We start from the raw sequence: 52,345 nt of genomic DNA, 5'->3' as shown, positions 1-52,345 counted from the left end.
GCGATCAGCCCGTGCTGGAAGGTATTGCAGGGCCAGTATTGGGCGCCGAATTTGCGACGCATTTTGTGATTCCTGTTAAGCAGCAAGATGGGTTGCTGCGTTTGGTGCTTGTGGATGCCGATGCTGCGGGAGTCGATAAGCGATCGGCTCGTTTGATCGATGCCCGCGCTACTGTTTTATTAGGCATGAAGATGGTGCAAGGTCAGTGGCTGGATGTTGGGCAAGAGGCCAGTCTTGCACAAATGGCGCTGGACTTGGCCGCAGCGGCGATGGTCGCTGATTCTGCCGGTGTCATTGAGGCAGCTTTTACGTTGACGCTGGACTATCTCAAGCAACGTGTGCAGTTCGGCAAGCCGCTGTCAGCCCAACAAGCTGTGCAACACAAAATGGCCGAGGTTTTTTGCGATTTGCAGCAGTTGCTTGCTTTGGCCGAGCGCCTCGGGCTGGAAATTGATAGTGCACCGAATGGGCCTTGGCCTACGTTAGCCGTGGCCAAGAGCTTTGTTGGCCGACGGGGTCTACGGGCAGTAGGTCAACTGGTGCAGCTGTCGGGCGGCATAGGCGTCACAGAAGAATACAAGCTCACCCACTTTTACCGCCGTTTGCATGTGGCCGCAGAGATGTTTGGTGCGGCAGAGGCTCAACTAGCGCGCATCAACACTCGGGACATTTTATTGGCTGCCTGAAAGGAAGCCTTTTTAATTTATTAATAGGAAAAAAACATGCCCAATTCCGCTTTGAAACTTGACATCGTAGATCGCGTAGCTCGCATCACTATTAACCGGCCAGATGCAATGAATGCCGTTAACGGCGAGCTCCATACCGCGTTATCGCGTATTTTTATTGACTTGGGTGCGCGCCGCGATATTAACGTGATCGTCCTTACTGGAGAGGGGCGGGCATTTTGTGCCGGTGGCGATATCGAATGGATGCGCGAAGCCGTAGTTGAACCTGAGAAGTTCGAAATCGTTACGTGGGAAGCTAAGCGCATCGTCTATTCCATGCTTGATTGTGAAATTCCCATTATTGGGCGAATCAATGGAGATGCCGTTGGCCTGGGAGCAACGCTGGCGCTATTGTGCGACATTACGGTCATGGACGAGAACGCACGCATCGGTGACCCCCATGTACGGGTCGGATTGAATGCCGCAGATGGGGGCGGCTTCCTTTGGCCTCAGGTAATTGGTTATGGCAAGGCGCGTGAGCTGTTATTGACGGGCGATTTGTTAAGCGCAAATGAGGCGAAACAGCTGGGCGCTATCGGCAATGTAGTGCCTGCTTCTGAGCTTGATGCGAAGGTTGAGGCCCTGGTGGGTAAGCTTCGCAACGGCGCTACCAAAGCAATCCGCTGGACTAAGGCGGGTTATACAATTCCGCTACGCCAATTGGCTCATGGGCATATGGACGCCGGTATTGCCTACGAATGCTTAACGAATCTCTCGAAAGACCATCATGAGGCGATTGACGCCTTTGCCAACAAACGAAAGCCTGTTTTTACGGGTCAATAACGTAATGGGACTATTGGGTATGAGCGGTATCGAAGGTTCGAACGCTTCGAGCAAGGTTGAGGCGAACGAGCTAAAGTCAGCGAGTACGCAGGTGCAAGGTGCGCAAAGTGTACGTCGCGCCTTATCCTTGTTAAGGCTGGTAGGCAAATATCGTGACGAGGGCGTGAAGCTTGCGCAATTAGTGCGCGAATCCGAGCTTGATCGCGGCACGGCATATCGTTTGCTGACTTGTCTGGTTGAAGAACAGTTTGTTGACCGGGGTAGCGATAACCTTTATTACTTGGGTCCCGAGGCTGTTCTATTGGGTTCCTTATTGTCCAAGCCTACCCCTTTGCTCACCCGCTTTTTACCTGTGTTGCGCCGCATCGGCCGTATTGCAGGCGATACAGTTTTTTTGATGATGCGCCAAGGCGACTATATCTACTGTGTCCATCGGGAGGAGGGTAGTTCTATGGTGAAAGTGCTGACCACGCAGATCGGCCAGCGCCGTATGATAGGTACCGGAACAGGCGGAACTGCTATCTTGGAGTTTATGCAGCCTGCGGAAATCAAAAGAATCTACGAGAGCCACATCGATGAATATCAAGAGCAGGGTGTTGAGCTTGATCAACTGCTGACCGCAGCTCAAGAAGTTCGCCAATGCGGCTATGCACTTACTTATGACGCGTTCGACGAAGTAGGGATAGCCGGACTGGGCATCGCATTTCGTATCGGGAGTCATGGCATAGGAGCTATAAGTCTGGCGACACTTACGGCACGATTAGGGCCGGAGCGCCTTCGGGAACTGCAGGCAATGCTGGCTGCCGAGCTGAAAGGCTTGTCATTACGTTAATGGTACTAAGCACATACAGAAAAGCCCCGACATGTCGGGGCTTTTCTGTATGTGCTTTTTTTTATCAAAGCTGACTTTGTATGTTTGGTTGCGGGGACAGGATTTGAACCTGTGACCTTCGGGTTATGAGCCCGACGAGCTGCCAGACTGCTCCACCCCGCGTCTGAAGAATGAGAGTTTACCCTATATATCAGATCGCTGCTTGCGATGGCTTTTCGGCAGGGTGCCAGGGGTATCGGGATGGGTCGACGCATCCAGTGCGGCCACCCCGAAACTTATCTAGTTAATCTTAAATCCCGTCTTTTTCACCACGGCCTCCCAGCGTTTTTGTTCGCTGGCAAGCAGATCGATCATTTCCTGGCGGCTCGAGCCCACGATGACAAAGCCGTTGCCTTCCAGCGTGGTGCGTACTTTGTCGGAAGCCAGGGCCGTGACGATATTTTTTTGCAGGGTGTCGAGGGCGGCATCGGGTGTTCCGGCAGGGGCAAAGAACGCGAACCAGGCGCCAAAGTCAGTGCCCGGCATGCCTGATTCAGCAAAAGTCGGGATCTCTGGCAGCGTCTTGCCGCGCTCGGCCCCCGTGATCGCCAGGCCACGCATTTTGCCGGAGTCGATTTGTGGCTTGGCCATGGCGGTGGTGACAAAAGCACCATGAACCTGACCGGCGATAATGGCCGATACCGCATCGCCGGTGGACCGATAGTGCACGGGCTCGATCTTGAAGCCGCCTTCCTCGGCCAGCATCTCCGCGCCAAAATGGCCCGGGGTGCCAGCGCCAAATGTAGCGATATTAATGCTATGGGCGTTTTCCTTGGCGCCTGTCACGAACTCCTTGAGCGATTTGTACGGAGAGTTAGTCGGGACAACGAGTACGAAGTTGGCGCGCACGGCTTCGCTGATGGGCGCGAACGATGTCAGCGGCTTATACGAAAGCTGTGAGGTAGTCTCGGGAGCGATGCTGATGGAGCCGACTTCGCCGAGCAGGATGTTGTAGCCATCCGGCGTGGCATTAGCGGTTGACGATGCGGCGATCTGGCCGCCCGCGCCCGCCTTGTTTTCGACGACCACCGGTTGGCCTAGTGTCTGCGACAACTGTTCGCTTATTGTGCGGGCGACAATGTCGGGGCCGGTGCCTGGCGGAAAGCCGACAGCCAGGCGTACGGCGTGGTCAGGGAATGCGGCGCTGGCGGTCGCGGCGATCGAAAGACAAAGGGTGCCGAGCAGGGTGCTGAGAATGCGTAGCTTCATGGGGATGTCTCCTGTAGATTTCTGTTTTTGGTCTTTATCGCAGTAGATAAAAATTAAGCTCGACACGATCGGGGAATCGAGCGCCCGTTCCTACGAATAGATGCTTGTTGAGCCAGTCCAGCCTGGGCGCTGCCGTTTCGAATCGGGGATAACTACGAAAATAAATACGTTCGGGCGGCACAGGATGCCCAGCCGCCAAGGCTGCAATATCGTCAGCCGTTCCCGTGCGTATCCCGGTATTCTCAACATATACGGTTTCGTTATCGTTTGTCTGAATGACATAGCGCGCGTGAATGTCTGTAAAGGTTTCTGACCTTATGCTCTGGAAGTCTGCGCCGCCCGGCAGTACATGGCCCTCCAGTTTCGTTCCGCGAACAGAACCGCCAAGAATCGGAATCACGCGGCGTCTGCCTGTAGGCGTAGCGCCGACCTCCTGCGGAGCACCAACATCGACGATGATGGTGCATAAATGTTCTAGCTCTGGCGCTGGAGGGGGTGTATTCATCACATGGTTCTCAATAGAAATCGTCGAGCGGGAATGTTTAGGGCTTGAGCGCTTGCGGATCGAAACCAGCAAGACGCTTATAGCGTATGGCTATCTCGGCGAGCTCGGCCTCCGGAATGACGTCGTGGATGTGCGCGAAACCCTCGGGCGCGCGTTCATGTGCAATTTGCATCACCTGTTCCGGCCCGTTCAAGCGGTTGCGCAATACGATGCCCGACGTAAGAGGCAGGCGTTCCGCCTCATATTCTTTGAGCGCCAGCTCGACGCTGCTTCGATGGTCTTTACCAATTGCCTGCAGCCGTGCTGCCAGGCAGGCTGCATCCAGAATTGCCTGGGCAGAGCCATTCGACCCGATCGGATACATGGGGTGGGCTGCGTCGCCAAGCAGGCAAGCCCGGCCTTGCGTCCAGCACGGTAGCGGATCTTTATCCACTAAAGGAAATTCGTAGATAGCCTCGGCGCCTTTAATCAGTGCGGGGATGTCGATCCAGTCCCATTGCCATGAGGCGAACCGGTCAGCGAAAACAGAGGCGTCTACTTCCCGGTTCCAGTCGGTGCTGGGAAGCTCATCTTGCCCGACTCGAAGTTCGGCGATCCAGTTAATACGGGAGCGTCCTTGCTGACGTAAAGGTTCTGAAATGGGATAGCAGACAAACTTTTGGTCTTGATGGCCAGCCATGAACATGGTTCGACCATCCAGATAAGGTGCCGCGTCGGTCACTGCGCGCCACAGCATGCGGCCCGAGAAGCGCAGGTGATCGAAAGGGGCGAAGAAAAAGCGTCGAACTGTGGAATGAATGCCGTCAGCACCGACCAACACATCGCCGCGCACGTCGTCCACCGTGTTCGTAGCGCGGTTGCGAAAGCGGACAGTAACGCCTTGCGCGTCTTGTTGCAGTGACTCAAATGCCATGCCGGTATGCAGGCGGCTGGCGCCCAGGCGTTTGACAACTTCTTGCGCAAGCAGCATCTGTAGCTCGCCGCGGTGCAGCGATAGCTGGGGTACGGGATAGCCCGCCGCCACGCCGCGCGGCTCTTGCCAAATGGCGTGGCCGTGTTGGTTGAAATAGTGCAGGGCGGATGTCTCGATCGCCGTTTCTGCCAAGGTGTCCAACAGACCCAGGGACTGCAACTGCAGGGTTGCGTGGGGAAGCAAATTGATGCCAACGCCTAGCGGTTTCAATTCGCGCACGCTTTCAAAGACGTCGCAATCGATTCCGCGCTGATTCAACATAAGCGCCAAAGTCAGGCCGCCAATACCGGCGCCCACAATAATGACTTTCAATTCTATCTCCCTTGATATTTGTTATGTATCATAACAATCAAGTGTGCTAGTCAGTGTATCGGGAATTACCCTTGCAGGTGATGGCCAGCACCGTTTTCGGGGTAATGTATGGCGGTTTTTCAGTTTGCAGGCAGGATCATCTCTTGAGCACGAAACCTAGTTCGCGGCCCAATCATCGTCGTCCCGCCCAGCGTGGCCAGGCGTTTAATGCGCATATGCCAGGGATTGATTACGGTGCGCTAAATGGCTTGATAGGCTACGCCTTGCGCCGGGCGCAAATACGGATCTATCAGGATTTCCTGGATGCGCTCGCGCCATGGTCCATGACGCCGCCCCGTTTTTCGGCAATGACAATTATCCATGCCAATCCCGGCCTGAAGCTGACGACGCTTGCGCAGGCGATGGGCATTGCACGGTCAGGTGTGGTGCAAGTGGTCAATGCGCTGGAAAAGCTCGGCTATGCGCAGCGCATGGATTTCTCCAGCGACAAGCGCGCCTTCGCCTTGATGCTTACTGCAGAAGGCAGCAAAGCGCTTGAAACCATTACCCGGGAAATATGCGCTCACGACGCACGCGTGAGCGCGACACTAACTACAGTAGAACAGGCAGAGCTGCGGCGGCTTTTGGAAATGCTGGGCGCCCCGCCCGAACGTAGTTAAAAACTGCCGAACATCGTGCCCAGCGCGATTACCGTGACCAGGGCAACCATTGGTGCTGCCATGGTCACGGCGGCGATGTTCAGGTAAGACTGGCGATGCGTGAGCTTGCAAATTGCCAGCAGCGTAATGATTGCACCGCAATGGGGTAGGGTATCGAAGCCCCCCGCAGCCATCACGGCCACACGGTGCATCAGTTCAGGGCTAATGCCTGCTTCTTGCGCCATGCGCAGGTAGTCTGGGCCTAAGGTCTGCAGTGCAATGCTCAGGCCGCCAGAAGACGAACCGGTAATCCCGGCCAGTACGTTCATGGCAATGGCCTCGGAAATCAGCGGATTGCCGGGGGTCACGTTCAGCACCGCGTCGCGGATGATAGTGAAACCGGCGAGGCCGGCGATGACTGCTCCATAACCGACTTCAGATGCCGTGTTGAACAATGGCAGCATGAAGCCGAAGACGCCTTTGTTGACAGTGCCGCGCAGATCCTGCCAATGTCCTAGTCGCGAAACGACGAGGGTGGTGCAGGCCGCTGCAAGCGCAATGATGAGCGCCCATAGTCCAATTACTTTTGCCGGCGTCAGGTGGGGGAAGCGTTCAGTAACGAAGCTCATGTCCATGCGCGGGAACACCACATAGGTAAATAGAGCGTTCACCGAAATAACCAGGATAAGAGGCAGTATGGCCAGAACCAGCGGCATGTGCGAGAGTCCGCCGTTGTTCGCTTCCTCTGTGCCCGTGCTATCGGTATCATCCTCGTGTTGGCCATAGCCTTCGCCAGCAAGGCGGGCGCTTGCTGCACGGCCCCGCAGCCACCACATGCCGCCCAGCAACATAATGGCCGCGGCTATTATGCCCAGGCCGGGTGCGGCGAATACGTTGGTGCCGTAATAAGGAATCGGTATGGCATTCTGGATAGCAGGCGTGCCGGGTAGCGCCGTCATGGTAAAGGTGAAGGAACCCAGCGCAATCGTTGCTGGTATCAGGCGTTTCGGAATGTCGGCGGTGCGAAAAAGATCAGTGGCAATTGGGTAGATCGCGAATGCTACGACGAAGAGCGATACGCCGCCGTAGGTCAAGATGGCGCAGGCCAGCACCACGGTGATAATCGCATGCTTATCGCCGAGTTTGGCAACGATCCAGCGGGCGATGGTGTGGGCGGCGCCCGAGTCCGCCATGAGTTGACCGAACAGGGCGCCCAGCAGGAAGATCGGCAGGAACTGGATCACATAGTTGCCCAGCGCCTTCATGAAAGTGTCGGTGTAGATGGGCAGGTAAATGCTTATCTCGCCAGACAGCAGCACGGCCAAGGCCGCCATGAGCGGCGCCAGAAGCAGTACGGTAACGCCACGATAGGCCAAGTACATCAGGAGTAATAGGGAAACGACAATTGCTAAGGTGCTGGCCATGCTTTAAAAAACTTTTAGTAAAAATGGAATAGGGGAAAACGCTGCCTTGCAGGGATACAGGAGTGTATCAGTTGAGCGTTTGGTGGACTGTTCCATGTCAGGTACGGCACTTGCTTCACCTTACCTTCCACATGCCGTGGCTCTCGCGGTCCCATCATCACTTAAAGGAATAACCATGAGTAAGAAAGCAACAGCAATATGGAAAGGCAGTGTCAAGGAAGGTGGCGGTACAATTTCCACCGAAACTGGCGTATTGCGCGACGCTCCCTATGGCTTCAAGTCGCGCTTTGAAGATGGCAAGGGAACAAACCCGGAAGAATTGATCGCGGCGGCGCATGCGGGCTGCTTTTCCATGGCCTTGTCGATGATGCTGGGCGAAGCGGGTTCGCCGCCCGAGCGCATACAGACCGAGGCCGCGGTAACCATAGAAAAGAAGGGTGACGCGCTGGTAATTACTGCCAGCCACTTGACGGTCTCGGCGCGGGTGCCGGGAATGGAAAAGGAAAAATTTCTCGAAATTGCCAAGAAAGCCAAAGAAGGCTGTCCCGTATCCAAAGTGCTTAATGCTGAAATTACCATGGACGCGACCCTCGAAAGTTAAAGGGCCTAGCTCCTGAAGAGACCGCGCAAGGTTCGGGAAAATATTGCAAGAGTGGTACATTGCCTTCGGGCGGCGCAAGCGCTGCCGCCCGTCATCAATCAATATTTTTTCAAGAAGCGGGCAATGGGTAGTTTGACGGGCGGTATTATTATTGCGGTCACGTTTGCCGTGACTTTTGGGATCGCCCGCGCTGTCATGCTTTATCGGGCCAGGCGGGAGGCCGAGCGTAAGCGGGCCTATGCCGAGTTTCAGCAGTTGCAAAAGTCCTTGCAACCGCCTTCAAAAAACAAGAGTAAGCGCCGTCGCGAGCAGCAGAAGAAATAGGATTTCCCGGCGCGCCTTATTGTGGGGTTTTAGCCCTTGCCGGATTCATCCATACATCGCTTCACGTATTTCCGCCGACGCCCCCAAACCTGTGGAAAGATCCACAGCAGCCTGAATTATTGCCCGTTCGAAGTACGGCACGTCTACATTTCGCAGTCGCTCTGACGGCCCGGCGATCGTGACGGCGCCGACAAATCGGTCGTCGTCGCCAATGATAGGTACGGACCAGGACGAGGTGTAGGGGTCGCGTATGCCACAAGAAAAAAAGGGCAAACGTTCACCAGGGATGCCTGGAAGCCGGGCCCAGGTCTTGAAGACCCTTCCTGTGGAAGAGTCGTCCGGCGGCATAACGCTTCCCGCCAGCACTTGGCTGTGCAGGCCTTCGTGCGGCTGGTGGCGAAAAAGGCATAGCCGGGCGCCTTGCTGATCGCTCTCGACATAGTAGGCAGCGCTTTCTCCTGTCAGGCTGGACAGTTTTTCCAGTACCGGCATGACAACGTCGGAAAGCCGGAATCCACTTTCGTAGACACGCCCCAAATACAGAACACGAGGCCCGAGCGAATAGCGGCCATCGGCATCGCGCACGGCATACCCGCAACGAATCAGCGAGTTCAGTAGCCGGAATATCGTGGTTTTGTGCAGTGTCAATCTTTTGCTTAATTCAGCCAGGGTCAGTTTTTCTGATCCTGGCTTGAAACAATCCAACACCGTAAGCGCTCGTTCTACAGCGGCAACGCCATCGTTACTCATCTTTCGTCCTGGTTATACATTCAATTGTTGTACATAGTACAACGACGTTTTATTAAAATACAATGGCCACATTCATAAGAAGGAGAAATATATGGCTGCATCCATAGTCGTCGTCACGGCGCATGTGGGGGATTTCGTTTGGCGTTGCGGTGGCGCGATCGCGCTTCATGCCGCCAAGGGCATCCCGGTGCATCTGGTTTGCCTTAGTTACGGTGAGAATGGCGAGTCCAATCTTGCCTGGAAAAGCGCGTCGGCTGACCAGGAAAGTGTGAAAGGTATCCGTCATGCAGAAGCCCGGGCAGCGGCCGAGTTGCTTGGTGCTCAAACGGTGGATTTCTATGACGTGGGCGATTACCCCATGGCAATAACGGCAGAGACCGTGGATCGCCTTTCCAAGGCATTCCGCGAACATGCGCCTAGCCTTGTCATTACTCATCCTGAAAAAGATCCTTCAAATCTGGATCATTGCCGTACATTCGAGGCCGTTCTCTCTGCGCGCATGAAAGCCATCGCTCCCGGTCACGGCGGGAATTTCATCAGTCCGCCCCAAGTGCTTTGTTTTGAGCCGCATCAGCCCGAACTATGTGGGTTTAAGCCGAATATGCTGCTGGACATTACCAGCGTCTGGGAACAGAAGAAGCAGGCAATGCAGACGATGCCGACGCAAAGCAATCTTTGGGACTATTACGAGCGTGTCGCCCTTCAAAGGGGCGCCCAGGCAGGGCGGCGGGCAAAGGCCGCGACCCTTTATGGCGAAGCGTACCAAAGCATTTTCCCGTCGGTTCATTCTTCTTTGGTTGAATAAGTATGGAACATGAAAATCTGAATTGGCTTACTTCTACCCTTCTAGCGGATCGGGGCGCGCGGGTGCTTGCATGCCGCATCAAGCCACTGCAGGCCGGTTGGCGCATATTTGCCCGTGCGCTGACAGTATCAGTGCCTCCCGGCGACAACTTGGCTATCCATGCTGCCCTTTCCGTTGCTAAAGAAGGGGATGTGCTCGTCGTCAGCGGCGAGGGCTATCTTGAACGGGCCTTGATGGGCGGGATCATGTGTGGACAGGCAGCTGCACTGAAGATGGCTGGCGTCGTTATAGACGGCGCAGTACGTGACGTGGCCGAGTTGCGGGCGGAAAGCTTCCCGGTCTTTGCCGCCGGGGTGTCGCCGGCAGGTCCGACAAAACACGGCGACGGCAGTGTCTTTCGGCCCGTCGTATGCGGCGGTGTGGCGATCAATCCCGGTGACTGGATATTTGCCGATGACGATGGCGTGGTGTCGTTCTCGGAAGAAGAGCGCGTGACGCTGGTGCAGGCCGCAGCACAGAAACTTGAGGCCGAGCAGGCTCGCATCGAAGCCATTAAGCGGGGTGACCTGACTCCAGCCTGGCTGGAGTCAGAGTTACAGCGGGCTGATGTCGACATTGCTGGCCGCCCTTGAGCCTTACTGACGAGAAAGCCTTGAGTCAGTACTGGTCGTTATTTGATTACCTCCTTGGAGACAGAAAAAAATGAAACTACGTAAAGCTTTTGCAGCACTTACCTTTATTGCTGCGTTGATGCCTTTAGCCAGCGCTGGTGCAGCCGGCTATCCAGAACGTCCCATTCGCATGGTCATTCCATTTGCGGCAGGCGGACCCGCCGATATCGTCGGACGGGAATTTGCTCAACTGCTTGGCAAAGAACTAGGGCAGACCGTGGTGGTTGTGAATGCGGGGGGCGGCCATGGCGTGCCTGCGCTAAACCAAGTACTGAACGCGCCAGCCGATGGCTACACCATATTATTGCCAGCATCCGGCAATATGACGATCCCGTCCAAAGCCATGGAAGGCAAAGACGTGCTGAAACTGCTGAGCCCCATCAGTCAGGTCACGCAGAGCCCGCATGTGCTGGTGGTTACTAAAACCTTGCCGGTCAATTCAGTTCAAGAGCTGATCGACTATGCCAAGGAACATCCCGGTGAAGTGAATTTTGGTTCTGCCGGCATAGGCGGGGTTGCCCACTTGGCGATGGAAATGTTCAAGAGCCAGGCCAATGTCGACGTTGTGCACGTGCCATATCGCGGCACCTCTCAAGTCGTGGTGGATCTTGCAGCGGGGCAGGTTCATGCGCTCTTTAGCAGCATGCCGTCACTCAAGCCCATGATCGATAAAGGTTCAGTCACTGCCATTGGCATGAGCGCTCCGAGCAACGGTTCCGATACTGCCCAGTTGCCCGTTATCTCGAAGGCAGGTTTGCCCGAGCTTGAATTTACAACCTGGTATGCATTGTTTGCCAAGGCAGGCACGCCGCCAGATGTGATAACGACATTGAATACGGCAGTCGCAAAGGTCGTTCAAGACCCGCAATTGAATCAGAAATTCGAATCCCAAGGTGTCGAGTTTGTTGCGGGCACGCCAGAAGCGCTGACCGAGCTGGTCAAGCGGGACACCGCGAAATGGAAACGGATTATCGATGAGGCTAATATCGAGTTAATGTAAGGCGTGGCCTGACATCTTCCCCCTGTATGCGTGCCGTCGCTAAAGCATGTGGGGGGTATCTCGGGTATATTCCCCCCGTAACGACTACGTGGAAACCCAAATGCGCCTGGATAAGTACCTCTGTGAAAGCTCCGACCTGACACGTTCGCAAGCCCGTACTGTGCTTGGCAGCGGCGAAATTACCGTCAACGATGAAGTGGTCACGCGCGGTACCTATGTAGTGCGTGACGGTGACGTGGTCAAGTGGGAGGACGATGTTCTCGAACTCATCGGGCTGCGCTATCTCATGCTGAACAAGCCCGCCGGTTACGAATGCAGCATTCGCAACAGTCAGCATCCTCCAGTGCTAAGCCTGCTCGACGTGGATAAGCGTGATCGGCTGCACACGGTAGGCAGGCTGGACGTAGACACCACAGGGCTCATCCTGATTACGGATGATGGTCAATGGACGCATCGCATTATTTCACCGCGGCATCAATGCGATAAAGTTTATCTGGCTACGCTGGCCGAGCCGCTAATCGAAAATGCCGAAGACCGATTCACCGCTGGCATATTGCTGGATGGTGAAGACAAGCCGACGCTACCTGCTGTACTGGAACGCGTCGACGAACGCCGCGCCCGCCTGACGATTCAGGAAGGCAAATACCATCAAGTCCGGCGCATGTTTGCAGCATTGGGCAACCATGTGCTTGCATTGCATCGTGAACGCATTGGGCCGGTAAGCCTGGACCCAGATTTGCAACCGGGCGAGTCCCGTTACCTGACACCTGCCGAAGTGGCTGACTTGGCCAAATCAAGCAGCTAGGCCAGAAAGGTTTCATTCCAGAAGCCTTGTGCGCACATCAGTAATTTCACTGAGCACAGCAATTAATTTCGATTTTTATCACTGCTAATTGACAGCTTTGTAGGCAGTCTGTAATATAAAAATGAATTCAAATTGAATTCATTTTTATATAAGAATATGACGAACCTCTCCCAGCCCGACGGACCCGCGCGTATTTACGACTACGTTCGCGACAACATTCTGAATCAGGTTTATAAGCCCGGCCAGCCTTTGCGTGCGCAGGAAATAGCAGAAGCAATGGGTGTCAGCCGCACACCCGTTCGCGAAGCGCTGGGTCAACTCGAACAGTATGGGCTTGTCGAGAAAACAGGCTGGGGTTTCGTCGTGCGGGCGATGACCCTGCAGGATATCGAGAATCTGTTCGATGTCCGTGAAGTTCTGGAAGTAGAGGCGGCACGCAAAGCCATGCTGCACGCCGAGCAGCCGTGGCTCGACGAGTTGGTCACGATATTGGCCGAATCAAAACGTCATCTCGACGATGGTAGGCTCATCGACTCCATACGCACTGCCCGCCGACTGTATATCGCGATTGCGATGCAAGCGAAAAATCCGGTGTTGCTGCGCATGATCAGAAGCATCAACGAGCAAGTGCAGTTGGTCGGCGGCACCTTAATACTGCGTTTTCCTGGACGCGCAACCGAAATTTATGCCGAGAACCTCAAGATAGTCGACGCGTTTCGGGCCGGAGACATGAGGCGTTTGGATAGTGCCATCCGGTCTCATATAAGGCGCAGCCGCAAACTTCATTTGTTAAACAAAGACCAGATCCGCGCAGGATAAAGCCGGAGTAGCAGAGCGCAATACCCAGATATTCGCCTTACATAAAATGGAAGAGACATATATGAAAAAAACTGCTTTTTTGTTCATGACTGCCGCTCTGATTTCCGGTGCGGCAATGGCCCAGGCTTATCCTGTTAAGCCGATTCGACTGGTGGTTCCACTGGCTCCAGGAGGCACTACCGATTTAATTGCCCGCATGGTGGCAGAAAGGATGTCACCGATATTGGGTCAACCTGTCGTCATCGAAAATCGAGGCGGCGCAGGCGGCACGATCGCATCCAATCACGTCGCCAAATCCGAGCCCGATGGATATACCTTGTTGATGGGCACGATAGGCACAGCTGCCATCGCGCCGGCGATGTATGCATCGCTGCCTTATGATCCCGAAAAAGATTTCGAGGCCGTGTCGCTTCTTACCACGGGGCAGTTTGTCCTGGCAGTAAACCCGTCTGTGCCCGCCAAGACTTTGGGTGAGTTTTTGAGTTTGGCCCGTGAGAAACCTGGCACTTTAAGCTACGGATCAGCGGGCAATGGCAGCACGTTGCATCTGGGCATGGAACTGCTCAAGCAAAATGCTGGCATCAATATTGTGCATGTTCCTTATCGCGGTAGCGGGCCCATGGTGGTGGCCTTGGTTGGTGGAGAAATACAAGCTGGACTACCCGATATACCTTCGGCGCTGCCATTCATCGAATCCGGAAAGCTACGGCCACTTGCCGTTACGAGTGCAGACCGGTCGACCATACTGCCAGACATTCCTACGCTAGCCGAAAGTGGTTTTAAAGACTACAGCGTAACGGTATGGCTTGGCATCTATGCTCCCGCCGGGACGCCACGAGCCATCGTAGACAAACTGAACGAATCGATTGCCCTCGCAGTTCAAGATGAAAATTTGAAAATGCGTTTGGCCAAAATAGATTCAAGTATTGCCACATCTACGCCGGACGAGTTCGCGGAATTCTCGAGAAACGAGCGGGCAAAGTGGAAAGCCATTGTCGACACGTCAGGTTCGCGAATCGAGTGAAAACTGAATTTCTCATAAGGAACAGCTATGAATAAGCAAATCAGCATGCCATCGCCCTTTACCTCTGCCAGCGTCCGGGCTAGTTCATTGCGGTCACGTCGGCTTGAGCCAGTCACCGATGAAAGTGCCTGGACCGCTTCGACTTTCAAAAATTCAGATGCCTGGATTCGGCATTTGGGCGCCGAGCATCTTCAAGAGATCGATCGGGAAATGGCCAGTCTGGTGCGCCAGGGGCGAACCTTGAATACGGTCGGGAAAGATGATATTCGTGCGCCAAAACTGGCCGAGTTCGTGCAGGATCTTCTATGGCAAGATGTGGCCCGTCGAGGTTTCGGGTTGATCCGCGGTTTCCCGGTAGATAAATATTCACAAGACGAAATTGAAATGTTCTTCTGGGGGCTCGGCGCGCTGATGGGCAAATGTGTGTCGCAAAACGCTGCTGGCCATCGGCTGGGCAGAGTACGGGACCAGGGGTTGAACTATGACGCGCTGAATGTTCGCGGGTACCAAACACGGGCGAATCTTCCTTTTCATTGTGATCCCTCCGATGTGGTTGGCTTATTCTGCGTGAATAAGGCTGTTTCGGGCGGACTTAGCTCCGTAGTAAGTGGGATATCCATGTACAACGAGATTCTGCGGGAACGTCCACAATATCTCGACTTGCTTTACAGAGGCTTTGTCTACGACCGGCGTGGCGAGGAAACGCAGTATCAGTCGCCGATCAGCGACTATGTTCCGGTATTCGGTTATTTAAACGACGACCTCAGCATTCGTTATGTACGAAAATCCATGGAAACCGCGCAAAAAAAGCTGGGCATTGACTTTACACCTGAAGAATTTGAGGTCCTGGACTACATGGAAGCGCTGTCGCAACGAGAGGACATGATTTACTCCATGATGCTTGAGCCTGGTGATATGCAGTTTTGCAATAATTATTTAGTGCTTCACTCTCGTACAGATTATGAGGATCATGAAGAGCACTCGAAAAAGCGTCACATGCTGAGATTGTGGGTGCAAGTTCCTGAAATCAGGCAATTGGCCCCAGAATTTATCGAACTGGATACGCGTTCCGGATGGAGTCGGCGTGAAGGGATACCGGCGAAAGACGAGTCGGGTGAATCCAGCGTTTCAAGTGCGGCCACTGCGACAGCATAGAAATTATCAAAAAGCATCAGAAAGGAAAGTAATGAAATTTGTTAGATTCGGTTCAGCGGGCGCGGAGCGTCCAGGTCTTATCGATGGGGCGGGGGCGCTACGCGATTTGTCGGCCATCGTAAGCGATATTGACCTTCATCTGTTTAACGCCTCGCAATTAGCCAAATTGCACGAGATTGATCCTTCGGAATTGCCTTTGGTGGAAGGCTCGCCCCGGCTTGGTCCATGTGTTGCGGGCGTAAGAAAGATTGTGTGTGTTGGGCTTAACTATACCGATCATGCGGCAGAGTCGAAAATGCCTGTTCCTACCGAGCCGATCTTGTTTCTCAAGCCAAGTTCATCGATTTGCGGCCCGTTTGACGACGTGGAAATTCCCCGAGGTTCGCAAAAAACTGACTGGGAGGTGGAACTTGGCGTGGTAATTGGCCGTCGCGCAAAATATGTCTCTGAGGCCGAAGCAATGAACTATGTTGCTGGCTATTGCGTGGTTAATGATGTATCTGAACGTGCTTTTCAGCTAGAGCGTCTTGGCCAGTGGGATAAAGGCAAGGCGCACGATACGTTTGCACCAATTGGACCTTGGTTCGTGACTAAGGACGAAATACCCGATCCGCAGAACTTGGCGCTATGGCTTGACGTGAATGGGCATCGGTATCAGGCAGGCAATACGGCCAATATGGTCTTTGGTGTCGAAGCCCTTATTGCCTATATTTCGAATTTCATGACACTGGAACCGGGGGATATCATATCGACCGGTACGCCTGCTGGCGTCGGCATGGGCCAGACCCCTCCTAAATATCTTAAACCAGGCGATGAAATACGCCTTGGTATCAATGGGTTGGGTGAACAGGCACAGACCTGCGTTGGTTTGTAATACATGGCGCGGAAGTGGCTCGATAAGCTTATCGTCAGCTTCCGCGACGCTTGAGTCGTACTAACGGAAGGTAGTTCAGGATAGAAATGGCAAACCGCATCAACATGTAAAAATTGTTCAGCTTCCAGTAAGCTTTTAGGTGATTGTTGTACATTCATAGAGAACTCTCGACCTCTCCATGGTTGCATCTTGGAACGCCGTTCTTTCCCAATAGAAAAGAAGGGAGATGCTCATGTCAATGTCATCGTCAATGGCTTTTGCCCGACCCCCGAGTCTGGCAGTGTTTTTCTGCATATCGCTGGTTGTTGCGCTTTTGCCATACACGGCAAAGTCTGCGAGTTCCGCGGAAGCACCTGTGGACCTCGACGTTCCCTACGTCCCCACGCCACCCCAGGTGGTAGAAAAAATGCTGGAGATTGCGGACGTGAAGCCCACTGATTTCCTTATTGATCTGGGGGCCGGGGATGGCCGTATTGCGGTGGCTGCGGTGCGTGATCGTGCGGCAAAGGGCGCGTTCGGCGTGGATATCGACCCGGAACGCGTCGACGAGGCTCGCGCTAATGCCCAGCACGCTGGCGTGGCCGATAAAGTCACATTCGAAGTCCAGGATTTGTTCGATACCGATTTTTCGAAAGCCACTGTCGTCAGCATGTATTTATTGCCCGACGTCAACATGCGGTTACGACCCAAAGTATTGGAAATGCCCCCAGGCACACGTATTGTTTCGCACGCATTCGACATGGACGAATGGGAACCCGATGTTCATGAAACGGTTGATGGGCGCCACATTTACTTCTGGGTAGTGCCGGCTAAGGTTGCGGGACAGTGGCAATTCAATGAACCTGATGCCGAGTTTACGGTTGATCTAAAGCAGGACTTCCAGAAGGTCACCGGAACGGCGACCACAGCTGGCAAGACGCCGCTGCCGCTTACCGGGGCGCTGAGGGGCGAGTTCATCTATCTTGATATCGATAACGGAGGCGCTGCGCCGCAACGCTACGTAGGTCGCGTGCAAGGCGACACCATCGTTGCCATGGCCGATGGCGGCACGACATCGGGCTGGCGCGCTTCAAGGCGTTAACGCTTATGACCTCACCCAGGAAGGGCGACGTTCACCATAGCCTTTCGGTGCTGGACGCCGTCGCTGTCCTGGTGGGCGTGGTGGTGGGAATAGGTATATTCGGTTTTCCGCCGCTGGTTGCGCAGCACTCAGCCACAATACCCATATACCTTGGATTGTGGGTGGCTGGAGGTGCCATCATGCTGGTGGGGGCGCTTTGCTACGCTGAGTTGGGTTGCGCGTATCCAGATTCAGGTGGTGAATATCACTTTTTAGTCAAAGCCTGGGGGGCGCCCGTGGGCGTGCTGTTCGCATGGGCACGTGGTACGGTAATCCAGACGGGCGCTATTGCAGCCGTAGCATTTATCTACGGCGATTATGCACAAACATTGTTGTCGCTGGGCGCATATGGTCCGGCGCTTCATGGCGCTTCGGCAGTTGCCATGCTTACGCTGTTGAATATCGCGGGCACCGTCGGGTCCAAGCGCCTGCAACTGGTACTGACCGGGGCGACGATTACGGCCTTGCTTATTGTCAGTGTGGTTGGTTTAACGTTAAGCACCGGTGCCGCTGCGGTGCTCCCCGATACACCGTGGCAAGCCCCCTCAGGCAGCCTGGCCGCATCGTTGGGAATGGGAATGGTGTTCGTGCTGCTGACCTACGGCGGCTGGAATGAAGCGGCCTATCTCTCTGGTGAACTACGGAATCCACAACGAAATATGAGCCAAGTGCTCCTGATAGGGGCGGCCGTGATTACGGTTGTGTACCTCCTGGTCAATCTTGCCTATTTACGGATATTTGGGCTTGATGGCCTGCGGGCAACCCATGCAGTGGGAGCCGATTTAATGCGACTGGTCGCGGGGCCATGGTCTGCCGTGTTGTTAAGCCTGCTGGTGTGTTGCACCGCGCTGGGCACCATTAATGGCAGTATTTTTACTGGGGGGCGCATGTACTATGCGCTAGGGCGCGACGTGCCGGCATTGCGTGGTCTGGGCACATGGAGTGCACGCGGTGCGACGCCGGTACGCGCGCTCTGGCTGCAAGGCGTTATTACGCTGCTATTGATCTTGTTTGGCGCGCTGACTAACGGCGGGGTGCAAGCCATGGTGGCCTACACCGCACCTGTGTTTTGGCTGTTCATGTTCCTGACGGCCAGCGCGGTGGTGGTCTTGCGCCAGCGCGATAAGGATCGGCACCGACCGTTTCGCGTTCCCTTGTATCCGCTGACCCCCGCGCTGTTTGCCTTAAGTTGCCTGGCTTTGTGCTGGTCCAGTGTGCAGTATGCGGGAGTGGGTGCGCTGCTGGGGCTGGCGGTCTTGCTGGCGGGACTGCCTTTGCTGTGGCTGGAAAGGCGTGTCCCGTCCGCGTAGCGCTTTACTTCATTGATGCCAACGTTACGGATTTGATTCCGTCTACAGATACATACCTTTAAGTCCCGATCACGCCACCATCATCCTTGGTGATAATGATGGTCGATGAGCGCGGCACCGAATTGTCGCCATCAGGCCAGTGGCTGTTGCCTTCTTCGCCCGGATGCTGAATGTTGATGAACATGGTCTTGCTATCGGGTGTGAAAGTGATACCGGTGACCTCGCATTCCTTGGGGCCGACAAAGAAGCGGCGAATTTCTTTATTTGCGGGGTCGGCACATAGCATCTGGTTGTTGCCCTGGCCTTCATATTCACCCGAATTGCTGTACTTGCCATCGGTCTGAATCCACAAACGGCCTGCTTTATCGAAGGCCAGGCCGTCGGGGCTGTTGAAGGTGTTGTCGGCGGTAATGTTTGCCGAGCCGGACTTCAAATCGCCCCGATCGGTGTACTTAACCGGGTTGCCAGCAAGTACGAAGATGTCCCATTCGAATGCTGTTGCCGCAGCGTCGCCGCCGGCTTCGCGCCACCGCACGATTTGCCCATAAATATTGGCCGCACGCGGGTTGGCTGCATCAGGTGTTGTGCGCTTGTCATTATTGGTCAAGGTCACATAGACTTCGCCGCTCGTTGGGTGAACGCTTACCCACTCGGGCCGATCCATCTTGGTAGCGCCCACTGCATCCGCTGCCAGACGTGTATTGATCAAGACTTCAGCCTGGCTGGAAAAGCTGGCATCGGCAGCTAATGTGGCGTTTGCTGTCTTGTCCAGCACGACCCATTCTCCGGCGCCCATGAAGTCGCCGTCCGTCTTGCCATCATTGAATTTAGCGACATACAGCTTTCCAGCGTCCAGCAGTGCGGAGTTGTCGCCACCTTCTTGATAAATGCCGTCGGATACGAACTTGTAAATATAGTCGTCGCGCTGGTCGTCGCCCATATAAACGACGATGCGCTTGTCGGACGACAGTGCGTAAGCCGCATTTTCGTGCTTGATGCGGCCAAGGGCTGTGCGCTTTTTAGGCATGGACAATGGATCAAACGGGTCGATCTCGACAATCCAGCCGAAGCGATTGGATTCGTTGGGTTCCTTGGCGTAGTCGAACCGGTCAACGAACTCTTCCCAGCGATAGTCGGTGCTTTTCGCGGCCAAGCCATAGCGTTTTTGCGCGGCATTACGGGAATCTTTGCCCGAGGTAGTGCCGAAGTAATTGTTGAAATTTTCCTCACAGGCAAGGTAGGTCTGCCAGGGCGTCCAGCCGTTTCCGCAATTGTTAAACGTGCCAAGCACTCGGGTGCCGGTGGGATCCGCTTTGGTCTTGAGCAGGTCATTCGCTGCTGCGGGGCCAGTCAGTTCCATTTCTGTCGAGGCAGTAATGCGGCGGTTGTAGCGGGAATCCAGCTTGATCTCCCATTTTCCGCCGCTGTTGCGCACGACGTGAATGACCGAGACGCCGTGAGCGTTCATCGCCTTAGCTGTTTTTTCTGCCGTCCACGGCTTGCTGCCGTCAGCGCCAAACAACCATATGTAGTTGCCTTTTGCTGCTGTAGTGTACTCGTGGTTCATCACCAACAAGCCTTCGGTGCTGCTGTCATTGATGGGGAAGAAATGAATTCCGTCATGATTGTCGCCAACTTGGCGGGCCTGTGCTGCGGCATCATCGCTACCATCGGTTTTCCACGCCGGGGCGTCGGCGAATAGCGGTGTGCCCCAAGGTGCGAAGACGGTGGCCGTGTAGCCTGCAGCGATCTTTACTGTGTCGTCGGTGGAGATGGGAATGGCACTGAAGCCAAGCAGGGAAGAGGGTTGTTTATCACTGTCGTTGTTGTTGATTTTGGCACAGGCAGCTAACGGGCCTGCCAGGAATACGGCGGCCGACAGCCCGATACCGGACTTCAGGAAACCACGGCGGCTGTATGCGCGGTCGACGACAACTTGGAAATGTTCATTCTCCGAAGTGTTGGTCGGAAGATCTTCGGAGTCGAGAGTGTGATATTTTTTCATCGAATGGCTCTATGTTATGACGAAGAAAGGCCCCCATAGTTTTGGGTGCCTCGCAGTGGTATTCGCTTACTTGGCTTGAAGCAACTGTTTAACGTTTAGCAGTACAAGCTCGTTATCATCCTGTTTGTTCGGGTCGCGGCTGGTGGAGAAGGGGAAGTTGTTATCGTTTCCGACCACTATCCGTTCGCCATCGACGATATCGACATCTTCAATGGTAAAGAAGGGGAACTGCAAAACGCCATTCGTCAACGGTTTGCGTGCGACCTTATTGGGATCCTGAATGTTCAACAAGTCGATATAGGCGATTTTTCGCATAGGCTTGCCTGCTGTTTCAGGAGAAAACTCGACCTTGTAAATACGCTTGAACTTGGGCAGGTTCGAAAAACAAGTCTTCGTGTCAGCACCGTCTTTACAAGCCTTGTCCGGCGTGCCTTCGCCGTTGTCGCGCTCGATAACCAGAGCTGTCGTGGCATCAATCATATTAATGTCGCCAATGGCATGGCCTTTGTCTTCCAATGGGTAAAACCAGGAACGGCCGGTCCATTTTTCATCGGCCACGCTGAACTCAAGCACTCGCAGCACTGATTTGCCATCGACCTGCTCATCGCCCTTGGAGGTCTCATCCCATACCGCGCCCTCGAGCATCGGATACAAAAACTTGCCGTCCTTCGAGGCAGCCATGCCCTCGTAACCCTTAGAGCGCTTCAAGTTGACATTTTTGTAGGTCTCGCCAGGAGCGCCTGGCGACCCTATCGCATAGTGGTCAGGCGACTGAATTTTTTTGCTATCCACTTCGGTTTCAAAGAAGGCGACTACCTTGCCGCTGTTATCGACTTTAATTAAATATGGGCCGAACTCATCCCCTATCCAGAAATGGTCGCCGATAGGCTGAAAGCTTTCAGTATCAAGGTCAGAGCCCGTCAGGTAACGTTCTTTAGATTCTTCGTGAACGATGCGAAACGGCACTTTTTTATCTGGATCGCTTAAAAAGATCGTAGCCTTCGGCTTGAATTCACCAGTCTTCCAGTCGATGTCATACTGATTCAGATACAGCATGGAATCCATGGAATTGGCCTTGTTGCCAAAGCCGTTATCCGTAATGATCCAGACGCTGCCGTCGGGCATTACCTTGATGCCAGAATGACCTTGCAAGGGCTGTCCTTTAATTGGCAATGACACGCCAGTGTCACGGTCAGCCGACTTGCCCATCACCGAGCCCATGGTTTCGACCCGTTTCTTCGTGGTGTATTTGCCGGAAATTTTCAAGTCGTCGGGTGCGTTATCGGGCGCAGCAATGGTGCTTTGCGCTGGCAACACTGCGTGCCCTTCGAGCACAGCAGGGAGCCCTTGCTGAGCAACCGCGGCCATTGACACCGAACTTAGTATCGCCGCTAACACCGACAAACGAAACAACTGCATGTTTTACTTCCTTGAAAGACTAGGGGAAAGCAGACAGTCTAGGAAGCAAATATGACGGTGGTATGACTCAACCCAGTACAGTATGAAACCGATGTATTCTGTAGCATTTACAACGGTTCGCCCAAAGAGGCGGCTACGGAAGTGCTTGACCAAGTCGACCGTCAGCAATTCTTACCGAAGGATGATGCGTGAATTTAGCTCAGAGTATTGTGGGGTTGGTGATACTGGTGCTGGTAGCCGGTTTCCTGTCTTTGACAGAAATCGCTTTTGCGGCGGCGCGGAAAATCAAGCTTAAGCTCATGGCGGAAGCCGGAGACGACCGAGCACTGAAGGTAATGGCAATACAGGCGCAATCTGCCAGCTTTTTTGCCGCATCCCAAATCGGGCTTAATGCCGTGGCTATTCTGGGCGGTATTCTCGGTGAAGCAACGTTTCGCCCTTATTTTCTTGGCTTGATAAGCTATGCCTATACAGGAGCCTGGGCTGATCAAATCAGTTTTGTCCTGTCGTTTGTTTTTGTGACCTTACTGTTTGTGCTGTTTTCCGACCTTATGCCTAAGCGCCTGGCCATGATGGCTCCCGAGCGCTTTGCGGTCGCCGTGATCAATCCCGTCAATCTGTTTATCCGTCTTTGCAAGCCGTTTTCGTATGTCTTGAATCTGGTCGCAAATCTGCTGTTCCGGCTGTTTAACGTGAATACGGCACGGGAAGACAACATTACTTTCGATGATATATCGGCGGTTGTCGAGGCCGGAGCGCAAGCGGGTGTATTGCAGCAGCAAGAGCAGCACTTCATTGAAAACGTGTTCGAGCTTGAGTCGCGGCTGGTGTCGTCTTGCATGACCAATCGGGACAGCGTTGTGTTTATCAACCTGAGCGAGCCAGAAGAAAGCATCCGCCAAAAGATAGCGCTGCATCCTTATTCCAAATTTCCGGTGTGCGATGGTGTCATAGACCATGTGATTGGGTATGTGGACACTCGCGATATCCTTGTTCTTTGGTTGAACAAACAGTCATCGTTTCAAATCAATGAGGCCAGTCTTCGTAAAGTATTGATCATCCCAGATACATTGAAGTTGTCAGAATTGCTGGATAAGTTTCGGGCATCAAAAGAAACCTTTGCGGTAGTCATTAATGAATACGCTTTGGTGATAGGAGTGATTACGCTCAGCGACATCATGGTGACCGTGATGGGAAACTGGGGCAGTCCTCTTGATGAGAGTCAGCAGATTCTGGAGCGTGACGATGGCTCATGGCTGATCGATGGCAGCACGCCTATTGAAGACCTGAAACGCGCCATGGGAATAGAGCAGCTTCCCGAAGAGGAGAACTACGAAACCGCGGCAGGATTCATGATGTTCATGCTGCGTAAGGTTCCCAAGCCGACTGATAGCGTGGAGTATGCGGGCGTGAAGTTTGAGGTAGTGGATGTCGACCACTACCGTATCGATCAGTTGCTTGTAAAGCGCGTGATTCCGAAGTAGAGGGGGTGTTAAATTCGGCTGGTTGGTGTTTAAACATGCAAGAAAGCCATATTTCTGGTAGTATTTATGGCTTCATATCAATAATATGGTTTAAATAACCGATCCAACGCCGCGTACGCGGCAATGCAGTTTTTCAAATTCATCTACGTACCCGGAGTAATCCATGGCTGTTGAATTCGCGTTAGGCGATAAAACAGTTGTGTTAGGGGTAGCGCTGGAAAAGTAGTGCCATTCGATGTGTCTGAAATAAATCCGGCATTCTGAACCGTTTGGTTTTACTGCGTTGGCAATATGTTTGCCAACGATGCTTCTACTATTGTGCGCGCCAACTGAGCTGTGCTTGTGTGTTTGGCTTCTATTCTTGCTTTCGCAGCACCGCAAAGTTACCGCGCTCCTGATAGATGACCCGTCCTTGTCGCTGGCAGGAATGGGGCATCTGTCAAAACCATGAAATGAGCTGACCTGTCACTCTTTCAAAATGGAGGAAGTCCCATTGAAAATACGTAACCAACTTGGCGTCAGCATGCTGCTGGCCGCTGCCGTAATCGGTGCGCCCGCTTATGCGGTCACGCCGGAATCAAGCGACCCGATCAAGATCGTCGACAACAATTGGTCGAGCCAGAAAGTGCTCGCTCGCGTCGCGCAGCAGTTGCTTGAAAAAATAGGCTACGAGACCAAAATCGTGCCATCGGACAGCCAGGGACAGTTTGCGGCAATGGGCTTAGGCGATCTGGATTTGCAGATGGAAGTCTGGGAAGGCACGATGCACGATAGCTTCATGAAGGAAGTCGAGGCAGGGCGCATGGTCGATCTTGGCAGCCATACCGCGACGACGCGTGAAGACTGGTGGTATCCAGACTATATGGAAGAAATCTGCCCAGGTCTGCCCGATTGGAAGGCGCTCAATGCATGCGCCGCTAAATTTGCGGCACCAGAAACGGCCCCTAAAGGGCGTTATCTGGCCGGCCCGGTTGACTGGATCAAGCACGATAAAGAAAAAATCGATGCGTTGGATTTGAACTTTACCGTGGTTAATGCTGGTTCCGCCGCGGCGTTGTTCGGTGAACTGAAGTCAGCTGCCGCACGCAAAGAACCCATCGTATTGTTTAACTGGTCACCTAACTGGGTGGGTGCAGCATTTCCGGGGAAATTCGTTGAATTTCCAAAGCACGAAAAAGCCTGCACTGAAGATCCGAAATGGGGTACCAACCCAGACAAGACCTACGATTGCGGCTCACCCACGGGTGGCTATTTGAAGAAGGCAGCATGGTCTGGCTTTGAGAAGAAATGGGCTTGCGCTTATCAGTTGGTCAAGAACATCGACTTCACAGGGCCGATGATCGACCAGGCCGCTGCGTTAGCGGACGTTGATGGCATGACGCATGACGCCGCTGCCGCTGCGTGGATTGAAAAGAATCAGAAACAGGTAACCGCCTGGATGCCTGATTGCGCTACTTAGCACCTGGGTGCACGTGACTATGTTGATATGGTCACGAGCTCTTTCTGTTGGGATGTCGCGCCCTTATGCCCGACATCCCAGTTCAATATTTACACTTTTCCGACACTGCATAGTTTTTATCTTGAATCAGCCTCCGATTTAATAATGCCGCTGATCCCGTCGGAAAGTGAATGCGCTTTTGCGCACTTATTTGACAGGTTAAGCTATGAGCGATTCGGTAAAAATTTCATGTAAAAATCTTTGGCAGCTATTTGGCAAGGGCAGCCACGGTTTCCTCGATAAACATCAGCACAATCCCAGCGACGCTGCGCTAGCATCCGCTGGTTTAATTGCGGCCGTACGCGATGTCAGTTTTGACGTCTATGCGGGCGAGATTCTGGTCATTATGGGTCTGAGCGGCTCGGGGAAATCTACCCTTGTGCGCGGCCTCACGCGGTTGGTCGAACCCAACGCTGGTCAAGTATTGTTCGACGGTGTCGATCTATTACAAGCTTCACGCCGTAGCCTGACAGACATTCGTCGGCGCAAGATGGGCATGGTGTTCCAGCATTTTGGCCTGCTGCCGCATCGTACCGTCTTGGACAATATCGCTTTTCCGTTAGAGATCCAGAACGTGCCGAAAGCCGATCGTTTAGCCAAGGCGAGCGAATTGGTCGCCACCGTTGGCCTCGAAGGGCGCGAGCACAACTTTCCACGCGAATTGTCGGGCGGCCAGCAGCAACGCGTCGGTATTGCCCGCAGCCTTATTGGCGAATGCGATGTCTGGTTTCTGGATGAACCGTTCTCGGCACTCGATCCGCTGATCCGTCGCGAGATGCAGGATGAGTTTGTGAGCTTGCAGTCCAAACTGAACAAGACCATTGTGTTCGTAACACATGATTTTGATGAGGCAGTGCGCTTGGGTAATCGCATTGCAATCATGAAGGACGGCCGCCTGGCGCAAATCGGCACTGCTGAAGAGCTGCTGATGACGCCAGCGGACGACTACGTGAAAAAGTTTGTGCAGTACGCGCCACGCGCCAAATTGATTTCGACACAGAAGATCATGGTGCCGGCGAAACCTGGCGACTTTAATCTCGGTGGGGAGCAGCATGTGATCAGGAACACTGATGTTCTGGAAAACATAGCGCGGCGCGTCATCGAAGCCGATCGGCCCCTGCCTGTTGTTAACGCCGCGGGCACTTTAGTGGGCCAGGTCAACCGCGAACACTTGGCACGGGCGCTATTCCAATGACACATACCGCAACTTTATCCAGCGACGATTTAAATAACGCAAATTCCGACGCGCGCCGGACCGCAGCTACTGCGGCACAGACCTCCAGCGTTGCAACGTCACGATTGGATAGTGGCGCTAACCCAGTTCGACACCGATCTTGGTATTGGGTTGCTGCGCTTGCCATTATTGTGCTGGGCCAATTCGCAGTAAGTCGGCTAGCCTGGGTTGAGCAATACCCATCAAACTGGGTTTTGCCGCTTAAAGACTGGATCGATTCCTTTTTCGAGTGGCTGGTGTATGGGGTTCGTTTCTTTGGTGGCACTTCGTTTGAGTTCACGCCACGCGAAGTGACCCGTGGTGTCTCGGGGCTGCTGGCGTATCCGCTGAGTTTCTCTGAGTCGCTGTTTTTTGATGGCTTTTCAAAGCAAGTCCCTGCGTTGCCATGGGTCACGGTGGTCGGCCTTGCCGCGCTACTTGGGCATTGGCTTGGTGGCTGGCGCAGTGCGCTGCTTGGCGCGATCGGGTTTGCCTACCTGGCTCTATTCGGTGTCTGGAAAGCGTCGATGCAGACTTTTTCTCTCGTGCTCGTCACGGTACCTATGGTCTTTTTGATCGGCCTCATCGCCGGGGTATTGATGAGTAAAAGTCGCCGTTTTAAAAATGCGGTAACGCCTCTGTTCGATATTCTGCAGAGCATGCCGCCATTTGCATACCTTGTGCCTATTGTTGTGCTGTATGGCGTGGGCAACGTCCCGGCAATGATTGCCACCGCTTTATTTGCGGTGCCGCCGGTTGCTCGATGTATTGCGCTGGGGTTGGAAAGCGTACGGCACGGTGTGCTCGAAGCGGGCCGTATGATGGGTTGCACGCGTTGGCAGTTATTGTGGCAAGTGCAATTGCCCGCCGCGCGTTCGGTGCTATTGGTTGGATTGAACCAAGGCATCATGCAAACCTTGGCCATGATCGTATTGGCCGCGCTAATCGGCGCATCTGGCCTGGGTAGTGAGCTACTGACGTCGCTACAGTCCTTACGCTTGGGCGAAGCCTTGGAGCAAGGTATTGCGATTGTCGTGATCGCGGTGGTGCTGGATCGGTTCAGCCGTGCCTATGCATTAAAGCAACCGGTGTACGTTGATCCTGACTTAAGCTGGTGGCGACGCCATCCGTACGTAGTTCTCGCACTGTCGTTCTTCGTAGTGAGCATTTTGCTTGCCCGCGTGCTGCCAGAACTGGCGCTGTTGACGGGCAAAAATAGTATCACTACCGCACCTTACTGGAATGCTGGGATCGACTGGATCAACTTGCATCTTTATGAATCAGTCCAGGCATTTCGGAACTTCACGCTGATGGAAATCCTGATCCCGACGCGTAACTTTTTCCAGGCGATTCCGTGGGTCACGTTTGTCGCCTTAGTCGCTTTGCTGGGCTATCGATTGGGCGGCTGGTCAGTGGCTCTGATTGCCGGTCTGCTCATTTTGTTCCCGGCGGCCACCGGCCTTTGGACAGAGGCGATGACCACCCTATATATGATAGGAACAGCGGCTGTGGTTTGTGTCAGCGTGGGCTTTGTTATCGGACTCGCCGCATCGCGTACCGCTGGCTGGTCTCGTTTTGCTGCGGGCGTGTGTGACTTTCTGCAAACCTTTCCATCATTTATCTACCTGATTCCTGTAGTGATGTTGTTCAAGGTGAGCGACCTGTCCGCCATTATCGCGGTGTTGCTGTTTGCCGTCGTGCCGATGATACGCTACACAATATTGGGACTACGCGGCGTACCGACGCCCATCATGGAAGCAGCGACTCAACAGGGTGCAACGCGGCTACAGCGTTTAATGAAGGTGGAGCTGCCGATCGCATTGCCCGAAATTATGCTGGGCGTGAACCAGGTTATCTTCATGGCCTTGTTCATGGTCGCGATTACCGCGTTGATCGGGACTCAAGATTTGGGTGCTGAAATTAATGCGGCGCGTTCGGGAAATGAGATAGGCAAGGCCTTGGTTGCGGGCCTATGTATTGCATTCATGGGAATTGCTGCGGACCGCGTGATTGGAGCCTGGGTCAAGCGTAAAAAGGTTGTGCTGGGGTTGGTCTAAGGAATGGCTGTCTTAAGGCTATACTTTCTTTCTTTCATTGATTGGGACCTTTGCGATTCGGTAACTTAACCGACGCACACTAGCTACGGAGTAACAGATATGGTCTCGCTGCAAGAGCAGCTTATGAAAGCGGGTCTGGCCAACAAAAAGAAAGCCAAACAGGCGCACCAGGATAAGAGCAAGCAGAAGAAGGTTGCGCGCCAAACCGGCACGCAAAGCATTGATGAGGCGAGGTTGGCCGCACTCGAGACGCAACACAGAAATCTCGAGCGGACCCGCGAACTCAATGCTCAGCGTGTTGCAGCCGCCAACCAAAAAGCGATTGCCGCGCAAATTGCCCAGATGGTGCAGCAGAGTCGCCAGAGCAAAGGCGCTGGCGACATTGCCTACAATTTTACCCACGGCAAGACGATCGAGCGGCTGTATGTGTCGGCTGCCGTCCAGGCGCATTTAGTCGCCGGGCGCCTCGTGATTATCCGTCTGGGCAGCGCGACCGAACTGGTGCCCAGGATAGTCGCAGATAAAATCGCCGAGCGTGATCCTTCGCTTGTCGTAAGGGTGAACAAAACCAGTACCGAGATCGATGAGGACGACCCGTATGCCGCCTTTAAGATCCCCGACGACTTGATGTGGTAGTCATTATCCTGATTTCACACTAGCCAAATTCGCGGTCGTACCCTATACACGCTATGAGCAGCGCAGGAATGGAAATTGCTGCGTAGCTCATAGCTTAGCGGTAAAGGGGGAAATATGGCTTGGCAGAAATTATTTGGCGAGAATGCCACGACGAAAATTGCTGCATGCTTCGACACAGAGGAGCAAATGAGCACTGTCGCGACGGCATTGCGGACAGGCGCGCAATTGCTGCCAGATCAAGTAAGGACAGTGCGACCGGGAGAGCATGGCTTTGGTCGCAAGCTGGAGCCCGAGGGCGGTGGCATAGCGCGTACGGCGCTCAAAGCCCATACGATTCTTGGTCTGGCTGGTTTGGTCGTGGGGTTTTTCGTTTGGTTGGTGCTTTACCTTTCAAGCATCACGGCGATTATCTCGTCTCCCGGCCTCAGTGCCGGCGCGTTCTCGTTTTTTGGCGCCATAGCAGGCCTGCTGCTTGGGGGGCTGGTCACGGCACGTCCTGACCATTTACTTGTTATCCAGCGCGTGCAGACGGCGTCTGAAGAAGGGCGTTGGTCGCTGGTTATCCACCCGTTGAATCCTCGAGAGTGCGACGCTGTACTGCGCATTCTCGCAGAGGCCGGGGTAGAGCCTGTGCGCACGGTCTAGAGTAGATCGCCAGTAGGGCAGATTAGGTGATGAGGGTTAACCCCTCGCAACATATCCTGAAATCGGCGTATCGTATAAATATGGTCAATGCCACTTCTTCCTCAAGCAAACCAGACGTCCTGATCTTGGGCGGGACGGGTTTTGTCGGCAAAGTTCTGGTCCGCACCCTGACTGAGGCGGGCTATGCTGTTACGGTTCTCAGTCGACATGCCAGTCTTCACGGATATCTGGCATCGCAGCCATTTGTGCGCGTGCTGAGCCTGCCGATCGACCCTGATGTTCATGACGCGGGCTCCTCATCTTTGCTGGCCAAGCTGTTGCAAGGGCATGTTGCACTGATCAATCTGGTCGGCATATTGAATGAACCGCGCCATACGGGAGACGTGTTTGAGGAGGTGCATGTTGGTTTTACCAAAACCGCTCTTGCAGCAGCGCATCAGGCTGGTATTGCACGCTATCTTCATATGAGCGCTTTAGGGGCCGATGCCGTAAACGGCTCCAGTTTCTACCTGCGCAGCAAAGGGGCAGCCGAATCGTGGGCGCATGCCTTTGGGTCCTCGCACGGCATCGCGGTGACCAGTTTTCGGCCTTCGGTTATTTTCGGGCCGGGCGATTCGTTTTTAAGTCGTTTTGCTGCCTTGGCCAGATTGATGCCCGGCGTTTTTCCGTTGGCTTGTGCTGAAGCGCGTTTCGCACCTGTATACGTTGGCGATGTCTGTGACCAATTTCTCGCGGCGCTTCGCGATCCGGACACTGCGGGGCAGCGCCTTGATCTTTGTGGCCCGCGAGATTATGTGCTGCGTGACTTGGTAGATTATGCGGCTCGTGTCTCGGGGCACCCGCGCCGCGTTCTTCCTTTGCCCGACTGGGTTGCGCGACTGCAGGCCCGGGCACTGGAGTTTGCCCCTGGCAAGCCTTTTACTCGCGACAATTATGCTTCACTGCAGACCCCTAGTGTCTGCCCCTCTGGCTGCCCGCGGCAGCCAACCCTTCTGGAAGATATCGCGCCTGATTATGTAGGGCGATCCTCTGGCTGAGTCATGCGCGGGTTCGTCTTGAACCAGGTGGCGCGAGCGCGCTGAAACCGTTTGCTTTCGCGTTGCAGCCACGCCTCGATATTACTTATGTTTTCTACGCGTTGACGCGTGGAAATAAAGTAATACGACGCTTTTGATTGCACTGGTGTGCCAAACAGTGGCACCAGTCGGCCTTTGAGCAGATCATCCAGTACCAGGGCCATTCTTCCCATGGCAACGCCTTGCCCGGTCAAGGCTGCAGTGATCGCCAGCTGGGACAGATTAAAGTGTTGGCCGTCGTGCGTTGCTGGCAGGGGTGAGCCCACTCCTTCTAGCCAGGTATTCCATTCCGTATATTCCGGGGCATTATCCCAAGGCACGGCGTCGTGCAACATGAATGCGCTTGGCAAATCGGCCGGCTGTTTTATTTCCGGGTGAGCGGCAATGAAAGCTGGGCTAACAACGGGAACTAGCCATTCGTCCAGAAACTTCTCTGCATATAGATCGGAATAATTGCCGGGGTCAAAGCGTATGCCAGCCTGAATGTGTTCTTCCTCCATGCGGAAACGATCCAGGGTCTGAAATTCACCGTGAACGCGGACAGACAGGTCGGGGTTTTCCCGTAGTAGTTGCCCCAGGCGCGGTGTAAGCCACACCATCGCGAACGAGGGTGAGCAACTCAGGCTAAGCGCCTGGTTTCGTCCGCTTCTACGTATTTGCCCGAGGGCATCGTCCAGTACTTGAAACGACTGGCTGACAGCCATGGCTAATCGAAATCCATCTTGCGACAGCACGAGGCTGCGCCGCGTACGGTGGAATAGGGCGACTCCAAGGTGTTCTTCCAAGTGCTTGACCTGTTGGCTGACCGAGCCCTGCGTGACGTGCAATTCTGCAGCGGCTTTGGTGAAACTATTGTTGCGCGCGGCCGCATCGAAACAACGCAGCCAGGTCAGCAAAGAGGGAGAAAGTTTGTATTTCATTAGTAATACTAATAACAAAGTTAATATAAATGGCTTGCGGTATCAGTGCTGGATCACCAGAATGAGGCCTGGAAATATATCCATGTGGCATTTATGGATATTGTATAGGCACTAGGGAAAACACTGATGAGCAACGAAAAATCACCCAAGATCAGTCATGTGGAGCAGCTTTGGCTGAACCCGGATATGAACGTGTATTCCGATGCCGATATAGCGAGTGGGATTACTATAAGCAATGCTAGAGAGGCCGAGGCTCGTTTGACCAGATTTGCTCCTTTACTGGTAAAACTGTTTCCCGAACTCACTGACAGCCAAGGCCTCATTGAGTCCGCATTGCTGGAACTGCCATCCATCGCGGGCATTGAGAATCCCGGCGGCTATTACGGGAAGTTCTGGATCAAGGCCGATCATGCGCTGCCAATTGCGGGATCCATCAAAGCAAGGGGCGGTATTCACGAGGTGCTTGAATTTACCGAATCGCTGGCGCGCCAACATGGCTTGCTCGGTGGGGCGGATGACTACCTGGAGTTGGCATCTCCGGCTGCGCGTTCACTGTTCAGCCAATATGAAGTCTCGGTGGGTTCAACTGGCAATCTGGGCCTGAGCATAGGGATTATGTCTGCGGCATTGGGCTTTCGCGCTACGGTGCATATGTCGGCCGAGGCTAAACAGTGGAAAAAAGATCGTTTGCGCCGTCACGACGTCACCGTACTGGAGTATGCCGGCGACTATGCCCAGGCTGTGGAGGCGGGACGGCTGCGGGCCAGTACCGATCCACACAGCTATTTTGTCGACGATGAACAATCACAATCGCTCTTTATGGGCTATGCAGTCGCCGCCTTTAGGCTGCAAGCGCAGCTTGCTGACCGCAAGGTTCTGGTTGATGCCGAGCATCCCTTATTTGTTTATCTGCCTTGCGGCGTGGGGGGCGCGCCTGCCGGCGTCACCTTCGGCCTTAAGCATATCTTCGGCAACGCGGTGCATTGTTTTTTTGTGGAGCCTATCACTTCGCCATGCTTTCTAGCCCAAATGCAAAATCCTGACTGGCCTGGCATTACGGTTTACGACGTCGGGTTGGATAACGTCACTCATGCGGATGGCTTGGCGGTTCCGGCGGCATCAGCGCTGGCGATCAAGGAAATGCGCCCGTTGCTATCAGGTATTGCTACAACATCGGACGAGACCATGTTCGCGGATTTGGCCTGGCTGTATGAGCAGGAAGGCATCCGCATAGAACCATCCGCAGCTGCAGCCTTTAGCGGGCCGCGCAGCTTGCTGGAAAGCGAAATAGGGCAGTCATACCTTAGCCGGCAAGGCGTGCTGCCCCATATGCAGCGGGCCAATCACATTGTCTGGACGACCGGCGGCCTGTTCGTGCCCGACGACGAATTTGCCGGCTTTCTTGATCGCGGAAAAAATATAAGTAATCGTTAGTCGTTTTTATAGCAGCGTTATACCGGCCTCTCGTTTGGCTTATTCCACTCCACCAAAGCAAGGTAAACCATGTCGAAACAACAACTATTCTCGCCACGAAAACTTCTGCTGGCCGTTGCGCTTGCCAGCGCAGCCGTCGCTCCATCGCTTCAGGCGCAAACCATTACTGCAGTAATGCATTCCAGTTTGCGCGTCCTTGATCCCATCATGACCACGGCGCATATCACGCGTAACCATGGCTACATGATTTATGACACCTTGTTGGCAACCGATGCCGAAAACAAGATCCAACCACAAATGGTTGATAAATGGGACGTGTCGGCCGACGGCAAGTCTTATACCTTCACCTTGCGTGATGGACTGAAATGGCATGATGGCACGCCCGTTACCGCCGATGATTGCATCGCATCCATCAAGCGCTGGGCAGCACAAGACAAGATGGGCCAGATGATGAATTCCCAGATGACAGAGATGAAGGCCCTGGACGCCAAGAGTTTCGTCATGACATTTAAAAACCCTACGGATTTGGCGGTGCGCGCGCTGGCCAAGCCCAGCGGGATTGCGCCTTTCATGATGCCCAAGCGCATTGCCGATACACCAGCCAACCAGCCCATTAAAGAGTATATCGGCTCGGGTCCGTTCAAAATGGTTGCCGCCGAATTCAGGCCAGGCCTGCAGGCGGTATATGAAAAGAACACTGATTACGTGCCGCGCAAAGAAGCGGCAAGCGGTACCGCAGGTGGCAAGAACGTGTACGTGGATCGCGTTAAGTGGATTGCCACGCCCGATGCCATGACCTCCGTTAACGCTTTGGTCAGCGGTGAGATCGACTACCTGGAGCAGTTGCCATTCGACCTGGCTCCCATTGTCGAAAGCAATGCCGACATCAACATCAAGGTGCTGGATCCGCAGGGCTACCAGACCGTGATGCGCATGAACCATCTGCATGCGCCTTTCAACAACAAGAAAATTCGCCAGGCGGCAATGTACGCCGTAGATCAGGAAAGCGTCCTGCAAGCCCTCATCGGTAACCCCAAGTACTTCAAGACATGCGCCGCCTTGTTCGGTTGTGGCTTGCCCTATGACAGTCAAGCCGGTGCCGAAGTTTCGGTCAAAGGCAATATTGAAAAAGCCAAGGCATTGCTGAAAGAGGCCGGCTACGACAACACCCCAGTCGTTATCCTGCAGCCGACCGACACCCCGTCGGTCAATGCTCAGCCCGTTGTCATTGCCCAGGCATTGCGCGCCGCTGGTTTCAAGGTCGACATGCAAGCCATGGATTGGCAAACGGTCGTAACCCGCCGTGCGGTTCAGGCTGAACCTAAGGCAGGTGGTTGGAACATCTTTGCGACCAATAACGTGATGGCCGAAGCGCTTGATCCCTTGCGTGCCTTTGGTGTTGCCGCCAACGGTACACAGGCCTGGTTCGGCTGGCCCGACGTGCCCAAGATTGAAGCGCTTCGTGTTGAGTTTTCAGGCACTACAGACGAAGCCAAGCGCAAGCAATTGGCCGGTGAAATCCAGCAACTGGTCATTGACGAAGGCGTGCTGCTGCCTATGGGCCAGTATTTTGTACCCGGCGCTTTCCGAAAGAACCTGACGGGCATGCTGGAATCGCCCGCGCCGATCTTCTGGAACATCAAGAAATCCGCAAGCTGAGCTGACTATGTTTAACTTTATCTTACGGCGCGTCGCAGCATCGATTCCTGTTATGGCCATGGTGGCGGCGGTAGTATTTGCCATCCTCAGGCTCACTCCGGGAGACCCGGCTGCAATTATCGCGGGCGACTCCGCCACACCGCAGCAGCTTGCTGAAATACGCCAGATGATGGGGTTAGACGAACCAATCTATATCCAGTTCTTTATGTGGATATGGCGTTTGCTTCAGGGTGATCTGGGCACATCACTGCTTTCCGGTGTGCCCGTAGCCGAAATGATAGGGCAGCGCATGGGGCCGTCGCTGGCGCTATGCCTGAGCACGATCACCTTGTCGGTCATTGTCGCCATCCCGCTGGGAATCCTCGCGGCCTGGCGCCAGGGCAAGCTGCTGGATCGCGTCGTAATGGCTACGTCGGTATTGGGCTTTTCGGTGCCTGTATTCGTCACTGCATACGTCCTGATTCTTGTCTTCTCGTTGAAATTTGGCTGGTTTCCCGTACAGGGCTACAAACCTTTCTCCGCCGGTGTGTGGCCATTTGTTCAAACGCTGGTTTTGCCTACCGTAGCACTTAGCACGGTGTATATAGCGCTAATAGCACGCATCACCCGTACCAGCATTATCGAAGTCATGGGTGAGGACTTCATTCGTACGGCGCGTGCCAAAGGGCTGCGCGAAAGCAGCGTATTGACCGGGCATGCTTTGCGTAATGCTGCGGTACCCATCGTGACGATTATTGGTGTGGGCGTGGCAATGTTGATCAGCGGCGTTGTGGTGACCGAATCGGTCTTCAATCTTCCCGGCCTGGGACGACTGGTCGTAGAAGCGGTACTCGCACGGGATTATCCGGTCATACAGGCGCTGATACTGCTGTTCGCTTTTGTCTACGTTCTTATCAACCTTGTTGTCGACGCGTTGTACACCGTGTTCGATCCACGTATTCGTTACTGAGGCCGATATGGCAAACGTCACAACTACACTGCCTGCTGCCACAGTTCCCGGCGATGCAGGTATTGCCCCCGCAAAAATTCATTCAGCCATTTTCCAGACATTGAAGGGCGGGCCGGTGCTGATATCGCTTTTCGTACTGGCGGTGGTGGTTTTCATTGCGTTCTTTGCTCCCTGGCTGCACACCGTTGATCCTACTGCCATCAATCCCAGTGTGCGTTTAAAACCTATTTCTGCCGAACATTGGCTGGGCACGGATGCCTATGGCCGGGACGTGTTCTCGCGTGTTTTATATGGGGCGCGGGTGTCACTGGTGGTCGGTCTGGGCGTTGCCGCTTTCAGTATGGTGATAGGCCTGGCAATTGGCGTTGTGGCCGGCTATTTTCGTTGGATCGATGGCATCGTCATGCGCATTATGGACGGCCTGATGGCAATTCCTGGCATTCTGCTGGCGATTGCTCTGGTGTCGCTATCTGGCGCCAGCCTGATGACGGTCATGATTGCAATCACGGTGCCTGAAGTGCCGCGCGTCGTGCGATTGGTGCGCAGCGTAATTTTAAGCGTGCGCAACGAACCCTATGTTGAAGCTGCCGTGGCGTTGGGCACGCCCACTTTTACGTTGATGATGCGTCATCTGGTGCCCAACACGATGGCGCCGTTAGTTGTGCAAGGCACCTACGTGTTCGCCTCCGCCATTCTTACTGAAGCCATCCTAAGTTTTCTAGGTGCCGGCGTACCCCCTGAAACTTCATCATGGGGCAACATCATGGCCGAAGGGCGTGCCTACTTTCAGCTTCTGCCAGGACTGGTGTTGTACCCCGGCATACTGCTTTCACTGACCGTGCTAAGCGTCAATGTACTGGGCGATGCCATGCGCGATGCGCTGGATCCGCGCATGTCGCGTCGACTGTAAGGCGAGTACCTTGAACGAATATCAGGAACCAATCATGACTCCGTCCGCACACGAATACGCCAGCATCCGCAGCGATGCTCCGGTGTTAACCATAAGAAAGCTGTCCGTCAACGTAAGCAACGGCTCTGGCAATGCCGAAGCCACCCCTGGCCGTCCGGTTGTTAAGGACATGGGCCTGGAGGTCTTCGCTGGCGAGACGCTCTGCATTGTCGGTGAATCCGGTTCGGGTAAGTCGGTTACGTCGCTGGCGGTAATGGGTTTGCTACCTAAAGACACATTGTCTGCGACTGCCGGACAAATTGAAATCGACGGCGAGGATATCCTGAAAGTCAGTGCCAGTCGCATGCGCGAACTGCGTGCGTCCAAAATTGCGATGGTGTTTCAAGAGCCTATGACGGCGCTTAACCCAGTACACCGGGTTGGCACTCAGGTCGAAGAGGTACTCAAGCTGCACACTAAAGTCGGTGCCGCGGAAAGGCGTCGGCAGGTGCTGGCAATGCTGGAGTCCGTGCATCTGCCCGATATAGAACGTATTTACGATTCTTATCCGCATCAGTTGTCGGGCGGGCAGCGTCAGCGTATTGTTATTGCGATGGCCCTGATCTTGCGGCCCAAACTGCTTATTGCCGACGAGCCCACCACGGCGCTCGACGTGACTACACAAAAGCAGATTCTGTCTTTGATTCGGGAGTTGCAAACCCAACATGGCACCGCCGTTATATTTATTACCCACGACTTTGGTGTAGTGGCCGAAATCGCCGACCGGATTCTTGTCATGAATCAGGGTAGTGTGGTTGAAACCGGAACGCGCGACCAGATACTCGCGAATCCTGCTCAAGACTACACCCGCATGCTGGTTTCATCGGTGCCTAGCCTCACGCCCCGCACACGTTCGGCACCGGAGGGCGAAATCATTCTTAAAGTTCGCAGCCTGAACAAGTTTTACGACAAGACCAAACGACTATTCAAAAAAGCGGAACAAGTGGCGGCTGCCAGTGATGTCACCCTGACCCTGCGTCGCGGCGAGATCCTGGGTATTGTCGGCGAGTCCGGTTCGGGGAAATCCACAGTGGCGCGTTGCGTCGTTCGATTAATCGACCCCAGTTCGGGTGAAATCAGATTGCACGATGATGACATTACCGTTCTGGGCCGCAGCCGGCTAATGCCCATACGCAAACGCATCCAGATTATTTTTCAGGATCCCTACCGCAGTCTGAATCCCAGGCGCCAGGTGGGTGACTCGATTATCGAGGGCTTGCTCAATTACGGCACTGCGCGCAGTGATGCCATCAAGCAGGCTTTGCGGGCGATGGAGCTGGTGGGCCTGCCGGCCGACACGTTGGAGCGTTATCCGCATCAGTTTTCTGGGGGCCAGCGCCAGCGTATCTGCATTGCGCGTGCTTTGGTTATGGAACCCGATGTGCTGGTTGCCGACGAGGCTGTGTCTGCGCTTGACGTTTCCGTTCAGGCCCAGGTGCTGGACTTGCTCGAGGAAGTCCGCCAGCGCGTTGGGGTAGGGGTGTTATTCATCACCCACGACCTTAGGGTCGCCGCCCAGATTTGCGACACCATTTTAGTAATGCAACAGGGCAAAGTTGTTGAGTCGGGCAGCGCCAGCCAAGTGTTAAGCCATCCGCAGCAACGCTATACCAAGGCCCTGATCAACGCAGCGCCTGGTCGAGGTTGGGATTTCCAGAATTTCCGGCCGGTTCAAGCGTAAGCGAATACGGTTGCCACGATCCAAAATTTGAAGCAGGCACCAGCATACGGTGCAAACACAAACTCATGAAAAGGCAGAAATAAATATGCTACGTATCGTTTATGGCGGTTTTCAACACGAAACCAACACCTTTGCGCCTGATCTAGCCGATTGGGATGCCTTCCTGGCTGGTGGCGGCTGGCCGGGTCTGGTCTCGGGCGAAGAAGTTTGGCCGGCGATTGCCGGCGCCAATATTCCCGCCGCAGGCTTTGTGAAATGTGCGCTGGATTCGGGTGATAGGGTCATTCCCACCACATGGTGCGCGGCTAGCCCATCGGCGCATGTTGCTGCCGACACTTATGAACGTATTTCGGCAATGATTGTCGACGGCATCCGTGCCGCCTTACCGGTCGATGCGGTGTACTTGGACTTGCACGGTGCGATGGTGGCACAAACTTTCGACGATGGCGAAGGCGAACTGTTGCGCCGGGTGCGCGCTGTGGTCGGACCCGATGTGCCCATCGTAGCTAGCTTGGATCTGCATGCCAATGTGACTTCCCAAATGCTTCAAGAGGCCGACATTCTGGTGGCGTATCGCACCTATCCTCATGTCGACATGGCGGAAACCGGTGCGCGGGCGTACCAGCAGCTGCAACGCCGCCTGGTGACGGGGAAACGATCTAAAGTCGCTATACGCCGTTTGCCTTTCCTGATTCCTATTTGTTGGCAGTGCACCGACATTCAGCCGTCCAAGGGTCTGTACCAGCAGCTCGCGGACATTGAAAAAGACGTTACCCATGTGTCTTTCACTACTGGCTTTCCGGCTGCAGACTTTAAGGAATGTTCACCCGTAATCTGGGCGTATGCAGACGATCAGGCAAGCGCGAACGCGGCGGCCGACCAATTGGAAGCGGCCGTCAATGCGGCGGAATCGTTGTTTGCCGGTAAGCTTTACAGCCCCGATGAAGCGGTCAAATACGCCATGGAAAAGTCTCTGACCAGTTCCAAGCCAGTCGTCATTGCCGATGCCCAAGACAATCCGGGCGCTGGCAGTAACTCCGATACCACGGGCATGCTGCGCGCCTTATTGCGCAACAAGGCAGAACGCGCTGCGATTGGCTTGATCATCGATCCCGCAGCGGCCGCAAAAATCCATGAAGCCGGCGAAGGCCAGCGCATCCGCATCGCTATCGGTGGCAATGCGGGCCTTCCTGACGACCAGCCTTTTGAAGGCGAGTTTTTAATCGAACGCCTGTCGGACGGCAAGACAGCAGCCACCGGGCCTTTTTACCACGGCTTTAAGCTTGATTTGGGTCTTTCAGCCTGCTTGTTGATTGAAGGGGTGCGCGTTGTACTGGCTTCGCAAAAGGTGCAAATGGCGGATCAGGCCATGTTCCGATTTGTTGGTGTCGAGCCTACAGAACAAGCTATTCTGGTCGTGAAAAGTGCTGTGCATTTCCGTGCCGATTTCACTCCCATCGCCGAAGAAATTATTGTCGGCGCCGCACCGGGTTCCATGCCCATGATTCTGAAACAATTGCCATGGAAGAATTTGCCAGTTGGGATCAGGCTGGATCCTTGTGGGGAAGCGTTCCAAGTCGCCTAGTTTTCTGGTACATGCCAGGTGTGTCGCTATGCGTACACCTGGCATATCGATGGCGATACTTTGGTCAGCGCCTACGCATTGTTTCTACGTTGCCGCATATCCCGAGCGATTGTCCGCTGATGTGTCGACCGCGACTGGAAGTAATAAAGACAGCCAGGTCAGCGACTTCCTCTTCACTGGCTTTTTCTCCCATCGAGATGGTATCCAGGTAGCTTTGGTTCATTGTGTGAACGCTGACGCCAAGTCGTTCAGCTTGCGCACGCACTTGCCCCTGGTGTCGATCGTTGTCGATGATGCCGGGGAGGATGGCATTGACTCTAATGGAGTGCGGCCCCAATTCCATCGCAAGGGTTTGTGTGAACCCGATAATGCCCCACTTGGAGGCTGAGTAGGCGCTACGCATTGGGTAGCCCAGACGCCCTGCGACCGAGGATATATTCACGACGCTGCCGCCCTGGACAGATTTTAAAAGGGGCACGGCGTAGTGTGCGCAGTTGAACTGGCCCACCAGGTTCACCGAGATGGCGGCGGCCCAAAGCGTGGGATCGTTCTCTTCTACTGGCCCGAAGGGACCGGTGATGGCCGCGTTATTAACCAGGACATCCAAGCCGCCAAACTGCTGGCGGACTTTGCTCATGAGCGTTGCAACCGACTGAGGGTCGGCTACGTCGGCGTGCGCGGTGAACAATAGCGGATCGCTTTGCGCCAGCGCAGCGAGCGAGCGCTCATCTTTGTCACACACGAAAACGCGCGCGCCGTCAGACAGAAACGCTCGCGCAATCGCAAGCCCGATTCCGCGGGCAGCCCCCGTCACTAGAACCCGTTGCGCTGCGCTAGCTACCTCGTTACGCTGCTTGTCGGAGATAGACGATGCCCGCATGATTGTCATTGTTTTTTAAGACCTAGGCTTTGGACCAGATTGCCAAGCTCCGCATATTCTTTTCTGATGTGCTCAGAGAACTCCTTGCGGCGCAGTATTTTCTTCTCCACCCCGGCCGTCTCAAAGAACTCAGCCATCTCGGGTGAGCTGGCGGCCTTGTCGAAGGCATCTGCAATGCGATCTACTGCCTCATCGGGCGTGCCAGCTGGCACAACGATGCCGTGCCAAAGCAAGGTTTCCTTCTCGGGGATCCCTAATTCTCCCAGGCTCGTTGCACGGGGAAGGGCTTTGACCGGATCAGCGCCGGTGGCCAGCAAGCATTTGATGTCCCCCTTCTTTTCCATGGCAGCAGCCGGAGGTATCGAGCCTACATAGATGTCGACCACACTACCTAAAAGTGCTGGCATGGTCTCGCCAGCGCCCCGGTAGGGGATATCGCGCGCCTTGACTCCAAAGGATTGGAACACTCGCTCGGCGGCCAGCTGTCCGGGGCCTGCAACCCCGTCGGTCCCGAACGTATAGGTGTCTGGCTTGGATTTGAGCTCTTCCAGAAGTTCCTTGCCGTTATTTGCTGGGAAGTTAGCTCTCACGCACAGCACGTACGGCGCTGCATCAAGCTGGATAACCGGAATATAGTCGTCCAAGCCATAGGTCGTGTTGATGGTATGGGGCGCGACCGTAATAGGTCCCATCCACACACCTGCCATGGTCAGGCCGTCAGGTTTTGCTCGGGTCAATTGGCTCACACCGATCGCGCCACCCGCGCCCCCTGAATTTTGCACGACAAGCGTGGCATCAAGGTGCGGTTCGGCGTATCGTGCAATTGCTCTAAAGAGCGAGTCGGTGCCCCCACCGGGTGCGGTTGGGACGATGAGCTTTGCCACCTCTTTGGCGACTGATACGTGCGCGAAAGCTATTAAAACGGCGGCGCCGAGAAGTTTATACTTATTCATGGTGTTGTCTCCTAACCGATAGATCGACTGTTACGTTAGCCCGCATTGCGGGTTGCCCTAGGAATTAAATCCGAATATTTCATGAGCGTTTTGAACGAGAATGCGGTTGCGGATTGCCTCGTCTGGAACGCACGCAAAGAGTGAGTCAATGCACTGCTGGTAGGTAATTTTTTCCTCAAACCCCACCCACGGCCAATCGGTGGCCCACACGGCGCGAGAGCCGCCGGATTGATCGACGATTTTCTGGGCGAGCGTCAGCGGGTCGGTACCCCGAAGGCGAAAGGGCGCAGAGAGCTTAACCCACGTGTTCCCCGCCTGAAGGGCGTCCAGCAGGGCATGAAAGCCAGCGCTTTCGACTCCGTCTTCACCCTTTGGGTGACCAAAATGATCAATGACCGCGCGTGCGCCGCTCGCGTTGATGGCTTTGAGTATGGGTGGCAAGTGCTCGCCTTCTAGATACACCTCAACGTGAAGCCCCAGGTTCCTGGCTTTCGCAAGCAGTCCTTGGTATTGACTTGACGTGATGTCGGGCAGGGCATCGCGCTTGACCCAATTCAGCCTAATGCCGCACACGCCCTTGGACTTCATGGAGGCAAGCGTGCTTTCGCTGATCGTGGGCTCAACGATGGCGGTGCCTCGAAGGCGGCCGGCCGCCTCATCGAGCGCGTGTAATAGCACTTCATTATTCGATCCGTAAAAGCTTGGTGCTGTTAGCAGTCCGTAGGTGACGCCATACGCATCGAGCGTTTTCAAGTAATCCCCTACGCTTGCATCGCGCGCCGGCTGAGAGTGGCGGTTGTTTGCAAGCGGCATGTCCTTTTTAATGACATGCGCATGGCTGTCCACGGCGCCGGAAGGAAGCGTTTTTGCAGTCGCCGCCAGCTCATTCATGCATGGCTCCTAAGTCGACGGGACCTGTATGCTCTTTGCCGTACTTGGCGGTTTTTTGCGCGGCGGTGAGGAACTCCTCTTCCAGACGCTTGATCTCGCCCATACCCATGACTTCGTTAAGCTCTTCAAAGCTCACCGCTAGATCGGGACGGTCAGCGGCCTGACCTGTGCTGAGGGACTCACCCAAAACTTCCAAGCCCTTTTTCATACCGGCTAACGCGCATGCGGTCAGAAGCCGAGGGTAAATGACAACTGCAACTCCGAGTTCTTGTAACTGCGCGGCTGACAGCAGCGGGGTGGTTGAACGCTGGCGAATGCCGAAGCCCATGTTCACGCAAAGGGGCTTGGAAACGTTGGCAGCAACCGTGCGGATTTGCTCTGCGTCCATGAGGGCATCGGCAAACAGCAGATCCGCACCCGCTTCAGCGTAGGCGTTCAGGCGGCGAATTACCTCATCCAGTCCGTTGGTGGCCAGAGTATCCGTGCGCGACTTGATGACAAAATTCTTGTCGACCCGCGCTTCGCAGGCCGCGCGAAGTTTTTGTACCATTTCGTCTTGAGGGATCACTTCCTTGCCGCGCATATGACCACAGCGTTTGGGCCAGACTTGATCCTCTAGCATGATGCCAGCCGCCCCAGCACGCTCAAAGGCCCGCACGGTGTGATAAGCGTTGATTGCGTTTCCGTAGCCTGTGTCTCCGTCGGCAAGAAGTGCAAGGCTTGAGCAGGCCGCAATGCTTCTTACGGCCGCAACGTTCTCTTCCATGCCCATGATGCCTACATCAACCTGGCCCAGACGCGCTTCGCTCACACCGCTACCTGTAATAAAGGCGCTTTTGTAGCCCATGTATTCAACTAAGCGAGTGCTGAATCCATCATAGACGCCCGGTTGTACAAGGATTTCGGGTGCGTAGATTGCATCGCGTAGCTCTTTTGTCTTGCTCATATTCACTCTCTCATGTGTGTATGACGCTATCCTAGCAATGCGCAACGTATTAAACTAATTAAACTTTTTGTGAGATTTATATAGGAATTTCCAATGCGTCGGTATTCACTTGCTCAGATCGAAGCGCTGGCAGCAATCTCAAAACTGGGCTCCTTTCAGGCGGCGGCGCGCCACATCAATGTGACCCAACCCACCATCTCGCTTCGTGTGCGTGATCTTGAAGAGGCACTTGGCAAGAAGCTTTTTGAGCGCGACGGACGTTCGGCCAAGCCCAACGCTGATGGCGTGGTGGCTATTCAGTACACCGAGCAAATTTTGAAGTTATTGGACGAACTCGAGACGCGGCTTCGTACTGGCGATCCCCTACAGGGTACGCTCCGAGTAGGGTCTTCCGAGACGATTGCGATCGCGGTGCTGCCCAAGATCATTACGCTTTTTGGTGAGCGCTATCCTCGACTCAAAGTCGAACTCACGGTGAGCAACAGTTTTGTGCTCTTGGAGGAACTAGCGGCTAACCGATTGGACATGGCGTTTTTGGCCGATCCGGGTTATCCGGCGCATATGCATGTCGAGCCTTTAGCGCTCGCCCCTGTTGCCTGGATGGGCAGCCGCGCCAAACAGCTGCAGGGGAATTTTGTCAGCCCGCAAACGCTCGGTGCATCCACCATTCTTTGCGTGCCCAAGCCTTCGCCCCTGCACGAAACGATGGCCAACTGGTGGGATAAGGAGGGTGGGGCAGCGCTTAACGTGAGCACGTGTAATAGTCTTGCTATGCTCGCGCGCCTGGTGGCTGGCGGTGTTGGGCTGGGGGTGCTTCCAACCTGCATGTTACGAGATGAAATTCAACGCGGATCCGTGGTGAGTTATCGGCAACAAACCCCTTTTTCGCCATTACAGATATGCGCAGCTTTTCCCAAAACAATGCGATCGGAAGGCATTACCGGGCTAGTAGAAATTGCTAGAAGGGTCATGCTCGAGTCCCGATATTTTGTGCCGTTAACGAGCCGTGCAGGTTGAGAATCGCCGAATTCCAGAGGATGATTCCCGCGGTCAGCAAGGCTGCTGCTTGACTGCATTGATACGGGTGGAAAGGTGACTCCCCCAAAAAAACGTTAAAAAGGGGAGGGTAACTAGACGATCTAAAAGAGCGCTGAGTCGCGTCCCAGCAGTTGAGAAGCATCATACGTATTTTGTATTAAGCGATGCTTCGAATGAATTAGCATGCCTGCCCGCGTCTCTATACTTATCTTCAGAAAGTTTCAAATAAGATAAGTAAGGAGCAGGTATGAATATGGATGGTCAAGCCGAAGGCACATCTAGTGCTCAGAACGTACGGCTAGTATTTCGCGATGACTTACTGATAGGCCGGACGGCCATTATAACGGGGGGTAGTTCCGGCATCGGTCTGGGCATTGCTGAAGTTTTTGGGATGCTAGGAGCGAATCTAGTGTTGGTTGGGCGGAAGGTTGACAAGCTTGAAGAGGCTCGTCAAACCTTGGCGTCGACCGGTGCACAGATATTGACGGTCTCTGCGGATGTCCGTGATCATGCCAGCGTCCAAGGTGTGGTGCAGCAAACCGTGGAGCAATTCGGTGGCATCGATGTATTGGTGAACAACGCCGCAGGGAATTTTCATTGTCCCTTCGAAGAACTGACGCCGAATGGCTGGCGGGCTGTCATTGATATTGACCTAAATGGCACTTTCAATTTTTGTCACGCTGCATTTCAGGCGCTCAAGCGCTCTACCTGGGGCGGGCGCGTTATCAATATCTCTTTGGCACAGGCCGCTTCTGGTTGGCCAGGCAGTGCGCACGCGGCATCTGCGAAAGCTGGTGTAACTGCCTTGACGCGCAGCTTAGCTGTCGAATGGGGGCCGCATGGGATACGCTTAAACAACGTGCTGCCGGGTCCCATTGAAAATACCGAGGGCGTGCGCCGTTTGTACGAAGCTCGTAACGAAGCCGAAAAAGAGCGTGAACGCATGGCACTGGGGCACTTTGGCCAGACCGATGATATTGCCCAGGCGTGCGCATATCTTGCTTCACCTGCAGGCAATTTCATTACGGGTTGCGATTTGACCGTGGACGGTGGGCGCTGGCTGAAGAGAGGGTGGGTCTGAGATGGAACTCGTAGAAATGCAGAACGTTACAGAAGTCCCGCTAACGCCGTCGGCGGCTTTGACATCGCTACTTAATCCGAAAATACTCGCCATCGTAGGCGCGTCGCCAAAGCCAGGGTCGTTTGGTGGGGCAGTACTCCGCAATCTTGCAAAGCATTACAAAGGCAAGGTTTTTCCAGTCAATCCGCAGTATTCAGAAGTGAATGCGTATCGCTGCTATCCCAGCCTGGCCGAGTTGCCTGAACGACCTGATTGCGTGGGGATTGCAGTACCTGCCCATCAGGTGGAGTCGGTGTTGTTGCAAGCGGTGGCGTGCGGGATACCTAGTGCAATCGTGTTTTCTTCTGGCTTTTCGGAAATCGGAACGGACGAAGGTACGCTGTTGCAGCGTCGCATCACTGATATCGCTACAACGCATGGTATTCGTGTGTTGGGCCCGAATTGTACAGGTATGGTCAACGTCCGGTCGGGGGCGAGCTGTAATATATTACCCAGCATCAAGGACTTGCCCATGGTGCCGGGTGATGTCGGTTTGGTTGGACAGAGTGGTGCGTTAGGCTACGTGGTCTTTCAGGCCATGCACCGGGGGGTGGGATTCAGTCATCTTATATCTACCGGCAATTCTTGTGACGTGGATATTGCCGACCTGATCGATTATTTAGTAGACGACCCGAATACCAAGGCCATTGCCTCGATATTTGAAAGCGTGCCCAATGGCCGTCGCCTACGTACAGCCCTAGAGCGAGCATTTCGCGCTGGCAAACCCGTTGTGATCTATAAAATTGGTGTTACAGCGTCAGGGCAGAAGGCGGCACTGTCTCATTCGGGCATGCTGGCGGGCGATGCCGCAACATATCGCGCTTTATTCGAGCGGACAGGTGTTATCGAAGTGGACACCTTCGAGGCACTGTTGGAGACGGCCGTGTTTTTTTCTCGTGTTGGCAAGCCGTCAAGCTCGGCCATTGGGATTATTTCGGGCTCAGGTGGATCGGTTGTGATGGCAGCTGATAAGGCTGATAAATACGGTTTATGCCTACCAACACCTACCCCTGCAACAGTAGAGGCTTTGTCCCAGCGATTGCCCGCATTCGCCAGTATTGCCAACCCAGCGGACATTACCGCCGAATCGATACGAGATGAAGAGCTTTATGGCGAATGTGTGCGCATTTTTGCCGACGACCCTGGGTTTGCCGGTTTGGCAATTCTGATGCCATCGGCGCACGGCGAAGCCGCTATTAGACGCGCTGAAGGGCTTGATGCGCTGGCATCTAAAATCGATAAACCGTTGTCGCTGGTTTGGATGAATGAATGGTACGAAGGTATTGGTTCACGGGTTTACGATGCCAGTCGCCGAATTTCCGTGTTTCGTTCTCTTGATCGTTGCATGCATGCATATCAGTTTTGGTTTGACTATGCGCGTCGCCAGGCTCTGCTCTCGCAGGAAGTATCTGTACTAATAGCCCAAGATGCGCGTGATGCTGCGCGCCGTTATATTCAGTCGTTTGAAAATGCTAGCGTCTTGACTGAAGGCGAAGCCAAAAAGCTGTTTGAGTTTTATGGTATCGATGTCGTACCAGAAGTGCTATGCACAACCGCAGCTCAGGCTATTGCCGCCGCTGAAAAAATGGGCTTTCCAGTCGTGGCTAAAGTTCAGGCTGCTGAAATTCGGCATAAATCGGATGTTGGTGGGGTCAAGCTAAGTCTGAGAGATGCAGCATCTGTGGCCCAGGCTTACGATGAAATTATGACGGCGGTTCAGGGGTTCGAACTGCAGGTAGAGATTGCAGGTATCAGTATTCAAAAAATGGTGCCGCAAGGCATCGAAATGATCATCGGCGCACGCCAGGATCCACAATTCGGGCCGATCGTCGTGTTCGGTTTTGGTGGCACACAGGTCGAAGTATTGCGCGATGTGGCGGTCGGTTTGGCGCCGATCAGTAGTGCTGAGGTCCGAAATTCGCTAAATGGTCTACGTATGCGTCCTTTGCTGGATGGGCTGCGTGGCGCCATGCCATCTGATATAGATCACTTTGTCGGACTCGTAACGAGGGTCTCAGAACTGATGAACGATTTGGCAGATGAAATTTTGGAAATAGACATTAACCCCATTATTCTGCATGCCCGTGGAGGCATAGCGGTGGATGGTCTGATTGTTCGTCAATGATTAATAGCGAATGTGCTGTGCAAAACAGTCATCAGACCAAAATATAACGATACGGAGATATGATGAAGAGACCCTTTTATGTATGTTTTTCTCGGGATGAAGCACTGACTTCAGCGGTATCGCTTCGACGCATCATCAATATGATGACTGTCATTTTTATAGTGGCTTTTCTTTCTGTTGCCGGGCCTTCCACCAGTTTTGCTAAAGCGTGGCCCGAGCGTCCAGTGCGTATTGTTGTGCCCTTTCCTCCAGGCGGGGCGATCGATACCATGACACGAATTCTTGCTCCTTACCTGGAAGCCGGGCTTAAAAAATCTGTGGTGGTCGAGAACCGCGCCGGTGCGGGCGGCATCATAGGTACGGAGGCAGTAGCGCGGTCTACGGACGGTCATACGTTGCTGATGACTGCGATGGGGCATGTCATGGTGCCGGCCCTGAACCCCAAAATATCATACGATGCACTCGGCGACTTCCGTGCTTTGGCGCCGGTTGGTGTCGTGCCTAATGTGGTAGTTGTGCCTGCAAACTCACCTTATAAAACAGTGCAGGATATTATTGATGCTGCCAAGGCCGATCCAGGCAAACTAACCTATGGGTCGGCCGGTGTAGGCAGTTCTCTGCATATGACCGCTGCGTTGTTTGCAGCAAAGGCTGGAATTGAACTTACGCATGTTCCTTATCGTGGTTCGGTGGCTGCCATGACTGATTTGGTGTCGGGACGCATTGATATCATGTTTGACAGCACAACCTCAGTTGCGCCTTTTGTTGCGGATGGGCGGATTAGGCCATTGGCGGTTGCCACCTCGGCGCGGACGAAGGCCTTTCCTGATATTCCTACTATCGCGGAAAATGCGCTGACTGATTATGCTGTGGATTGGTGGTACGCCTTATTGGCCCCCAAGGATCTTCCACAAGAGGGATTGCAAAAGGTAGCAGCTATAGTGGCCGAGAGTCTGCAGGATCCCAAGGTGCGCGAGAGCTTCGCTGCAATCAAGGTCGAGCCGATGAAGGGCAATACGCAATCGTTAAGTGACACTATGCAGCGCGATAGTAATGAATGGGGGAAACTGATACGTGAACTGAATATTCAGACGCAGTAAACCTTATACGTGTTTATCCAGAGTTTGGCACATGGTGCGGACAAGTGATAAAAATGCCGTAAGTTCGATGCTCATTTCTGAACGCATATACACGGCGTACAGCGGGATGGTGAGTGGCGTCCCGTTTTGCAGTATAGGTCTGCAGACGAGTCCGGGTAAGCCCAGTTGAGTCAACGACGAGGCAACCAGCGTGATACCGATACCCAAGGTTGCAAGGGCAGCGGCAGACTGCATATCATCGGTTTCCTGAATGATGCGTGGGCTGAATCCCGCAGTATGACAGGCACTAATAATCGTGTCGGCCAAGCTTGTAGGCGAATGGCCACGATACAAAATAAAGTCTTCATTGACCAACTCAGCAAGCTGGATTTGCGCTTTGGCGGCAAGGGGATTAGTTGGGCCCATAGCGACTTCTAAAGGCTCGTTGAGTAGTGCTTCGTGACATAAATCGGCATCCTGGGATAATGAGCGCACCAAGCCAACTGATAGCCGGCACTCCTTCACCGCAGCAAGTTGTTCGGCTTTTGTTGCCAAGCGTAGGTTGACAACGATTTCAGGATAACGCCGCCGGAATTCAGTCAGTATGCTAGGCAATATACCGAACATGATGGATGCCGTCATGCCAATCGAAAGAGTCCCAATTTGGCCAACTGCTGCGCGTTTTGCTGCATCTGCCGCATTTTGAATTGCGATCAGTGCTGGCCGGACCTCCTTAAGGAAAACATTTCCAGCATGTGTTAAGGCCACGCTTTGAGTGTTTCGTTTGAATAACTCAACATCAAGCTCGTCCTCTAACAAGCGAATTTGCCTGCTAATGGGAGGCTGAGATCGATGCAGGCGCTGTGCCGCCCGTCCGAAATGTAGCTCTTCGGCGACAGCAATAAAATATTTGATTTGACTGAGTTTCATAATAAGTGACGTGCCCGTCGCCGCAAAATGTCATTATCTTGAAATCATTAGAAGTAGACCTTCCATAAAATACATTATTCATTGGCAGCTACCTGCAAAATAACAACTTAGCTTGTCGACGCAAATCGTACCATCGAATATTCAAGACTTTAGTTGGTAGCTTCACCAATAGGTTTTGCCATCCCGGGCTTCTTAATTGCATACATTAGTGATTAATCTCCTTACAAACGCCTTACCGTGCCAAAATAGAAACAATTTATAAGGAATATGGCATGTGGTTTTGGTTTGGCGTAGCTGCGCTGTTTCTGTTATTGGAAATGGCTACGGGCACCTTTTATTTGCTGTTGGTGGCCTTGGGCTTGGTAGCATCAGGTATCGCTGCGTATGCGGGCTTACCTTTGGTGTGGCAAATTGTTAGTGGTTTGATCGTGTCGCTGCTAGGGTTGGTGGTGCTGCATCGTTATCGTCAGTCCAAAGGTCACGTGCCTACTCAGTCCAATCCCAATGTCGTGCAAGACATAGGCCAAAGCGTCATGGTGGACGCTTGGGACGAAAATGGACAGGTCAGGGTGTTTTATCGGGGCGCTAACTGGAGCGCGCGAATAGACGTTGACCAACCAATGCAGCCTGGTGAACACTATATTCACGAAGTGCAAGGTCTGACGCTAATTTTGCGTCCAGGTCAGTATCCCGCATCGGATACTCAACATTAGACGTTTGAAGTTCCAAACGTCCTCATCTCTTTTCTTATTGGATCCCCTATGGACGCTTATGTAATGACGCTATCTTTCTGGATAATTGCGGCTTTGGTCGTGTTTGTAATTATCAAATCCACAATTCAGATCGTGCCTCAGCAGCATGCCGCGGTGGTAGAACGCTTAGGGAGGTTTGATCGCGTACTGTCTCCTGGATTGGGATTTACGGTTCCTTTCGTGGAAAAGGTGGCTTATCGCCACTCGCTTAAAGAAATGGTGCTGGATGTTGCCAGCCAAGTGTGTATCACCAAAGACAACACACAGTTGAAGGTGGATGGAGTGCTTTACTACCAAGTCACCGATCCACGCCAGGCTTCCTACGGTTCCACCAATTACGTGTTGGCGATTTCCAATCTCGCCCAGACGTCATTGCGTTCTGTGATTGGCAAGCTGGAAATGGACGAAACTTTTGAAAAACGCGACCTGATCAATCTGGCCGTAGTGAAGGCGCTGGACGAAGCCGCCACCAACTGGGGCGTGAAGGTACTGCGCTACGAGATTAGTGACTTGACGCCACCCGACGAGATCTTGCGCGCCATGCAATTGCAGATCACTGCGGAACGTACCAAGCGCGCACTGGTAACTGAATCCGAAGGTAAAAAGCAGGAAGACATCAATATTGCTCAGGGTAACCGCCAGGCGGCCATCCTGAAGTCCGAAGGCGAGCAGCAATCCATGATTAACTACGCTCAGGGCGAAGCCCAGGCGCTCCTGACGATCGCACAGGCTACCGCCGAGTCCCTGGAGCGGGTCGCACGAGCTACCCAAGCTCCTGGTGGTATGGACGCCGTTAACCTGAGCGTGGCCGAACGCTATGTCGACGCTTTCAAGGAAGTTGCCCAGAAGAACAACACCTTGATATTGCCCGCCAATATGGGCGATATGGGCAGCATGATTGCCGGGGCCATGACCATGATCAAGGCGACTAAGCCTGCGGGCTAGGGGCTAGGTAAGGCTTCTGCAGAGGGACTAAACTATATTTATTCCCTTTACAGGAGCTGTATATGACTACCCGGATTAAGATCGATTTTGTTTCTGATGTTTCCTGTCCATGGTGCGCCGTGGGCCTCAGCTCGCTGGAGCAGGCACTGGCTCGGCTTGATGGCGAAGTCCAGGCCGAGATTCATTTTCAACCTTTCGAGCTCAATCCGGATATGCCGCCTGAGGGGCAGGACACCATAGAGCGGCTTTCACGCAAGTATGGAATGACGCCGGAACAAGTGCGCAGCAATGGTGAAGCTATCACGGCACGTGGCAGTGAAGTCGGTTTTACGTTCAATATGGACAAGCGCACGCATACATACAATACGTTCGATGCGCACCGGCTCTTGCACTGGGCCGGCCTTGAAGGGCATCAATTAGAACTGAAGCGTGCACTGTTGAAAGCCTACTTCACCGACGGCGAGAACCCTAGCGCGCATGATGTGCTGCTCAGGCTCTGTATCGAATCCGGACTTGATGCCCAGCGCGCCGGCGAGATTCTCAATTCAGATGAATACGCCACCGATGTCCGCGAGCGCGAGCGTTTTTATGCGGAACAGGGAATTAATTCTGTACCTGCCATCATCATGAATGATCGGCATCTTATCCAGGGAGGACAAACTCCCGACACGTTCGAGAACGCCCTGCGGCAAGTCGCAGGGCTCACAACTCCATCGCGATAGTCTTATTTTTCCTGAATTGTAAAAATACCTGATTAGTTGTGACTATCTCTGTACTA

At 54.0% G+C, this 52,345-nt stretch carries 49 protein-coding genes, 1 tRNA gene and 2 pseudogenes; 38 read left to right on the top strand and 14 right to left on the bottom strand.

What is annotated here, in order from left to right:
• From ABWO67_RS03325 to ABWO67_RS03315, 3 genes are all read left to right on the top strand, one after another.
• On the top strand, positions 1-686 hold a 686-nt coding region (locus ABWO67_RS03325; RefSeq protein WP_353147479.1), incomplete at its 5' end, for an acyl-CoA dehydrogenase family protein.
• A gap of 36 nt (positions 687-722) precedes the next feature.
• Positions 723-1,508: an enoyl-CoA hydratase/isomerase family protein gene (locus ABWO67_RS03320; protein WP_353147476.1), complete on the top strand. Its 786-nt coding sequence runs from the start codon at positions 723-725 to the stop codon at positions 1,506-1,508.
• Positions 1,471-2,340: an IclR family transcriptional regulator gene (locus ABWO67_RS03315; protein ID WP_353147473.1), complete on the top strand. Its 870-nt coding sequence runs from the start codon at positions 1,471-1,473 to the stop codon at positions 2,338-2,340. The genes ABWO67_RS03320 and ABWO67_RS03315 overlap by 38 nt, the downstream gene beginning before the upstream one ends.
• Before the next feature lie 85 nt (positions 2,341-2,425).
• Here the strand turns inward: ABWO67_RS03315 and ABWO67_RS03310 are convergent.
• From ABWO67_RS03310 to ABWO67_RS03295, 4 genes are all read right to left on the bottom strand, one after another.
• Positions 2,426-2,502, bottom strand: a tRNA-Met gene (locus tag ABWO67_RS03310).
• Positions 2,503-2,619: 117 nt separating this feature from the next.
• Positions 2,620-3,588 (bottom strand): Bug family tripartite tricarboxylate transporter substrate binding protein, encoded by a 969-nt coding sequence (locus tag ABWO67_RS03305; protein WP_353147470.1) that lies wholly within the window; start codon positions 3,586-3,588, stop codon positions 2,620-2,622.
• A gap of 34 nt (positions 3,589-3,622) precedes the next feature.
• Positions 3,623-4,093: a DUF3237 domain-containing protein gene (locus ABWO67_RS03300; RefSeq protein ID WP_353147467.1), complete on the bottom strand. Its 471-nt coding sequence runs from the start codon at positions 4,091-4,093 to the stop codon at positions 3,623-3,625.
• A gap of 37 nt (positions 4,094-4,130) precedes the next feature.
• Positions 4,131-5,378, bottom strand: coding sequence for a flavin-dependent oxidoreductase (locus ABWO67_RS03295; protein WP_353147464.1), 1,248 nt, complete (start codon positions 5,376-5,378; stop codon positions 4,131-4,133).
• A gap of 143 nt (positions 5,379-5,521) precedes the next feature.
• On the opposite strand from ABWO67_RS03295, the gene ABWO67_RS03290 reads away from it, so the two are divergent.
• Positions 5,522-6,037 carry a MarR family winged helix-turn-helix transcriptional regulator gene (locus ABWO67_RS03290; protein ID WP_353147461.1) on the top strand — a complete coding sequence of 172 codons (516 nt, stop codon included), beginning with the start codon at positions 5,522-5,524 and terminating at the stop codon, positions 6,035-6,037.
• Here ABWO67_RS03290 and ABWO67_RS03285 read toward each other — a convergent pair.
• Positions 6,034-7,440, bottom strand: coding sequence for a GntP family permease (locus ABWO67_RS03285; RefSeq protein WP_353147458.1), 1,407 nt, complete (start codon positions 7,438-7,440; stop codon positions 6,034-6,036). The genes ABWO67_RS03290 and ABWO67_RS03285 overlap by 4 nt on opposite strands.
• Before the next feature lie 175 nt (positions 7,441-7,615).
• On the opposite strand from ABWO67_RS03285, the gene ABWO67_RS03280 reads away from it, so the two are divergent.
• Positions 7,616-8,041: an OsmC family protein gene (locus tag ABWO67_RS03280; protein WP_353147455.1), complete on the top strand. Its 426-nt coding sequence runs from the start codon at positions 7,616-7,618 to the stop codon at positions 8,039-8,041.
• Between the two features lie 123 nt (positions 8,042-8,164).
• The gene (locus ABWO67_RS03275) at positions 8,165-8,365 is read left to right on the top strand and encodes a hypothetical protein (protein WP_353147452.1); all 201 of its coding nucleotides are present in this window, start codon (positions 8,165-8,167) and stop codon (positions 8,363-8,365) included.
• A gap of 45 nt (positions 8,366-8,410) precedes the next feature.
• Here the strand turns inward: ABWO67_RS03275 and ABWO67_RS03270 are convergent, their stop codons facing one another.
• Positions 8,411-9,115: an IclR family transcriptional regulator gene (locus ABWO67_RS03270; RefSeq protein WP_353147449.1), complete on the bottom strand. Its 705-nt coding sequence runs from the start codon at positions 9,113-9,115 to the stop codon at positions 8,411-8,413.
• 91 nt (positions 9,116-9,206) lie between these two features.
• Here ABWO67_RS03270 and ABWO67_RS03265 point away from each other — a divergent pair, with 91 nt between their 5' ends.
• The 10 genes from ABWO67_RS03265 (at position 9,207) to ABWO67_RS03220 (ending at position 18,698) form a co-directional block, all read left to right on the top strand.
• On the top strand, positions 9,207-9,920 hold the full coding sequence (locus ABWO67_RS03265) for a PIG-L deacetylase family protein (RefSeq protein WP_353147446.1): 714 nt from the start codon (positions 9,207-9,209) through the stop codon (positions 9,918-9,920).
• A gap of 2 nt (positions 9,921-9,922) precedes the next feature.
• A complete protein-coding gene (locus tag ABWO67_RS03260; protein WP_353147443.1) occupies positions 9,923-10,552 on the top strand; it encodes an RraA family protein in 630 nt (209 codons plus the stop codon).
• Positions 10,553-10,622: 70 nt separating this feature from the next.
• Entirely contained in the window at positions 10,623-11,591 is a 969-nt protein-coding gene (locus tag ABWO67_RS03255; RefSeq protein WP_502929953.1) for a Bug family tripartite tricarboxylate transporter substrate binding protein, read from the top strand.
• 100 nt (positions 11,592-11,691) lie between these two features.
• Entirely contained in the window at positions 11,692-12,396 is a 705-nt protein-coding gene (locus tag ABWO67_RS03250) for a pseudouridine synthase (protein ID WP_353147440.1), read from the top strand.
• A gap of 156 nt (positions 12,397-12,552) precedes the next feature.
• Positions 12,553-13,215: a GntR family transcriptional regulator gene (locus ABWO67_RS03245; RefSeq protein WP_353147437.1), complete on the top strand. Its 663-nt coding sequence runs from the start codon at positions 12,553-12,555 to the stop codon at positions 13,213-13,215.
• 61 nt (positions 13,216-13,276) lie between these two features.
• Entirely contained in the window at positions 13,277-14,239 is a 963-nt protein-coding gene (locus tag ABWO67_RS03240) for a Bug family tripartite tricarboxylate transporter substrate binding protein (protein WP_353147434.1), read from the top strand.
• 27 nt (positions 14,240-14,266) lie between these two features.
• Positions 14,267-15,394 (top strand): TauD/TfdA family dioxygenase, encoded by a 1,128-nt coding sequence (locus tag ABWO67_RS03235; protein ID WP_353147431.1) that lies wholly within the window; start codon positions 14,267-14,269, stop codon positions 15,392-15,394.
• Between the two features lie 31 nt (positions 15,395-15,425).
• Positions 15,426-16,268, top strand: a complete 843-nt coding sequence (locus ABWO67_RS03230; protein ID WP_353147428.1) for a fumarylacetoacetate hydrolase family protein — start codon at positions 15,426-15,428, stop codon at positions 16,266-16,268.
• Between the two features lie 232 nt (positions 16,269-16,500).
• A complete protein-coding gene (locus ABWO67_RS03225) occupies positions 16,501-17,349 on the top strand; it encodes a class I SAM-dependent methyltransferase (protein ID WP_353147425.1) in 849 nt (282 codons plus the stop codon).
• Between the two features lie 5 nt (positions 17,350-17,354).
• The gene (locus ABWO67_RS03220; RefSeq protein ID WP_353147422.1) at positions 17,355-18,698 is read left to right on the top strand and encodes an APC family permease; all 1,344 of its coding nucleotides are present in this window, start codon (positions 17,355-17,357) and stop codon (positions 18,696-18,698) included.
• Between the two features lie 58 nt (positions 18,699-18,756).
• Here ABWO67_RS03220 and ABWO67_RS03215 read toward each other — a convergent pair whose 3' ends face one another.
• Positions 18,757-20,703, bottom strand: a complete 1,947-nt coding sequence (locus tag ABWO67_RS03215; RefSeq protein ID WP_353147420.1) for a PhoX family protein — start codon at positions 20,701-20,703, stop codon at positions 18,757-18,759.
• A 66-nt stretch (positions 20,704-20,769) separates the two neighbouring features.
• A complete protein-coding gene (locus ABWO67_RS03210) occupies positions 20,770-22,122 on the bottom strand; it encodes an esterase-like activity of phytase family protein (protein ID WP_353147417.1) in 1,353 nt (450 codons plus the stop codon).
• A gap of 188 nt (positions 22,123-22,310) precedes the next feature.
• Here ABWO67_RS03210 and paeA point away from each other — a divergent pair, with 188 nt between their 5' ends.
• The 7 genes from paeA to ABWO67_RS03175 all read left to right on the top strand — a co-directional run bounded on the left by paeA (position 22,311) and on the right by ABWO67_RS03175 (position 30,692).
• Entirely contained in the window at positions 22,311-23,606 is a 1,296-nt protein-coding gene (gene paeA, locus ABWO67_RS03205) for a polyamine export protein PaeA (RefSeq protein ID WP_353147414.1), read from the top strand.
• Positions 23,607-24,099: 493 nt separating this feature from the next.
• Entirely contained in the window at positions 24,100-25,065 is a 966-nt protein-coding gene (locus ABWO67_RS03200) for an ABC transporter substrate-binding protein (protein ID WP_353147412.1), read from the top strand.
• 205 nt (positions 25,066-25,270) lie between these two features.
• The gene (locus ABWO67_RS03195; protein ID WP_353147409.1) at positions 25,271-26,299 is read left to right on the top strand and encodes a quaternary amine ABC transporter ATP-binding protein; all 1,029 of its coding nucleotides are present in this window, start codon (positions 25,271-25,273) and stop codon (positions 26,297-26,299) included.
• A complete protein-coding gene (locus ABWO67_RS03190; RefSeq protein ID WP_353147406.1) occupies positions 26,296-28,374 on the top strand; it encodes an ABC transporter permease in 2,079 nt (692 codons plus the stop codon). Before ABWO67_RS03195 ends, ABWO67_RS03190 begins: the two co-directional genes overlap by 4 nt.
• A gap of 99 nt (positions 28,375-28,473) precedes the next feature.
• Entirely contained in the window at positions 28,474-29,010 is a 537-nt protein-coding gene (locus ABWO67_RS03185; protein WP_353147403.1) for a DUF2058 domain-containing protein, read from the top strand.
• A gap of 114 nt (positions 29,011-29,124) precedes the next feature.
• Positions 29,125-29,655: a hypothetical protein gene (locus tag ABWO67_RS03180; protein ID WP_353147400.1), complete on the top strand. Its 531-nt coding sequence runs from the start codon at positions 29,125-29,127 to the stop codon at positions 29,653-29,655.
• Positions 29,656-29,735: 80 nt separating this feature from the next.
• Positions 29,736-30,692 (top strand): complex I NDUFA9 subunit family protein, encoded by a 957-nt coding sequence (locus ABWO67_RS03175; RefSeq protein ID WP_353147397.1) that lies wholly within the window; start codon positions 29,736-29,738, stop codon positions 30,690-30,692.
• On the opposite strand, the gene ABWO67_RS03170 is transcribed toward ABWO67_RS03175, so the two are convergent.
• Positions 30,668-31,651, bottom strand: coding sequence for a LysR family transcriptional regulator (locus tag ABWO67_RS03170; protein WP_353147394.1), 984 nt, complete (start codon positions 31,649-31,651; stop codon positions 30,668-30,670). The two genes, ABWO67_RS03175 and ABWO67_RS03170, sit on opposite strands and share 25 nt — an antisense overlap.
• 126 nt (positions 31,652-31,777) lie before the next feature.
• Between ABWO67_RS03170 and dsdA the strand changes: the two genes are divergently transcribed.
• From dsdA to ABWO67_RS03140, 6 genes are all read left to right on the top strand, one after another.
• A complete protein-coding gene (gene dsdA / locus ABWO67_RS03165) occupies positions 31,778-33,085 on the top strand; it encodes a D-serine ammonia-lyase (protein ID WP_353147391.1) in 1,308 nt (435 codons plus the stop codon).
• 69 nt (positions 33,086-33,154) lie between these two features.
• Positions 33,155-34,744 (top strand): ABC transporter substrate-binding protein, encoded by a 1,590-nt coding sequence (locus tag ABWO67_RS03160; RefSeq protein ID WP_353147388.1) that lies wholly within the window; start codon positions 33,155-33,157, stop codon positions 34,742-34,744.
• 7 nt (positions 34,745-34,751) lie between these two features.
• Positions 34,752-35,693 carry an ABC transporter permease gene (locus ABWO67_RS03155; protein ID WP_353147385.1) on the top strand — a complete coding sequence of 314 codons (942 nt, stop codon included), beginning with the start codon at positions 34,752-34,754 and terminating at the stop codon, positions 35,691-35,693.
• 7 nt (positions 35,694-35,700) lie between these two features.
• On the top strand, positions 35,701-36,603 hold the full coding sequence (locus ABWO67_RS03150; RefSeq protein ID WP_353147382.1) for an ABC transporter permease: 903 nt from the start codon (positions 35,701-35,703) through the stop codon (positions 36,601-36,603).
• 34 nt (positions 36,604-36,637) lie between these two features.
• Positions 36,638-38,323, top strand: coding sequence for an ABC transporter ATP-binding protein (locus ABWO67_RS03145; protein ID WP_353147379.1), 1,686 nt, complete (start codon positions 36,638-36,640; stop codon positions 38,321-38,323).
• 85 nt (positions 38,324-38,408) lie between these two features.
• Entirely contained in the window at positions 38,409-39,908 is a 1,500-nt protein-coding gene (locus ABWO67_RS03140) for a M81 family metallopeptidase (RefSeq protein WP_353147378.1), read from the top strand.
• 64 nt (positions 39,909-39,972) lie between these two features.
• Here ABWO67_RS03140 and ABWO67_RS03135 read toward each other — a convergent pair whose 3' ends face one another.
• Genes ABWO67_RS03135 through ABWO67_RS03120 form a run of 4 tightly spaced genes read right to left on the bottom strand, consistent with a single transcriptional unit; the run spans position 39,973 to position 43,578 of the window.
• Positions 39,973-40,797, bottom strand: coding sequence for an SDR family oxidoreductase (locus tag ABWO67_RS03135; protein ID WP_353147375.1), 825 nt, complete (start codon positions 40,795-40,797; stop codon positions 39,973-39,975).
• The gene (locus ABWO67_RS03130) at positions 40,794-41,741 is read right to left on the bottom strand and encodes a tripartite tricarboxylate transporter substrate binding protein (protein WP_353147373.1); all 948 of its coding nucleotides are present in this window, start codon (positions 41,739-41,741) and stop codon (positions 40,794-40,796) included. The genes ABWO67_RS03135 and ABWO67_RS03130 overlap by 4 nt, the downstream gene beginning before the upstream one ends.
• A gap of 57 nt (positions 41,742-41,798) precedes the next feature.
• Positions 41,799-42,632, bottom strand: a complete 834-nt coding sequence (locus tag ABWO67_RS03125) for an amidohydrolase family protein (RefSeq protein WP_353147371.1) — start codon at positions 42,630-42,632, stop codon at positions 41,799-41,801.
• Positions 42,625-43,578 carry an isocitrate lyase/PEP mutase family protein gene (locus ABWO67_RS03120; RefSeq protein ID WP_353147368.1) on the bottom strand — a complete coding sequence of 318 codons (954 nt, stop codon included), beginning with the start codon at positions 43,576-43,578 and terminating at the stop codon, positions 42,625-42,627. The genes ABWO67_RS03125 and ABWO67_RS03120 overlap by 8 nt, the downstream gene beginning before the upstream one ends.
• A 93-nt stretch (positions 43,579-43,671) precedes the next feature.
• Between ABWO67_RS03120 and ABWO67_RS03115 the strand changes: the two genes are divergently transcribed.
• The 6 genes and pseudogenes from ABWO67_RS03115 (at position 43,672) to ABWO67_RS03100 (ending at position 48,961) form a co-directional block, all read left to right on the top strand.
• Positions 43,672-44,595 carry a LysR family transcriptional regulator gene (locus ABWO67_RS03115; protein ID WP_353147365.1) on the top strand — a complete coding sequence of 308 codons (924 nt, stop codon included), beginning with the start codon at positions 43,672-43,674 and terminating at the stop codon, positions 44,593-44,595.
• A 268-nt stretch (positions 44,596-44,863) separates the two neighbouring features.
• On the top strand, positions 44,864-45,697 hold the full coding sequence (locus ABWO67_RS03110; protein ID WP_353147362.1) for an SDR family oxidoreductase: 834 nt from the start codon (positions 44,864-44,866) through the stop codon (positions 45,695-45,697).
• A gap of 1 nt (position 45,698) precedes the next feature.
• Positions 45,699-46,142, top strand: a pseudogene (locus tag ABWO67_RS19315) (CoA-binding protein); the annotation flags it as partial.
• A 6-nt stretch (positions 46,143-46,148) separates the two neighbouring features.
• Positions 46,149-46,613 (top strand): annotated as a pseudogene (locus tag ABWO67_RS19310) (acetate--CoA ligase family protein); the annotation flags it as partial.
• 81 nt (positions 46,614-46,694) lie between these two features.
• Positions 46,695-47,861 (top strand): acetate--CoA ligase family protein, encoded by a 1,167-nt coding sequence (locus tag ABWO67_RS19305; protein ID WP_502929955.1) that lies wholly within the window; start codon positions 46,695-46,697, stop codon positions 47,859-47,861.
• A gap of 59 nt (positions 47,862-47,920) precedes the next feature.
• A complete protein-coding gene (locus ABWO67_RS03100; protein WP_353147356.1) occupies positions 47,921-48,961 on the top strand; it encodes a Bug family tripartite tricarboxylate transporter substrate binding protein in 1,041 nt (346 codons plus the stop codon).
• Positions 48,962-48,964: 3 nt separating this feature from the next.
• Here the strand turns inward: ABWO67_RS03100 and ABWO67_RS03095 are convergent, their stop codons facing one another.
• The gene (locus ABWO67_RS03095) at positions 48,965-49,870 is read right to left on the bottom strand and encodes a LysR substrate-binding domain-containing protein (protein WP_353147354.1); all 906 of its coding nucleotides are present in this window, start codon (positions 49,868-49,870) and stop codon (positions 48,965-48,967) included.
• 272 nt (positions 49,871-50,142) lie between these two features.
• Here ABWO67_RS03095 and ABWO67_RS03090 point away from each other — a divergent pair, with 272 nt between their 5' ends.
• The 3 genes from ABWO67_RS03090 (at position 50,143) to ABWO67_RS03080 (ending at position 52,289) form a co-directional block, all read left to right on the top strand.
• Positions 50,143-50,583 carry an NfeD family protein gene (locus ABWO67_RS03090; protein WP_353147351.1) on the top strand — a complete coding sequence of 147 codons (441 nt, stop codon included), beginning with the start codon at positions 50,143-50,145 and terminating at the stop codon, positions 50,581-50,583.
• Positions 50,584-50,646: 63 nt separating this feature from the next.
• Positions 50,647-51,567: an SPFH domain-containing protein gene (locus ABWO67_RS03085; RefSeq protein ID WP_502929954.1), complete on the top strand. Its 921-nt coding sequence runs from the start codon at positions 50,647-50,649 to the stop codon at positions 51,565-51,567.
• Between the two features lie 62 nt (positions 51,568-51,629).
• A complete protein-coding gene (locus ABWO67_RS03080) occupies positions 51,630-52,289 on the top strand; it encodes a DsbA family oxidoreductase (RefSeq protein WP_353147345.1) in 660 nt (219 codons plus the stop codon).
• Positions 52,290-52,345: the final 56 nt, after the last annotated feature.

The organism is Pollutimonas bauzanensis (assembly GCF_040393045.1).
In the GTDB taxonomy this organism is placed as follows: domain Bacteria; phylum Pseudomonadota; class Gammaproteobacteria; order Burkholderiales; family Burkholderiaceae_B; genus Pollutimonas; species Pollutimonas bauzanensis_A.
The sequence above is the reverse complement of the archived record's forward strand: the minus strand, read 5'-3'. Positions and strand labels throughout refer to the sequence as shown.

Coding starts and splice junctions, on each gene's coding strand:
- ABWO67_RS03125 (WP_353147371.1), bottom strand. CDS start 42,632: ATGAATGAGCTGGCGGCGACTGCAAAAACGCTTCCTTCCGGCGCCGTG.
- ABWO67_RS03095 (WP_353147354.1), bottom strand. CDS start 49,870: ATGAAACTCAGTCAAATCAAATATTTTATTGCTGTCGCCGAAGAGCTA.
- ABWO67_RS03210 (WP_353147417.1), bottom strand. CDS start 22,122: ATGCAGTTGTTTCGTTTGTCGGTGTTAGCGGCGATACTAAGTTCGGTG.
- ABWO67_RS03285 (WP_353147458.1), bottom strand. CDS start 7,440: ATGGCCAGCACCTTAGCAATTGTCGTTTCCCTATTACTCCTGATGTAC.
- ABWO67_RS03270 (WP_353147449.1), bottom strand. CDS start 9,115: ATGAGTAACGATGGCGTTGCCGCTGTAGAACGAGCGCTTACGGTGTTG.
- ABWO67_RS03245 (WP_353147437.1), top strand. CDS start 12,553: ATGACGAACCTCTCCCAGCCCGACGGACCCGCGCGTATTTACGACTAC.
- ABWO67_RS03300 (WP_353147467.1), bottom strand. CDS start 4,093: ATGAATACACCCCCTCCAGCGCCAGAGCTAGAACATTTATGCACCATC.
- ABWO67_RS03195 (WP_353147409.1), top strand. CDS start 25,271: ATGAGCGATTCGGTAAAAATTTCATGTAAAAATCTTTGGCAGCTATTT.
- ABWO67_RS03100 (WP_353147356.1), top strand. CDS start 47,921: ATGATGAAGAGACCCTTTTATGTATGTTTTTCTCGGGATGAAGCACTG.
- ABWO67_RS03225 (WP_353147425.1), top strand. CDS start 16,501: ATGTCAATGTCATCGTCAATGGCTTTTGCCCGACCCCCGAGTCTGGCA.
- ABWO67_RS03305 (WP_353147470.1), bottom strand. CDS start 3,588: ATGAAGCTACGCATTCTCAGCACCCTGCTCGGCACCCTTTGTCTTTCG.
- ABWO67_RS03160 (WP_353147388.1), top strand. CDS start 33,155: ATGTCGAAACAACAACTATTCTCGCCACGAAAACTTCTGCTGGCCGTT.
- ABWO67_RS03080 (WP_353147345.1), top strand. CDS start 51,630: ATGACTACCCGGATTAAGATCGATTTTGTTTCTGATGTTTCCTGTCCA.
- ABWO67_RS03175 (WP_353147397.1), top strand. CDS start 29,736: ATGGTCAATGCCACTTCTTCCTCAAGCAAACCAGACGTCCTGATCTTG.
- ABWO67_RS03155 (WP_353147385.1), top strand. CDS start 34,752: ATGTTTAACTTTATCTTACGGCGCGTCGCAGCATCGATTCCTGTTATG.
- ABWO67_RS03085 (WP_502929954.1), top strand. CDS start 50,647: ATGACGCTATCTTTCTGGATAATTGCGGCTTTGGTCGTGTTTGTAATT.
- ABWO67_RS03090 (WP_353147351.1), top strand. CDS start 50,143: ATGTGGTTTTGGTTTGGCGTAGCTGCGCTGTTTCTGTTATTGGAAATG.
- ABWO67_RS03140 (WP_353147378.1), top strand. CDS start 38,409: ATGCTACGTATCGTTTATGGCGGTTTTCAACACGAAACCAACACCTTT.
- ABWO67_RS03150 (WP_353147382.1), top strand. CDS start 35,701: ATGGCAAACGTCACAACTACACTGCCTGCTGCCACAGTTCCCGGCGAT.
- ABWO67_RS03170 (WP_353147394.1), bottom strand. CDS start 31,651: ATGAAATACAAACTTTCTCCCTCTTTGCTGACCTGGCTGCGTTGTTTC.
- ABWO67_RS03190 (WP_353147406.1), top strand. CDS start 26,296: ATGACACATACCGCAACTTTATCCAGCGACGATTTAAATAACGCAAAT.
- ABWO67_RS19305 (WP_502929955.1), top strand. CDS start 46,695: ATGGCAGCTGATAAGGCTGATAAATACGGTTTATGCCTACCAACACCT.
- ABWO67_RS03260 (WP_353147443.1), top strand. CDS start 9,923: ATGGAACATGAAAATCTGAATTGGCTTACTTCTACCCTTCTAGCGGAT.
- ABWO67_RS03120 (WP_353147368.1), bottom strand. CDS start 43,578: ATGAGCAAGACAAAAGAGCTACGCGATGCAATCTACGCACCCGAAATC.
- ABWO67_RS03215 (WP_353147420.1), bottom strand. CDS start 20,703: ATGAAAAAATATCACACTCTCGACTCCGAAGATCTTCCGACCAACACT.
- ABWO67_RS03280 (WP_353147455.1), top strand. CDS start 7,616: ATGAGTAAGAAAGCAACAGCAATATGGAAAGGCAGTGTCAAGGAAGGT.
- ABWO67_RS03255 (WP_502929953.1), top strand. CDS start 10,623: ATGAAACTACGTAAAGCTTTTGCAGCACTTACCTTTATTGCTGCGTTG.
- ABWO67_RS03135 (WP_353147375.1), bottom strand. CDS start 40,797: ATGACAATCATGCGGGCATCGTCTATCTCCGACAAGCAGCGTAACGAG.
- ABWO67_RS03145 (WP_353147379.1), top strand. CDS start 36,638: ATGACTCCGTCCGCACACGAATACGCCAGCATCCGCAGCGATGCTCCG.
- ABWO67_RS03130 (WP_353147373.1), bottom strand. CDS start 41,741: ATGAATAAGTATAAACTTCTCGGCGCCGCCGTTTTAATAGCTTTCGCG.
- ABWO67_RS03320 (WP_353147476.1), top strand. CDS start 723: ATGCCCAATTCCGCTTTGAAACTTGACATCGTAGATCGCGTAGCTCGC.
- ABWO67_RS03115 (WP_353147365.1), top strand. CDS start 43,672: ATGCGTCGGTATTCACTTGCTCAGATCGAAGCGCTGGCAGCAATCTCA.
- ABWO67_RS03250 (WP_353147440.1), top strand. CDS start 11,692: ATGCGCCTGGATAAGTACCTCTGTGAAAGCTCCGACCTGACACGTTCG.
- ABWO67_RS03110 (WP_353147362.1), top strand. CDS start 44,864: ATGAATATGGATGGTCAAGCCGAAGGCACATCTAGTGCTCAGAACGTA.
- dsdA (WP_353147391.1), top strand. CDS start 31,778: ATGAGCAACGAAAAATCACCCAAGATCAGTCATGTGGAGCAGCTTTGG.
- ABWO67_RS03230 (WP_353147428.1), top strand. CDS start 15,426: ATGAAATTTGTTAGATTCGGTTCAGCGGGCGCGGAGCGTCCAGGTCTT.
- ABWO67_RS03220 (WP_353147422.1), top strand. CDS start 17,355: ATGACCTCACCCAGGAAGGGCGACGTTCACCATAGCCTTTCGGTGCTG.
- ABWO67_RS03180 (WP_353147400.1), top strand. CDS start 29,125: ATGGCTTGGCAGAAATTATTTGGCGAGAATGCCACGACGAAAATTGCT.
- ABWO67_RS03235 (WP_353147431.1), top strand. CDS start 14,267: ATGAATAAGCAAATCAGCATGCCATCGCCCTTTACCTCTGCCAGCGTC.
- ABWO67_RS03185 (WP_353147403.1), top strand. CDS start 28,474: ATGGTCTCGCTGCAAGAGCAGCTTATGAAAGCGGGTCTGGCCAACAAA.
- ABWO67_RS03240 (WP_353147434.1), top strand. CDS start 13,277: ATGAAAAAAACTGCTTTTTTGTTCATGACTGCCGCTCTGATTTCCGGT.
- ABWO67_RS03265 (WP_353147446.1), top strand. CDS start 9,207: ATGGCTGCATCCATAGTCGTCGTCACGGCGCATGTGGGGGATTTCGTT.
- ABWO67_RS03275 (WP_353147452.1), top strand. CDS start 8,165: ATGGGTAGTTTGACGGGCGGTATTATTATTGCGGTCACGTTTGCCGTG.